Origin of the sequence: Paenibacillus hubeiensis (genome assembly GCF_032334105.1) — a bacterium.
GTDB classification, from domain to species: Bacteria; Bacillota; Bacilli; order Paenibacillales; family Paenibacillaceae; genus Paenibacillus; species Paenibacillus hubeiensis.
On sequence record NZ_JAVYAE020000003.1, the window covers coordinates 57,672 to 115,342 of the forward strand.

At 50.8% G+C, this 57,671-nt stretch carries 50 protein-coding genes, 1 pseudogene and 1 riboswitch (2 of these 52 cut by a window edge); of the genes and pseudogenes, 12 read left to right on the plus strand and 39 right to left on the minus strand.

Features of this window, described 5'->3' with window-relative positions:
- The 21 genes and pseudogenes from RSX24_RS10435 to RSX24_RS10530 form a co-directional block, all read right to left on the minus strand.
- Positions 1-225, minus strand: the start of a protein-coding gene (locus tag RSX24_RS10435; RefSeq protein WP_343260538.1) for a Gfo/Idh/MocA family protein. The gene continues 948 nt to the left of window position 1, outside the view; only the first 225 of its 1,173 coding nucleotides appear in the window; it begins with the start codon at positions 223-225; the stop codon falls past the left edge of the window.
- A 49-nt stretch (positions 226-274) separates the two neighbouring features.
- Positions 275-1,324, minus strand: coding sequence for a LacI family DNA-binding transcriptional regulator (locus RSX24_RS10440; RefSeq protein WP_339278287.1), 1,050 nt, complete (start codon positions 1,322-1,324; stop codon positions 275-277).
- A gap of 278 nt (positions 1,325-1,602) precedes the next feature.
- Entirely contained in the window at positions 1,603-2,679 is a 1,077-nt protein-coding gene (gene glpX, locus RSX24_RS10445) for a class II fructose-bisphosphatase (protein WP_339278286.1), read from the minus strand.
- 714 nt (positions 2,680-3,393) lie between these two features.
- On the minus strand, positions 3,394-3,786 hold the full coding sequence (locus RSX24_RS32320; RefSeq protein ID WP_438286801.1) for a DUF2752 domain-containing protein: 393 nt from the start codon (positions 3,784-3,786) through the stop codon (positions 3,394-3,396).
- Positions 3,773-4,123, minus strand: a complete 351-nt coding sequence (locus RSX24_RS10450) for a DUF4234 domain-containing protein (RefSeq protein WP_236414231.1) — start codon at positions 4,121-4,123, stop codon at positions 3,773-3,775. Before RSX24_RS10450 ends, RSX24_RS32320 begins: the two co-directional genes overlap by 14 nt.
- Before the next feature lie 380 nt (positions 4,124-4,503).
- Complete coding sequence (locus tag RSX24_RS10455) at positions 4,504-5,040, minus strand: (2Fe-2S)-binding protein (protein ID WP_236414230.1); 537 nt, start codon at positions 5,038-5,040, stop codon at positions 4,504-4,506.
- The gene (pucD, locus tag RSX24_RS10460) at positions 5,037-7,436 is read right to left on the minus strand and encodes a xanthine dehydrogenase subunit D (protein WP_339278285.1); all 2,400 of its coding nucleotides are present in this window, start codon (positions 7,434-7,436) and stop codon (positions 5,037-5,039) included. Before pucD ends, RSX24_RS10455 begins: the two co-directional genes overlap by 4 nt.
- Before the next feature lie 31 nt (positions 7,437-7,467).
- Positions 7,468-8,388: an FAD binding domain-containing protein gene (locus tag RSX24_RS10465; RefSeq protein ID WP_339278284.1), complete on the minus strand. Its 921-nt coding sequence runs from the start codon at positions 8,386-8,388 to the stop codon at positions 7,468-7,470.
- Between the two features lie 79 nt (positions 8,389-8,467).
- Complete coding sequence (locus tag RSX24_RS10470) at positions 8,468-9,142, minus strand: nucleotidyltransferase family protein (protein ID WP_339278283.1); 675 nt, start codon at positions 9,140-9,142, stop codon at positions 8,468-8,470.
- Positions 9,087-10,250 (minus strand): XdhC family protein, encoded by a 1,164-nt coding sequence (locus RSX24_RS10475; protein ID WP_339278282.1) that lies wholly within the window; start codon positions 10,248-10,250, stop codon positions 9,087-9,089. The genes RSX24_RS10470 and RSX24_RS10475 overlap by 56 nt, the downstream gene beginning before the upstream one ends.
- Before the next feature lie 39 nt (positions 10,251-10,289).
- The gene (locus RSX24_RS10480; protein ID WP_236414224.1) at positions 10,290-11,612 is read right to left on the minus strand and encodes a 5'-deoxyadenosine deaminase; all 1,323 of its coding nucleotides are present in this window, start codon (positions 11,610-11,612) and stop codon (positions 10,290-10,292) included.
- A gap of 98 nt (positions 11,613-11,710) precedes the next feature.
- Complete coding sequence (gene ggt / locus RSX24_RS10485) at positions 11,711-13,306, minus strand: gamma-glutamyltransferase (protein ID WP_339278281.1); 1,596 nt, start codon at positions 13,304-13,306, stop codon at positions 11,711-11,713.
- Positions 13,300-13,461, minus strand: a complete 162-nt coding sequence (locus tag RSX24_RS10490; protein ID WP_339278280.1) for a hypothetical protein — start codon at positions 13,459-13,461, stop codon at positions 13,300-13,302. Before RSX24_RS10490 ends, ggt begins: the two co-directional genes overlap by 7 nt.
- Before the next feature lie 38 nt (positions 13,462-13,499).
- Positions 13,500-14,390 carry a 2-oxo-4-hydroxy-4-carboxy-5-ureidoimidazoline decarboxylase gene (gene uraD, locus RSX24_RS10495; protein ID WP_339278279.1) on the minus strand — a complete coding sequence of 297 codons (891 nt, stop codon included), beginning with the start codon at positions 14,388-14,390 and terminating at the stop codon, positions 13,500-13,502.
- Positions 14,391-14,638: 248 nt separating this feature from the next.
- Positions 14,639-16,246, minus strand: coding sequence for a PucR family transcriptional regulator (locus tag RSX24_RS10500; protein ID WP_339278278.1), 1,608 nt, complete (start codon positions 16,244-16,246; stop codon positions 14,639-14,641).
- Positions 16,247-16,532: 286 nt separating this feature from the next.
- Positions 16,533-19,289 (minus strand): CHASE3 domain-containing protein, encoded by a 2,757-nt coding sequence (locus tag RSX24_RS10505; RefSeq protein WP_343260539.1) that lies wholly within the window; start codon positions 19,287-19,289, stop codon positions 16,533-16,535.
- A 298-nt stretch (positions 19,290-19,587) separates the two neighbouring features.
- Positions 19,588-20,976 carry a class II fumarate hydratase gene (gene fumC, locus RSX24_RS10510; protein ID WP_236414218.1) on the minus strand — a complete coding sequence of 463 codons (1,389 nt, stop codon included), beginning with the start codon at positions 20,974-20,976 and terminating at the stop codon, positions 19,588-19,590.
- A 153-nt stretch (positions 20,977-21,129) separates the two neighbouring features.
- On the minus strand, positions 21,130-22,140 hold the full coding sequence (locus RSX24_RS10515) for an aldose 1-epimerase (RefSeq protein ID WP_343260540.1): 1,011 nt from the start codon (positions 22,138-22,140) through the stop codon (positions 21,130-21,132).
- A gap of 213 nt (positions 22,141-22,353) precedes the next feature.
- Positions 22,354-23,440: pseudogene (gene tnpB, locus RSX24_RS10520) on the minus strand (IS200/IS605 family element RNA-guided endonuclease TnpB); the annotation flags it as partial.
- Between the two features lie 193 nt (positions 23,441-23,633).
- Positions 23,634-24,443 (minus strand): MBL fold metallo-hydrolase, encoded by an 810-nt coding sequence (locus tag RSX24_RS10525; protein ID WP_343260541.1) that lies wholly within the window; start codon positions 24,441-24,443, stop codon positions 23,634-23,636.
- Between the two features lie 178 nt (positions 24,444-24,621).
- On the minus strand, positions 24,622-24,888 hold the full coding sequence (locus RSX24_RS10530; RefSeq protein ID WP_343260542.1) for a hypothetical protein: 267 nt from the start codon (positions 24,886-24,888) through the stop codon (positions 24,622-24,624).
- Between the two features lie 207 nt (positions 24,889-25,095).
- Here RSX24_RS10530 and RSX24_RS10535 point away from each other — a divergent pair, with 207 nt between their 5' ends.
- From RSX24_RS10535 to RSX24_RS10550, 4 genes are all read left to right on the plus strand, one after another.
- A complete protein-coding gene (locus tag RSX24_RS10535; RefSeq protein ID WP_339278276.1) occupies positions 25,096-26,328 on the plus strand; it encodes an aminopeptidase in 1,233 nt (410 codons plus the stop codon).
- 101 nt (positions 26,329-26,429) lie between these two features.
- Complete coding sequence (locus tag RSX24_RS10540) at positions 26,430-27,662, plus strand: aminopeptidase (protein ID WP_343260543.1); 1,233 nt, start codon at positions 26,430-26,432, stop codon at positions 27,660-27,662.
- Between the two features lie 193 nt (positions 27,663-27,855).
- Complete coding sequence (locus tag RSX24_RS10545; RefSeq protein ID WP_236414207.1) at positions 27,856-28,446, plus strand: RNA polymerase sigma factor; 591 nt, start codon at positions 27,856-27,858, stop codon at positions 28,444-28,446.
- A complete protein-coding gene (locus tag RSX24_RS10550) occupies positions 28,424-29,398 on the plus strand; it encodes a hypothetical protein (protein WP_343260544.1) in 975 nt (324 codons plus the stop codon). Before RSX24_RS10545 ends, RSX24_RS10550 begins: the two co-directional genes overlap by 23 nt.
- A gap of 6 nt (positions 29,399-29,404) precedes the next feature.
- Here RSX24_RS10550 and RSX24_RS10555 read toward each other — a convergent pair whose 3' ends face one another.
- The 10 genes from RSX24_RS10555 to RSX24_RS10600 all read right to left on the minus strand — a co-directional run bounded on the left by RSX24_RS10555 (position 29,405) and on the right by RSX24_RS10600 (position 39,556).
- Positions 29,405-29,905 (minus strand): hypothetical protein, encoded by a 501-nt coding sequence (locus tag RSX24_RS10555; protein WP_343260545.1) that lies wholly within the window; start codon positions 29,903-29,905, stop codon positions 29,405-29,407.
- Positions 29,906-30,141: 236 nt separating this feature from the next.
- Complete coding sequence (locus tag RSX24_RS10560; RefSeq protein WP_438286802.1) at positions 30,142-31,458, minus strand: hemolysin family protein; 1,317 nt, start codon at positions 31,456-31,458, stop codon at positions 30,142-30,144.
- 226 nt (positions 31,459-31,684) lie between these two features.
- A complete protein-coding gene (locus RSX24_RS10565) occupies positions 31,685-33,265 on the minus strand; it encodes a sigma-70 family RNA polymerase sigma factor (RefSeq protein WP_343260546.1) in 1,581 nt (526 codons plus the stop codon).
- 171 nt (positions 33,266-33,436) lie between these two features.
- On the minus strand, positions 33,437-33,883 hold the full coding sequence (gene gerQ / locus RSX24_RS10570; protein ID WP_438286819.1) for a spore coat protein GerQ: 447 nt from the start codon (positions 33,881-33,883) through the stop codon (positions 33,437-33,439).
- Between the two features lie 129 nt (positions 33,884-34,012).
- On the minus strand, positions 34,013-34,435 hold the full coding sequence (locus tag RSX24_RS10575; protein WP_236414199.1) for a cell wall hydrolase: 423 nt from the start codon (positions 34,433-34,435) through the stop codon (positions 34,013-34,015).
- Between the two features lie 146 nt (positions 34,436-34,581).
- On the minus strand, positions 34,582-36,267 hold the full coding sequence (locus tag RSX24_RS10580; RefSeq protein WP_236414197.1) for a hypothetical protein: 1,686 nt from the start codon (positions 36,265-36,267) through the stop codon (positions 34,582-34,584).
- Positions 36,268-36,472: 205 nt separating this feature from the next.
- Positions 36,473-37,222, minus strand: coding sequence for a glucose 1-dehydrogenase (locus tag RSX24_RS10585; RefSeq protein WP_343260547.1), 750 nt, complete (start codon positions 37,220-37,222; stop codon positions 36,473-36,475).
- A 155-nt stretch (positions 37,223-37,377) separates the two neighbouring features.
- Positions 37,378-37,770, minus strand: coding sequence for a DUF2500 domain-containing protein (locus RSX24_RS10590; RefSeq protein WP_236414193.1), 393 nt, complete (start codon positions 37,768-37,770; stop codon positions 37,378-37,380).
- 161 nt (positions 37,771-37,931) lie between these two features.
- Positions 37,932-38,141 (minus strand): hypothetical protein, encoded by a 210-nt coding sequence (locus tag RSX24_RS10595; RefSeq protein ID WP_343260548.1) that lies wholly within the window; start codon positions 38,139-38,141, stop codon positions 37,932-37,934.
- A gap of 125 nt (positions 38,142-38,266) precedes the next feature.
- Positions 38,267-39,556 carry a WD40/YVTN/BNR-like repeat-containing protein gene (locus tag RSX24_RS10600; protein WP_343260549.1) on the minus strand — a complete coding sequence of 430 codons (1,290 nt, stop codon included), beginning with the start codon at positions 39,554-39,556 and terminating at the stop codon, positions 38,267-38,269.
- A 340-nt stretch (positions 39,557-39,896) separates the two neighbouring features.
- Here RSX24_RS10600 and RSX24_RS10605 point away from each other — a divergent pair, with 340 nt between their 5' ends.
- Positions 39,897-40,826, plus strand: coding sequence for an L-lactate dehydrogenase (locus RSX24_RS10605; protein WP_339278266.1), 930 nt, complete (start codon positions 39,897-39,899; stop codon positions 40,824-40,826).
- A 303-nt stretch (positions 40,827-41,129) separates the two neighbouring features.
- On the opposite strand, the gene RSX24_RS10610 is transcribed toward RSX24_RS10605, so the two are convergent.
- From RSX24_RS10610 to RSX24_RS10625, 4 genes are all read right to left on the minus strand, one after another.
- A complete protein-coding gene (locus RSX24_RS10610; protein WP_343260550.1) occupies positions 41,130-42,059 on the minus strand; it encodes a tyrosine-type recombinase/integrase in 930 nt (309 codons plus the stop codon).
- A 299-nt stretch (positions 42,060-42,358) separates the two neighbouring features.
- Entirely contained in the window at positions 42,359-43,798 is a 1,440-nt protein-coding gene (gene bcaP / locus RSX24_RS10615; protein WP_343260551.1) for a branched-chain amino acid transporter BcaP, read from the minus strand.
- A 461-nt stretch (positions 43,799-44,259) separates the two neighbouring features.
- Positions 44,260-45,627 (minus strand): amidohydrolase family protein, encoded by a 1,368-nt coding sequence (locus tag RSX24_RS10620; RefSeq protein WP_438286803.1) that lies wholly within the window; start codon positions 45,625-45,627, stop codon positions 44,260-44,262.
- Positions 45,628-45,829: 202 nt separating this feature from the next.
- Positions 45,830-46,468, minus strand: coding sequence for a hypothetical protein (locus tag RSX24_RS10625; protein ID WP_343260552.1), 639 nt, complete (start codon positions 46,466-46,468; stop codon positions 45,830-45,832).
- Positions 46,469-46,688: 220 nt separating this feature from the next.
- Positions 46,689-46,836: riboswitch (FMN riboswitch) on the plus strand.
- Positions 46,837-46,984: 148 nt separating this feature from the next.
- Between RSX24_RS10625 and RSX24_RS10630 the strand changes: the two genes are divergently transcribed.
- A complete protein-coding gene (locus RSX24_RS10630; protein ID WP_339278262.1) occupies positions 46,985-47,971 on the plus strand; it encodes a DMT family transporter in 987 nt (328 codons plus the stop codon).
- 190 nt (positions 47,972-48,161) lie between these two features.
- Positions 48,162-49,658 carry an amidase gene (locus RSX24_RS10635; protein WP_343260553.1) on the plus strand — a complete coding sequence of 499 codons (1,497 nt, stop codon included), beginning with the start codon at positions 48,162-48,164 and terminating at the stop codon, positions 49,656-49,658.
- A 354-nt stretch (positions 49,659-50,012) separates the two neighbouring features.
- Here the strand turns inward: RSX24_RS10635 and RSX24_RS10640 are convergent, their stop codons facing one another.
- The 3 genes from RSX24_RS10640 to RSX24_RS10650 form a co-directional block, all read right to left on the minus strand.
- Positions 50,013-50,510, minus strand: a complete 498-nt coding sequence (locus tag RSX24_RS10640; RefSeq protein ID WP_236414174.1) for a DinB family protein — start codon at positions 50,508-50,510, stop codon at positions 50,013-50,015.
- 213 nt (positions 50,511-50,723) lie between these two features.
- On the minus strand, positions 50,724-51,923 hold the full coding sequence (locus RSX24_RS10645) for an outer membrane protein assembly factor BamB family protein (protein ID WP_343260554.1): 1,200 nt from the start codon (positions 51,921-51,923) through the stop codon (positions 50,724-50,726).
- A 110-nt stretch (positions 51,924-52,033) separates the two neighbouring features.
- Entirely contained in the window at positions 52,034-52,828 is a 795-nt protein-coding gene (locus tag RSX24_RS10650; protein ID WP_343260555.1) for a tyrosine-protein phosphatase, read from the minus strand.
- A 301-nt stretch (positions 52,829-53,129) separates the two neighbouring features.
- Between RSX24_RS10650 and RSX24_RS10655 the strand changes: the two genes are divergently transcribed.
- From RSX24_RS10655 to RSX24_RS10665, 3 genes are all read left to right on the plus strand, one after another.
- Entirely contained in the window at positions 53,130-54,629 is a 1,500-nt protein-coding gene (locus tag RSX24_RS10655; protein ID WP_343260556.1) for an MDR family MFS transporter, read from the plus strand.
- Positions 54,610-54,885, plus strand: a complete 276-nt coding sequence (locus tag RSX24_RS10660) for a DUF1648 domain-containing protein (protein ID WP_339278256.1) — start codon at positions 54,610-54,612, stop codon at positions 54,883-54,885. The genes RSX24_RS10655 and RSX24_RS10660 overlap by 20 nt, the downstream gene beginning before the upstream one ends.
- 111 nt (positions 54,886-54,996) lie before the next feature.
- Positions 54,997-55,896 carry a TetR/AcrR family transcriptional regulator gene (locus RSX24_RS10665; protein ID WP_339278255.1) on the plus strand — a complete coding sequence of 300 codons (900 nt, stop codon included), beginning with the start codon at positions 54,997-54,999 and terminating at the stop codon, positions 55,894-55,896.
- Positions 55,897-56,020: 124 nt separating this feature from the next.
- Here RSX24_RS10665 and RSX24_RS10670 read toward each other — a convergent pair whose 3' ends face one another.
- A complete protein-coding gene (locus tag RSX24_RS10670) occupies positions 56,021-56,497 on the minus strand; it encodes a MarR family transcriptional regulator (protein ID WP_339278254.1) in 477 nt (158 codons plus the stop codon).
- 267 nt (positions 56,498-56,764) lie between these two features.
- On the opposite strand from RSX24_RS10670, the gene RSX24_RS10675 reads away from it, so the two are divergent.
- Both RSX24_RS10675 and RSX24_RS10680 read left to right on the plus strand, forming a co-directional pair.
- Complete coding sequence (locus tag RSX24_RS10675; protein ID WP_236414167.1) at positions 56,765-57,334, plus strand: nitroreductase family protein; 570 nt, start codon at positions 56,765-56,767, stop codon at positions 57,332-57,334.
- 123 nt (positions 57,335-57,457) lie between these two features.
- Positions 57,458-57,671: the 5' end (the start) of a nitroreductase family protein gene (locus tag RSX24_RS10680; RefSeq protein WP_343260557.1), read on the plus strand. The gene runs 272 nt beyond the window's last position; only the first 214 of its 486 coding nucleotides appear in the window; its start codon is at positions 57,458-57,460; its stop codon lies off the right edge, out of view.

Genomic DNA, 57,671 nt, shown 5'->3' on the forward strand with positions numbered 1-57,671 from the left:
GATGTCGTCGCGCTTCACGAGCTCCCGCCAGTCCGTTACGCTTTCAGCCCATCCGAACTGCTGAGCAGCCGCTTGAACTCCCTGCTCGCTCCGTCCGCAGATCACGGACATCTCAGGCTGGAGCGGAGCCGAAGGGAAGAACATCGGCAGAGCGCGGTAAGCGTTGCTGTGGGCCTTTCCCATGAATTTGTATCCTACCATTCCGACACGAAGACGTTTTGACATGATCGTTTCCTCCTTTGGAAATTGCCATCGTTAACATTGCAACCAATCTTTAAGCTTTACGTTCCGAAGACGCCCGGATGATGAGCTTCGTCGGCAGCAGCTGCCTTGCCGGGTTGAACGCCGAGCTTTCATCTTCCGTGTAATCGCTTTCGCCAAGCGAGTGGCGAATCAGCTTTGCGGCGGCCAGCTCGCCCATTTCGTAAAAAGGAACCCTTACGCTGGTTAGCGGCGGAACCGCCATCTCTGCTGCGTCGGAGTCGTCGTAACCGACGAATGCCGGGAAATCGCCTATAGCTATGCCGCGCTCGCGCAGGCCATGCATGACGCCAATTGCCATCCGGTCATTGGCTGCGAACACCGCATCGATCTCGCCGATCCGATTCGCAATGGCTGCGGCAGCCTCCATGCCGCTCCTGCGGCTGTAATTGCCCTGCAGGAGAAGATGCGGTTCAGCTCCCAGCCCAGCCTCCGCCAAGCCGATACGAACCCCCTGCAGGCGCTCCTGGCTGTTGGAATAACGGTCAGGACCGTTGAGGAACGCGATTTTGCGATAGCCTTGATCCGCAAGATGCCTGATGGCCAGCCTGCTGCCCTCCACATGATCCGCATCCACTTCCATGAACGATTCGCCGGCAAAATGCTGGTTCATCACGCAGAACGGATGCCCTTCATTATGCAGTTCCCGCAGGGCCGCCAGTTCACTCGGGTCATCTTGCGCCCCTAGAATGACGCAAGCGTCCACCTTATGGCGGCGAAACAGATCCGCATAGTCCATCACTTCGTCCGCCGTTCTGAACAGAACGAGCAAGTCCATGCCGTTGTCCCTGGCCTTGCTGCCGATGCCGCTTAGCATTTCCGAGAAGAAATAGGCCGAAAATAGATGGGCCTTTGGAACGTACGGCAACACAACGCCCAGATTTCCGCTTTTGCTGCGTGCGAAACGGCTGGCGAGCGCGCTCGGTACGTATCCCAACTTTTTGGAAGCTGCAAGCACTTTGCGGCGCGTTTCTTCCTTGATGGGGCCTACCCCGTTAAGCACGCGGGATACGGTGGCTTCGGACACGCCTGCAAGGTCCGCGACCTCTTTTCGCGTAGCCATCGCCTCACCCCTCTCATGTAATTATGAAATCAAAAGTTAACGAAACAGGGCATAAACGATGGTGTGATCAACGCTCAATCCCTCAGTTAACTTTTATGTACGCGCGTACATTTTCTCATGTGTTGTAAACGTTGTCAATACTTTTTACGTAAAAAGGACGGGCTCTGACCATAAGCAGAACCCCTCCTTTTTTGTCTTGTCTTTATTCGATGCAAATCGGGTGAACATCTTTTATTTCAAGCTGCAAAAAGACTGCTGGCTTTTATTTCTCTGATGAACTAACCGCTTACTCCCGTTACTCCGGCATCGGCGGAAGACTGGCTGAATTCGGCCTGTTCGAACACTTTCGGAATGCGATCCGCGGGCTTCGGTTTGGACTGCAGCTGTCTGACTTTATGAAGCACTTCTTTATTGGGAAGGAAATGCATGGAGCGAATGAAGCGGATTGTTTTGGTTTTGGCCCGCATTACGATCGAATAGGTCTCTGCCCGATCATCCGCAAGATATCGGACGCCTCCCAGAATTTCGCCGGGGGTTACGCCCGTCGCGGCGAAAATGACGTCTTCCGTGCCGATCATGTCTTCCATCGTCAGCACCTTGTATGGATTATCGATTCCCATCTGCAAGCAGCGTTGGAATTCGTCCGCATTGGCAGGCATCAATCTGCCCTGTATTTCTCCTCCGAGGCAAGATAATGCCGCAGCTGCCAGAACCCCCTCCGGCGCTCCCCCTGATCCAACATACAGGTCGATGCCTGCTTCAGGAAATGCCGGCGCCATCGCTCCTGCCACGTCGCCGTCGCTGAGGAATTTGATGCGCACGCCCACTCTGCGCAGCGTTTTGATCGTGCTTTCATGTCTTGTGCGGTCCAGGATCATGACCGTTAAGTCCGAAATGTTTTTGTTCAGAGCGGCAGCCGCCTTTTCAAGCGTCAATTCAATCGGATCTTCAATGCTGACTTTACCTACCAATTCAGGCCCCACGGAGAGTTTCTCCATATACATGTCCGGGGCGTGCAGCAAATTTCCTTTTCCCGCCACTGCAATAACCGATAAAGCGTTGTTCAGCCCCTTGGCGACAATTTCGGTGCCTTCGAGCGGGTCAACCGCCACATCCACCTCAGGCCCTTCGGCATTGCCGACTTCTTCGCCGATGTACAGCATGGGCGCTTCATCCATTTCTCCCTCACCGATTACTACCGTGCCGCGAATGGACACGGAATCGAACATGGCGCGCATGGCCAAAGTAGCCGCTTCATCTGCACTGTTCTTGTCTCCCCTACCCATCCATGGGGCAGAAGCCAATGCTGCCAATTCTGTTACTCTGACAATTTCCAACGCCAGTTCGCGTTCCATTTTCCCACTTCCTTTCCAGTTTTCCAAAGCATACAGGCAGAACGGAGTGGAAATCCATCGCAAATCGGTATGAAAATGATCTAAGACATGCCTCTCCCCATGCCATTTCAAAATATTAACTTTATTGCAGTTAGACGTGGGACCTTCTAAGCGGACCGATTTTCAATCCATTTTCAACGAAGATCATGGATGCAGAGGCTGAATGCCGACCGCTTTTTTGAAGGAAAATACCTCCCATGACCGTGTGCACGTCATATTTACCATCCAAACCGCATATTATAGCTCGATAATTCGTAAAACAAGGGAATGTTAACATCGTTATTATGAAGTATGTCGCCAAAACTTCGGCGAGTTCATTTTTTCGAAAACGATTTTCATGAGACCGCTGTAAGCCTTGATCAGCTTCGAAAAATGGTAGAAATGGAACGATGAAGTCGGAACAATCGAGGAAAGTTGTATAGGAGGTTTGATGCGGGAATGCTTTATTTTCAAACTTTTCAATCGAATCCTTGCATAGATGCTGCTTATAGGGGCCATCGAAAAATATAAGTTTACATAATAATAATTACGTATTGAATTGTCGTGAATTTTCCCGGAATGAGTTTTTGCGATTTATTTACGTGGTCAAAATAGAAAAAATGAAGCCGCTCAAGCAACAAAAACAAAAGAAAAACAGGCATGCCCTGTCGGACATACCTGCTTCATCCCTTATTTTCACCCCAGCAACGTGGGTGCCATCCAACCGAACATAGGGGTATTCCTCATCATGCCGAATAACAGGGTTAGCCCCAGCATGCTGGCCATAATGGCGTTTTTGGTCATGTCCCACCTGTATTTCGATGAGATGGTATACGCCAGATACATGGGTGCTAACACAAACACAAGCATATTAAAGCGGAAAGCCTGAGGCAGATCCCCCTGGATCAAAGAGAGGAGCGTTCGGGTAATCCCGCAACCCGGGCAGTATAATCCCGTCATTTCATGAAAGACGCATGGAATGCTTAATCCCGTCCAAGGCAGCCATACCTTTAAATACGCATAACCCGTAATTCCTAACAGGATGGTGCCAACCGCCTTTTTTCGAAAGGGGGTATTAATGCGGAGCATACGAATACTTGTTCAGTTCCGACTGCATGAGCGCGTAGTTGATAATTCCCAAGCCGAACAGGCTGAGCACCAGATAGAGTACGGAGTTATCCGTTATGTATTGGGAACGCTGCTGCTGCACATAAGCCAGATGTTTACCCACCTGGTAAGACCAGATGAAGGTCCAGATCCCGCACGTGATAATGGAGAGCAGAAGATGTTTGCCGCCGGTGAAGTCTCGATCTCCGCTAAGTCTCCCTGTATCCTCGGTAATCGTATAGAACCAGTACAGTCCATACAAACCGCAAGTAATTAGAGTAAGTATTACCGATAACGCTACGCTTCGATTTGCTACCATTGCAAAATCCTCCTGGATGCCGTGTTATTCCGATCGAAATTCACTCATGACCCGGCCGGAAAACCGTATTTTCTTTTTTGCGTGCTAAATAGACCCTATGCACTCGATCGGGTATCTGGTGACTCCATGGATCAAAAAACACCGGAATCGCATCATTCACCTCCTGCGTCTGTTTGGGGCTGTTCAGCGTCCTGCTCTATAAATCAAAACTTCCTTTCCATTATATTCCGTCATTATCGTTTCGTACATATCATTTTCGCGTTTTTATCGCATGGTTCCACAAAAAACGATTGCTTTTCTTTGCTGTTCAACGACAAAAACCGCCACTTCGGACGGTTCATTCCCGGCAACAAGGTTTAACTTTGGCATTTTTGTCCGTGTCATCCTGATTTGGAAGCATTCCCTTGGGAACCGGCGGATGTTGAACACTCGGTAGGGTAGAATTCTCGAGCCTTGCTCACTGCTCTCAATATACCCCCATATCCGGTGCACCGGCATAGATTGCCGCACAGTGCCGTTTCAATCTGTTCTTGAGTCGGCTGCGGATTCGCATCCAATAACGCCTTGGCGGAAATGATCATGCCGGGAGTGCAATATCCGCATTGAAACCCGCCTTCCTCGACAAAAGCACGCTGGATGGGGTGAAGATCCTCCTTCCCTTCGCCGTGCAGGCCTTCTATAGTGGTGATGGCCTTGTCTGCACATTGATAGGCCATGACGAGGCACGAATTGACGGGAACATCTTCGACCAGCACCATGCATGCCCCGCAACGCCCGATTTCGCACGATACTTTGGTTCCCGTCAGCTTCAGCTCGTTTCGCAGCACATCTACAAGGCGAGTCGACGGATCCACGTGCAGTTGCTTTGTCTCACCGTTTACGATGGCGTTCCACTCGGTTCCTCGTGGTTCTTTCATCCATGACTCACTCCTTCCTCAAGCGGTACATCCAGCGGCCTCATCAATTGCTCGCGTGAAACCGGCAGCCGGGTCAACCATTCGCCTGTAGCTTGATGGATTGCTGCCGTGATGGCCGGCGCCAACGCAACCGATCCGATCTCGCCGATGCCCCGAGGACCGTACGGGTCCCCTTCCGGCAAATCCTCGATCGCTTCCACTTCCAAGGACGCATGGATATCGCGAATGGTTGGAATCAGGTACGTATCGAGATTCGTGGTTACGTAGCGGGAATCTTTCATCACTGCATCTTCCGTCAGGGTAAAGCCAAGCGCCATCACGCTGCCGCCTTCGATCTGTCCCAAGAAACCCATCGGGTTGATGACAGGCCCTGCGGCAACCACATGGCGCGTATCCAGCAGCCTGGCTTCACCCGTTAACGTATTGACCTCCACCTCGGCAGCCACTGCGGCATACGTATAAAGATAGTGCCCGCCGACAACGTTGTCCGGGGTAGTCGGGTACTCAAAATGCGTATCGAATACCCAATCCTCGGGTTCGCCCTGCTGAACCAATGCTTGATATGACACGATGGCAGCAGGTCCACCCGACCTTGTGCCAACTCGCACTTTATCTTCATTTCTCGTTATCTCCGGAAACTCTGTTTCCGGCTTTTCAGCTTCGCTCCCATCCTCCATGCAGGCCAGATCTTTCGCGCGCCATACGCCTCCCGGCCCGGTCGCCAGTTCATCTTTCGGGATTCCCGACAAGCCTGACGCTGCCTCAAGTACTCTGGCGCGAAAGGGAACCTGAAGCCGCTGCAAAGCCATCCAGGCCATCGTGGTCGAGCGCGAGGCCGTGCTCGAACCGCTGTGCGGAACCTTGTCGGTATCGCCGATGATGATGCTGAGGTCGGATCGGCTGCATTGGAACAGATCGCACAGCATAATTTCCAGCGTCGCCACGAGGCCTTGCCCGAATTCTTCGTAGCCGAACGCGGCTTCGATCCGTCCCGACGCGTTCAGCGACAAGCGGCCCCCTGCGGGATCGGGAATGCCGTAGCCCAGCCCTGCGCCGTGCATGGCGATGGCCGCGCCAACGCCCCGTTTGATCCATGGCGGCAGATTTGCAGCCGCTTGAGGACGCAGGCGCTTTTGCCATAGCTCCGAACGGTCCATGGCTTCCCATACCTGCGCCAACCCATCCGTGACGAGAATGCGCTGGTTGAGCGGTCCCGGATCGGTTTTGGCCCTCAGGTTCCGTCTGCGGAATTCCCACGGATCCATGTTCATGATTGCGGCAAGACGATCCATCTGGCCCTCCATCGCAAAGATCGCCTGATTCCCTCCGAATCCGCGGAACTCGCCCGATACGCCATTGTTGGTGTATACCGAGACGCCCTCCACGTCCACGTTCGGGATCGCATAAGGACCGAGGCAATGTTCCGTGGCAAAATTAAGCACCGGTGCTCCCAAGGTGGCATAGGCTCCGGTATCCGCGGTAATGCGGACTTTATGGGCCAGTATCATGCCTTCGGGGCTGATGCCTGTTTGCATTTCGATTTTCATCGGATGCCGCTTCAATCCCGCCCGAACCGATTCCTTACGGGAGTTGTGCATTTTGACCGGACGTCCGCAACGTAATGCCAACAATGCGCCGTACGGCTGTACGTTGAGTTCGTCCTTGCCGCCGAACGATCCGCCGATCGGAGATGATACGACCCGGATATCTTCTTCCGAACAGCCGATAATGCGGGCCAATTGCATTCGGTCTTTATAACCATGCTGCGTTGCCGCGTACACATGAAGCCTTCCATCCCGTTCCGGAACGAAAAGCCCGCCTTCCGTCTCCATGTACGCATGCATTTGCCTTGGCGTGTAGTATGTTTCGGTCACCACATGCTCGCATGCGGCAAAAGCTTCCTCCACGTTGCCGCGTTTGATCTCGGTTCGATGGAGCACATTGCCCGGTCCGTGCTCATGCAGCTCCGGGGCTTCAGGCGCCAAGGCGGCATCCGTGCTATCGAGAGGGACGAGCTCTTCATAGCTCACCCGGATCGCTTCCAGCGCAAGCGCTGCGCGTTCGGGCGTATCCGCGGCGACGGCGGCAACGGCGTCGCCGACATAACGAACGACATCTTCGCAGAACACGGGTTGGTCAGGCGTGGCGATTCCGAAGCGATTTAATCCCGGGACGTCCTTGGCCGTCAGCACCGCATGAACGCCTTCCATGGACTCGGCTTCTTCTGTATGAATGGACAATATCCGAGCATAAGGGTACGGGCTGCGCAAAACCCTTCCATATACCATGTCCGGCAGCGACATATCGGTCAGATATTGAAGCTGCCCCGTTACTTTGCCCGCCCCGTCAGGTCGAAGATGCCATCGTTTGCCGCTGTTTTCCCGATGAATCAGCATGTACCCGCTCCCCTTTCATATCGATCTCGGTTTATGATCGGCCAAGTGCTTCCCACAAGCCGCCTCCCAGCAGATTGCCCGCCGCCTGGCTGCGGTAGAGGTCTGTGGCAAATGCGTCTCCATAGGTCAAGAATTCGGAAGCTGCAGCCTGGCTCAGCGCTGTTGACTGTTGAATGTCCGCTACCTTGCCGCCAAGCAGTGCCTCCGTTTCGTTGAGGCGCATCGCCAAACCGGATCCTCCGCCTGCCGCAATGCGAACTTCGATCCAGCGTCCGTCTGACCCGATGAGTCCGTGATAAGTAATGGTGACCAGCGAAGCAGTGAACGTCTCCCGTCGGCCCAGCTTACGGAAGAATGAAACCTGCTTCAATGTCAACGGCTGTTCCTGGCATGCAGTCCCGATTCCGTTTGCCGAACTCAGAGGGAGCTGAACGGCCAGCAGCATGCGATGAGGATCGTGTTTCCCCGTCTTCATTTCCGCCAGCCAAGAAGAAAGGCTCTGAACCTGTATGCCCGCGTCCGTCATCCACTGCAAGCCTGCGTCATATACCAATAAGGCCGGAATAGCATCGCCTACGCCGGACACCACATTGCCGCCAATCGTCGCCAGGTTGCGAATCGATGGGGCCGCAATGGCCCTCGCGGCATCCTGCACCAGCGGGAACCGCTGCAACAATGGATTCGCCGCACATTCATTCAACGTATTCAGCGCCCCGAGCACAAGCCGGTCCTCTTCTACGAAAATCCCGGATGCCTCCGCAATTCGTTCAAGGCTGATGAGATGCCGGGGGAAAGGGGCGATCCCGCCTTCCCACTGCGTGCGAAGCAGCGTGCCGCCCGCCACGAATATAAAGTTATCGCCACAGCGTTGTTTTGCCATTTGCAGCTCATCCAGGTCTGCGGGCTGCCATACGTGTGGTCTTGCACCCGATCCGTATACAGGAACAGCCATTATGCCCCATCTCCTTTTTCTTTCATAGTTCTGGCGTCGGGAATCGATCCAAATCGTTGCTCATATCACATTCACACTCTCACTTCACTTGCGCACGTTCCGCGAAATCGATAATGCGCGCCAGCTGCGGCTCCGTATCGGCATCCCAAAAGGCAAAGTCTGGCAGGATCACCTGACCGCCCTTATAACATGGCTCACGCAATACCGTTCGCGCCCCTTCGTCCCCATGAAGCAGCAGCAGCCGTTCCATCATGTGACACCGGAACGCGATCGGCGGTTTGCCGAAATCTCCGGGAGTGTCGTCCATCGCTGCCGAGTAATCCAGTAAGGGATCTTCCGCCAGAACACGTGCTACAAGGTCGATGTGCCGGGATTGCAGCAAGGGCTGGTCCGCGAGCAAAATCACGACACCTTCCGGGCGGGTCTGCATCGCAGCCTGGATGCCGCAACGCAGCGAGTTGGCCATGCCTTCGCGATCATCGGTACATGCCGTGAGCTGCAGCTTCGTCTGCCGAATACGGACAGAAGCGCTGCTATTACGTGCATTTGCCTCGCCCATCCATTCCGAAGGCACCCACCGTAAATCATCCTCAGGCTTCACCACGCAAACCACGTTCGCCAAGGCTGATGAGCCTAGAGCGGCCTCCAATGTCCAAGCCGCAAGACTTCTGCCCCCGGGCATCGTAACGGCCAACTTGTCACGCCCCAGTCGGCTGCTCCGACCGGCCGCGAGCACGATCCCTGTCAGTTTCACAGGCTCCTCCTCCTCCGGCAGTCGGCTTTCTCGCCGAAACGGCTCTTCTGTCCGCGATGAGTTCAGCCACGATGCTAACGGCAATTTCTTGCGGACCGTCCGCCCCGATGGACAGCCCCACCGGTGCATGCAAATTGGGAAGCATGGGCAGACCCTTCAGCAGTCTTACCGTTCTTGTTTTGGAACCCAGAATTCCTAGATATCGATACTCGCAAGCTGCCAACAGCTCCAAAAACTCGCGTTCGCGCGGAAACTGGTGGCTCATCAGTATGACGTAATCCCCGCTTCGGATCTGCAGGACAGGCATGATCTCGTTTGGAAAACCCAGCACGCGCTCCGCCTGGGGAAATCGCTTCGCATTGCAGAGCGATTCCCGCCAGTCGGCGACCACGACGCGGAAGCCGGAAGCTCCCGCAAGTCCCGCTACCGGTATCGCGTCATTGCCGGCACCCACAATGACAAGGCGTGGCTTGGGAGAATGGACGCTGCTCAGGCAGCGCGGCATGTTCCAACGCTGTTCAGCCGCCATAGCACTGTTCGATAATGCTTCGGTTTCTTCTGCTTTATCAGGGTTCATCCGTTCGGTCCCGCCAACCGTTTCTTCCTTTTCGCTCTCTTTTCCAGCGTGAAGGGCTGCCAAGTTAGTCGAAGGAATCTCCATATGGCCGAGAATCCCGTTCCTTCGCTTCAAAACATACTCCGTCCGGGAATAATCCGCATGAAAACGGCGCAAGAGCTCAACGGCAATCCCTTCCTCCAGACAAGCGTACATCTCATGCATCACCGAACGCAGTTCTTCATGCACAGGCTCAAGAAGAACCAACACGAATCCTCCGCAGCCAATCGTCTCTCCCCAGGACCAATCCTCCTCCGGACGCATGTCGTATTCGACCCATTCCAGTTTCCCCGTCTCCAAGACGTGGCCAACGCGAGCCTGAAGATCGCTTTCCAGGCAGCCGGGACTGATGCTCCCGAACATGTCTCCGCGTTCGGTGAGCAGCATGGAAACCCCTTGCTTGCGGTAAGCATGGCCTTCCACCTTCACCGCCGTTGCCAGTACACAGCTCGTTTCGCGGATGGCTGCCGCGCACAGATCATGCATCTCCATGGCTGTTCCTCCATTCGCTTCTGCTGAAAGCCGATTCACTCAGATTCGTTTCATCAACCGCGCGATGCTTTTATCCGATTCCCGCAGCACCATACCACGGTCGATCGTCCGGATTTTGCGGTTGCCAAGCACGATGCGACCGTCGATGATCACCGTATCCACGCAGCTCCGCGTTGCCGAATACACGACGCGGGAGTACACATCCGTATCGTAAGAAGGATAGGTGTGAAAATCGTCCAGATCAAGCAGCACGACGTCTGCTTTTTTGCCGACCTCCAGGCTGCCGATCTCCTTCGACATACCCAACACCTCGGCTCCTCCCATCGTGGCCATTCGCAGCACCGTGCGTGCATCCATCATCGTCGGCCCGTGCGGAACCTTTTGGATCAGCGCCGTCAAACGCATCTCCTGAAACATATCCAGATTGTTGTTGCACGGCGCGCCGTCGGCGCCGATGCCCACTGCAATCTGTCGGTTCAGCAGGTCCGGAATATCTGCAATCCCGGAGGACAACTTCAGGTTGGATCCGGGACAATGCGTTACTTTGACGCCGCGTTTGCGGATGATCTCCTTCTCCTCTTCGCTCAGCCACACGCAGTGAGCCAGAACCAGCCTTGGCGTGGCGAGCCCGATGTGATCCAGATACGTGATGTTGCGCATGCCGCGTTCATGCTCGACGAGTTCGATTTCACCCCGGTTTTCGGATGCATGGGTATGGACGCGAACATGGTATTGATTGGACAGCTCCCTGACTTGGATCAGAAGATCCTCGGTACAAGAGACGACGAAACGCGGGCAGAACGCATACTGGATGCGCCCGCCGCCGAAACCGTTCCATTTCTCCAGCAAGTCCACGCTCTGCTGCAGCGAAGCAGACGTGCTCTCGCGCAGCGGCTCCGGCACCTCGTCGCCGTGATCCATCATGACTTTGCCGGAAATGACGCGAATGCCGCTCTGTGCCATTGCTTGAAAAGCAGATTCCGTATGATGGACCGTCTCCATGTCCAGAATCGTCGTTGTGCCGCTCGAGATGAGTTCGCCGAGCCCGAGCATGGCCGAATAATAGACAGATTCCTCATCATGCGCGGCCTCCAGCGGCCAAATGCGCTGCCGCAGCCAATCCATCAGTTCCAGATCGTCCGCGCGGCCGCGAAACAAGGTCTGGCACAAGTGGATGTGCGTTTGGACAAAACCCGGCAGCAGCACTTTGCCGCGGGCATCGATGACCTCATCGGCATGAGCGTCGATATTCTCCTTCATTTGCTTGATCCGGTTGTCTTCGATGAAGAGATCGCCCGTAAATACTTCTTCGTCCGCATTCATCGTAACGAGCTGAGCACCTTTCAGCAGGATCGTTCCCATGTCTTTTCCCCCATCCGTTTTCAATCTGTGCCCTTGAACTGGTCTATATCCTGCAGCAAAGACCAGGCAATCACCCTAATGCGTGGTTGGGTTATCGGCTACCATCCGATCGCCATGCCGTCTCCCCTGGGATCGGCCGCGCCGCTGATCATGCCGTCCTCGCTAATCGCAATGCCTTGCGATTGGCCCATAATGTCATCCCACGGCGATACCGCTTCTACCTGATGTCCCCAGCGGGCAAGCGTGTCGCATACATCATCGTGAAATCGGTTCTCGACGCGCATGGTGTCCCCATCCTCACCCCAAGTGCGGCCGTAAACCCAACGCGGCAGCCCGATCGCTTCCTGAACCGTTAGCCCGTAATCCAACACGCCGGTCAGCACGGACAGCTGCGTTTGCGGCTGACCTTCGCCACCCTGAGTGCCTACAAGCAGGCAAGGCTTTCCGTTCCGGGTGACCATGCCAGGCATCAACGTATGCAAGGAACGTTTGCCCGGCTCCAGCACGTTGGCATCCTTCGGATCGAGCGAAAAAAAAGAACCTCTGTTTTGCATGATGATCCCCGTGCCTCCAGGCACGTAGGCCGAGCCAAAATCGAAATACAGGCTTTGAATGAACGAAACGGCATGACCATCGCCGTCAACCACGGCCGCGTACGCGGTATCCTGCCCCATCGTTTGGGAGATGAAAGGCTGCGCGGAAGGCGGTGCCGCATGAATTTCGTTCCAGAGCTCGTTGCCGTAAGCTTTGGACAACAGGCGCTCAAGCGGGATCTTCCTGAAATCCGGGTCCGTCAAATACCGATCACGATCGCGGAAAGCCTTCTTCACCACTTCGGCCATCAGATGGTAGAACTCGGGCGACGTGCGCGCCACCGCCGAAAGATTGATGTTTTCCAGCATGTTCAGCATCATGAGCATCGAGAACCCTTGCGAGTTCGGCGGCATTTGATGCACTTGATAGCCCCGATAATCCGTGCTGACCGGCTCTACCCATGCACCCCGGTGATCGGCAAAATCCTTCGCGGTCAGCATGCCACCGTCTTCAAGCATGGCTGCAGCGATGCGTTCGGCAAGTTCCCCTGTATAAAAAGCTTTGCGTCCCCCGCTTTGGAGCAAACGAATGGAGGCCGCAAGTTCAGGCTGCAGCAGCAGGCCTCCTTCCTGCAAAAGAGTGCCTTCCGGGGCGTAAATGCGCCTAAGCGGCGCATATCCCGTAATCAATTCTTCATCTCTTTCCATCCACAGGCGCAGATTGCGGGAGACCGGGCACCCCTGCTCGGCATAACGCGCCGCGGGCTCCAGCAATACCGCCCACTCCAGCTTGCCGAAGCGGTTCCACACTTCCCACCAGGCATCGACCATGCCGGGAACGGTGATCGCGCTAAGCACGCCGCGCTGCGGAATGGCACTCATCCCCATCGACTTGAAAGTATCCGCGTTTATGCCTGCAGCGGAGCGTCCACTCCCGTTGTAAGCCGCAATCCTGCCGCTTTGCCCATCGTGAACAAGGAAGAATGCGTCTCCGCCCAACCCTGTCATATGCGGATAGACAACGCCCAAGGCTGCGCTGATCGCTATTGCTGCATCGACCGCGCTTCCGCCCTGCTGCAGGATGGAGCTCCCTACCGCACTGGCGATATAATGCGGCGTAGTAACCATGGCATTTCTGGAAACCGGCATCTGGTTCAGCATAATGCTCCCTCCTTTCCTGCATAGACATCGAGTGCCGCTTGTACCGCCTCCCCCGCAGGCAAAGCAAATTTGTGAAGCAGCATTACCGCTTCCAGCACACCCGGAACGTGCAGCACTACCCGGCCGCCCCGGACGATTGTATCCATGTTTGCCATCGTCCTGCCCTCCGCCTCAAAACCGGTACTCGGCTTACTTAGCTCCCCCGGTATGTACTGTATCCCCCTGGCGCGATCAATAAAGGGATATGGTAGTGACTGTTCGCATCGGAAACGGTGAACCGGATCGGAACCACGGTCCAGAGCAGCGACGGCCCGTCTCCTTCGCCCAACCGCTCCGAATAATACTTCTCCACATGAAACCGAAGCTCATAAATGCCTTTTTGAAGCCCGCTTCCATCCAACAACGGCGCATCCAGCCGCCCGTCTGTATTGGTTAAGGACGCACCTTCCCTTGACCAGCTCTCCATTTCCTTATTGCACGTCATCCTGTATAATTCCACATTCACTCCAGCTGCGGGAACGCCTCTGGACGTATCCAGTACATGCGTGGTGATGCGTCCTCCCGAGCTGGCTGACATAGTTCCCGCCTGCGTGATCCATTGCTCCAAACGGATCGAAGCAATGTTGAACACTTCACCGAGCGCCGTCCGAAATTCTTCGTCCCAGCTCCGCTCATTGCGTTGCCGCATGGCATGCAAAATGGAATCGGGATGGTGTCCTTTCACCGCCATTATAAACGGAAACCCCAGTCGGTCCGTATACTTCCTGTTCAATCGGTTCATCTCTTCGAATTGCACCGGAGAAAGGGAGTTCAGGCCGGCTCCGGCCTGTTCCTGCACCGAACTGTCGCTCATGCGGATGCGTGCCCCAAGATCAGGATGATTGCGAAGCAACTGCAGCTTGACCTCGGTATCGGCTGCCAGAACAACTTGTTTCATGACGTTCATCATGTGTTCAAAAGAGGCAAAGGGACGCATACCATAAGAGTGCTCGGCTACCCACGGCGATTCCTCGAAAAGCCCGCCGAACGTTTGCACGTATTGTTCCGCAGACCAGTTGTTAATGCGTGTAATGAACTCATCCATTCCATCACCTCCGGTCTTTGGTAGATTGTTGTATTTCATTGTACGTGCAGGTTCTTGGAGCAACAATAATAATCATGCAACTTTGTAATATAACATAACATATGTGAGTTGAATTGTTTGCCGTGCACGGCTCTTTTTTACTGATATGTCCCTTTAAGCACAAAAAACCATGCTTCTCAACGGAAGCACGGCGACATTTCCTTGGTTTCTAGTTGGATGGTGGCATATTATCTAACTTAAAACTCACTTCAAGTACGAGGATTGTTTTTGTCACGGATGAATTTGCGGAATGTAAAGACCAGCTTCAATTTCAGCAAATCGTTCGTTTTTTTGAAGTCCATTTGCAGCAAGCTGCCGATCTTCTCCATGCGATACGTCACCGTGTTGCGATGCACGTACAATCGTTTGGCTGCCTCATTGATCAGACCGTCGTTCTCGATAAAAGATTCCAGCGTGTTCATCAATACCTGATTCGGATCCCCCTCGTGCGCGAGCAGCGGCTCCAACACTTTGTTGCAGTAATTTTCCATGATGTGATCCGGCACATGTTGAAATACATAAGCAAACTCCACCATTTCAAATTGCAGCGCCCGGTCTTTCATCCCGAATCGGCGTGCCAGCTGCCCGGTATCCAGGCATTCTTGGTAAGCTTCGCGCAGCGATTTGGGTTCATGTTTCATTTTGCTGATCCAAAAACGCGGAGCGGAAGCTCCCTTCGCCTCCTGCGCTGCGAGCACGTCAGCAAAACGGTTAAGGAGAAACGCGGATAATTCTTCTCCATAGTCCCTTCCAGTCGGACAAGTGTACAGGGATAGAATGCCGTCTTCGATCTGAAAATGCTGCGAGGACGCAAACTGCATCAGCGGGTTGTACTGCAGCTCGCGGTGAATCTGTTTCAAAAGCTTGCCATCGGCAACTGCGGCAGGCTCCAACGTGGTAAGCACGCATTGGTACGTGCCCTGGAACAGGTAAACGCCTTTGTTTTCGCTAAGCATGTTCAGCTCTTCGATCGTCAGTTTATTGCCCAGATATTGAGTCAGCCATGTGCGCATCTCGTCTTGCACGGTCGGGTTAATGTGTTCCCGATACGTCATATCCATATAGAAGGCAAGCACGTCCGCGGCTTGTTGAAACAATTCTTCCTCAGCCTTGAGCGATAATGCCGAATCCGTGAATACGAGCAGGAAACCGTACTCCTCGTCATTATGCTTGATGGGCACGCGATGGCAGCTCCCTTGATTCCATTTGACGCGGTGCATGACCGATCTCCAAGGCCACCCCTGTACCGCCGAATCCGCAGCAATGCCTTCACTTCCGAAAAGCACATGTCCGCGAGGACCGATTACCGCAAGCGGATGACTCAGGATCGCCGCCAGCTCGGCAAACACGTTGCGATAAGGCTGTTGATGCAGGGCGAATTTCATCAGCCTTTTCTGCTTTTGCATCACCTCGTGCAGCAAACGATGGGAGCGCTCGTGCTCGGCTTTGAACAATGCGTTCATCTGGTCGGAAAATGTGAATTGGAACGGCAATTCCAGCAAAGGCATTCGCAAACGATCCGCTTCTTCGATGATGCCTTGAGGAATGGACTGCCAGAAACGTCCCAGTTTGATGCCAAGCCCAGCACATCCCCGTTCATTCAGGCGCCGCATCAGGCGCAATGCATCCGTTTCGTTGTCCTTCATAATAAAGGCGGTCGTAAACAACATCTCGCCCGATTTGATCCAGTCCGCAATATCCGGAGCATCCATGACGTTGACGGATTTCATCATACGCGAAGTTCCTTCCCCGCCGGCGACCAATTTGGCCTCGGACAGCGGATACACCTGCAAAGCCTCTTTAACCGTGAGCTGCATGGACATTACCTCCCATGTACATTACATTAAAACCATAAACGAATTAGTTTCACTGTCGTTTCCAGGTTGATCTGTAGTTTTGAAAGTAATAAATCGGCTGGAACCATTAATTCTTGTTAAGTATTATAACATCAAATTCCGGATTAAAGCTGACATCCAAAAAAAATACAACCCAAGGGCTGTTCACAGCCATGCTGTGGTAGCTTCTTGGATTGCATATCGTGCAGCGTATTGGTGTAGTTTTTTTCAAGCCCGCATGTTGATCATCCGCCTTGCGTCTGTTCCTTTAACTCCCCAGCCATAATTTCATGCGGGAAATCACTTCGCTCATGTTAAGCGGTTTGCTAATGTAGTCCGAAGCTCCTGCAGCCAGGCATTTATCGCGATCTTCCTTCATCGCCTTGGCAGTCAGCGCAATGATCGGAATTCGCGTCATTCCCAGTCTGTTTCTGATCTGCCGCGTCGCTTCGTACCCGTCCAATTCCGGCATCATGATGTCCATCATGATGATATCCGGCCGAACCTCTCCCCGCTCCAGCATCTCCAGGCATTCATGCCCGTTCTGGGCCGTCGCGATCTTCATGCCGTATTGCTCAAGTGCATTCGCAAGCGCATATACGTTGCGGATGTCATCGTCTACGACGAATACTTCCTTGCCATGAAGCAGCGTTTTCTCCAACGGCGTTAACCAAGGGTCCGTTTTCCAATCGGGTTCTTCGTCCATCGAATTTTGACCCGAACGTTCGGCTGCAGCAGCCGCCTCATTCAAAAATAACCTCGCGCCATGCGCATCTGATGGAGATAACGAAACGACGCCATTGTCCCTGTTCAATGGCAGAATTAGCGAGAACGTGCTCCCTTCGCCGATCCTGCTCGTCACTGAAATGGATCCGCCTAACAGGTTGGCAAGCGACAGGGATATGGACAATCCGAGCCCCGTCCCGCCGTATTTTCGCGCAGTGGCCCCATCTGCTTGTTTGAACGCTTCAAAAATGGGCTGCAGCTGATCTTCATGGATCCCGATCCCCGTATCGCTTACGGAGAAGGAGACAACCTCGGCCGGTTTCCCGTCTTTATGGGAGCCTTCCAAATGCATGCGGGAAATCGTAAGAATTACTTCGCCTTTACTTGTAAACTTGAATGCATTGGAGAGCAAATTCCGCAAAATTTGTTGCAAACGCATCTCGTCGGTTTCAATGTACTCGGGAAGTTCCCCTTGCAATATAACGCGAAAATCAAGCCCTTTTTGTTCCGCCATTTTTTGAAAGTACCGGTACATGGCCTCAGGCAAGTCTGCAATCCTTACGTTACTCCAGGCCATGTCCATTTTGCCGGCTTCAACCTTCGACAGATCCAGAATGTCATTAATCAGGTGCAGCAAATCCTTGCCGGACGCGTGAATGACCGAAGCATATTTCTGTTCTTCCGCATCCAGATGCCCCTGTTTGTTCGCTGCAAGGATTTCGGACAATATAAGCATGCTGTTGAGCGGCGTGCGCAATTCATGAGACATATTCGCCAAAAATTCCGATTTGTACCCCGAACTAGCACGCAATTGCTCTGCCAGAACGGCCATTTCGCTCGCCGATAATTCGGCAGCGCTCTTTTGCTCTTCGAGGCGATCGTTGAGGACGTGAAGTTCCTCGGTCTGCATCTGAAGCTCCTCCGTTTGGGAAGCCATCTCTTCGGTCTGCTGCTGCAACCTCTCCGATTGGGCCTGCAGCTCCTCGTTTAACACTTGGGATTCATCATACAACTGCTGAAGTTCCATGCGCGTCATGACAGAGTGCAGGGATACTCCGAAAATCTCATTCAACTCGCTCAGCACAGCCGCTTGATCCGGAGACAAAGGCTGGAGAGCGGCAATCTCGACGACCGAGATCACTTTGCCTTCGAATAATACGGGAGCTACCGTCAATGAGCGTGCTTCCGCATACCCCAGACCAGAACCGATACGGATATAACCAGGCGGCAGATCATGCAAGTGCAGCATCCGTTTTTCGGCCACGCATTGTCCGACGAGTCCTTCGCCGACATTTAATACGGTTTGATTCGGTTTAAGCAATTCTCCACTTGCGGCGTAGGATGCCAGATTGGTCAACTGTTGATGTTTATTCCAATGATAGAGCACCCCGTAAGGGACCTCCAAAACGATCGACAGGTGGTTCAGGTACAATTGGGACAGCGATTCAAGACTGGCCTGGTTTTGCAGCATCGTGGCCATTGCTGCAATGCGCTCCTTAATCCGATTCTGTTCCTGAACAGTATCCAGAAGCCGGTTGGTTTCCATCCCCAGATCGCCGACTTCGTCCCGCGAACGTACATGAACCCGTTGAGTCAGACTTCCGCCGCGTGAGATGCCGCTGATCGTCTGAATCACTTCTTTCAACGTTTTTACGATATTGCCGGAGATCGCGAGAGCAGCGGCAACGGAAATCGCCGTGATTGCGAACCAGAGGGCGTAAATGACTTTTAACAACACGGAGGAACGATCGGAAAGTTCGGATACGCGGGCATCCGTCAATTGTAACTCCGTATTCCGAAACCGGGTTAATTGGTCGCGAAGAAGATCAATTTCGTTTTTTCCGGGGTCAGCCCGAAAAAAGGCGAGAACTTCGCCTGGACTCCCCTCTTTCTTCAACGCAATCGCAGGTTCCCCCGCAACCTCCAGCCAGCGCTCGATATGGTTCCGAATCATTTCCAGGTTGCGCTGCTGGGTGGGGTTGTCGCCGATCAGTTCATAGAGAAGATTGTAATTCGAATTCCATTCCGAATTGGCCGACCGATAAGGTTCAAGATAATCCTCGTCACCGGTAAGCATATATCCGCGCTGTCCGGTTTCCATGTTCAGCACGTTTTTTTCAATGGCATTGGTCAGATTATGTACTTCAAGATCATGATGGCTAATATAATCGTTTTCTTCCTGTAAAGTATGGATCTGTACCGATAAAACGGAGAGCGAGATACCGAATAACAGGAGTACGACGAGATATCCCAGCAAAATTTTGGAGCGTATCGAGAATCTTTGCATTTTGGGCAGCATGGGGACCTCCAGTGGAACGCACAATATCGCAACCATTGAATTTGGCTGCCGCACCGTAACGTCCAACGACCAAAGTTGGTTGGGAAACGTCGTTCAATGCGCATGCGTATTCTATGGATCCGTATTTTGTGTGAATGCATGTAATTTGGTTAATCATGGTGTAGAACGATCGTTATTCGACGCATCCATGGACTGAAAAACTTTTAAATATCATGGTAAAAGGACCTGCCAACCGCAGGTCCTTCGTAACAAAGATCAACGCCAAGCAAGTTAACCATACCCTTGGCTATGAAATAGATCAGGCTTTGGGTGCGATCATTTTTGCCGGGTCGACGTATTGATCAAATTGCTCTTCGGTCAGCAAACCCGTTTGCAAGGCAGCTTCCTTCAGAGAGAGCCCTTCCTTGTGCGCAAGCTTGGCAATTTTCGCCGCATTCTCATAACCGATGTGCGGGTTTAGCGCAGTGACCAGCATCAGCGAGTTATTCAGGTTATGCTGAATTTGGTCCAGGTTCGGTTCAATGCCAACGGCACATTTGTCATTGAACGCTATGATGGAATCGGCTAACAATTGAACGGATTGCAGGAAGTTATAGATGATGACCGGCTTAAACACGTTCAGCTCGAAATTCCCCTGGCTTGCGGCAAATCCGATGGCAGCATCGTTGCCCATAACCTGCGTAACCACCATCGTCATGGCTTCGCTCTGCGTTGGATTCACTTTACCAGGCATGATCGAGCTGCCCGGCTCATTTTCCGGAATGCGAATCTCGCCCAGACCGCTGCGCGGACCGCTCGCAAGCCAGCGTACGTCATTGGCGATTTTCATGAGGTCTGCCGCAAGCGCTTTTACCGCCCCATGCGCATATACGACTTCGTCATGGCTTGTCAGCGCATGGAATTTGTTCGGAGCAGACACGAAATCCTTGCCGGTATGTTTGCCGATTTCCTTTGCGGTCAGGTCGCCAAAGTCAGGATGGGCATTGATTCCTGTGCCGACAGCGGTGCCCCCGATGGCAAGCTCCTTCATATACTGTACGCTGTCGCGAATCATGCGCTCGCTCTTGTCGAGCATTGCGGACCAGCCGCTGATTTCTTGTCCAAGCGTGATCGGCGTGGCATCCTGCAGATGCGTACGGCCGATTTTGATGATATCCTTGAACGCTTCCGCTTTCTCGTTCAGCGTTTTTTTGAGCACGGCGATCGCCGGGAGCAGCTGATCCTCAACAGCAATGACACCGGCCACATGCAGTGCCGTAGGGAACGTATCGTTCGAGCTTTGGGACATGTTAACGTCATCATTCGGATGCAGGCGCTCTTCTTTGCCTTTTTGCTCCAGCAATCGGTTGCCCAGGTTGGCAATGACCTCGTTCACGTTCATGTTGGACTGGGTGCCGCTTCCGGTTTGCCAAACAACGAGTGGGAAATGGTCATCGATGCGTCCGGCGATAATTTCATCGGCAGCCTCAGCAATGGCCGCTGCTTTATCCGCAGACAGCTTGCCCAGAGAGTGGTTGCTGGCTGCAGCACTTTTTTTCAATATAGCGAGAGCTCGCACAACCTCCATCGGCATCTGTTCGTTCCCGATCGGAAAGTTCTCCTTGCTCCGTTGCGTTTGAGCTCCCCACAGTCTGTCTGCGGGCACTTTCATTTCACCTAGCGTATCTCTCTCAATGCGATATTCCACTTGCTTGTCCTCCTCCGGAAAGATGGTTTCGAGCTTTCCAAATATGAATGATTTCATGGGCAGAGCTTGCGTATCTTGTCATATTATACATGATTGCCGTGCAAACTTTCACCTTTTCGACAAAGATGTAAGCGCATCACAAAAAAGCAAAACTTAGTTGCGTGGACGAATCGGATACAGGCGGCTCGACTGTTCAAACAGTTCCCCTGGCTCCAGGCCGATCAAACCGCTTTCTTCTGCGGGAATTTCAGGCAGGTTTGGTGCGTTTACCAGGTTCATTTGCGGCTCGGGGCAGAAAAATCCGCCTTCCGTGTTGTTGTTCCAGATCATCCAGTGCTTGTATGCCGTTCCCACATCATATACGAGCTTGTCCCCTGTACGCAGGTTGGTCAGCTCCATATAATTGCGGCCATCCTGAGGTTCCGACGTGTAATGATGATCCATCGCCTCGAAGAATGGGCTGACCCCTTCAGCCTTCATTTGCTGCTCTTCCGGTGAAAGCGGTTGAAATTGGCCTGTCGGCAAAGAACGTCCATTCAGTTCGCGGCGTTGTCCAATCGTAATTTTCGCCGTATAGTCGGATGCTGCACTATCCGGTACGAAAGGCACGTTGATCGCCGTATGGAAAGCAAACAGGGCAGGCATGCGTTCTGCACCCTCATTACGTGCTTTCAACTGAATTTGAAGCCCGTCGACGCTAAGAGAGTAGCGCAAGGTTACCGTAAACGTAAACGGCAAATATTTATGGAAAACATGCCCTTCCTTCACTTGCTGGCTCAACAATACATAGCTCTCAAGATCGTCGGAGCCATATCCTTCAACCTTCCATTCGATATCATGCAAAAAGCCGTGCAAATGGTTGCCCGTAGCCGGTTCGTTGACGGGTAACTGGTATACCTTCCCGTCCCAAGGAAAACGTCCGTCTTCGTAACGGTTCGGCGGAGACAACACCGGGATTCCGTATACCGCAGGCGCTGCCTTGAACTCTTCGATCCGTGCCTCATTCGGTTCGCGCAAGTAACGATGGCCGCGCTCCGTATCGCGAAATGCAACCAAATTAGCGCCGATGCTTGGAATAACGGCCGCTTCAAACGCGCCATAATGAAGCCAGATTGCCGGGATGCCCCCGAATTGCCCTTCCACTGCCGAATTCTGTCGTGTCATGGATTATGTACCTCCTGCATTCTAAGGTTATAACTATACGGCTCGACTATATCATGACTTCGTCAAAAATACCAATCTATGATAGAGATTGAACACTCCCACCACTTAGCTTTCGCTTGAAGTGGGGGATTCTTGGGTAATCGAACCTCTTGGTTCGAAGTGGACCAAGCGATCCCTGTGGTCCCCACAGTTCACGGGCGATATGACGATTGATATGGCAACATCCTTAATGTTTCGGGCTGCATTGACATCCCGATCATGGAGGGTCTCGCAGGATGGGCACACCCATTGCCGTACCGAAAGATCTTTCACCTCTCGGTGCAGTGCTCCGCATACATGGCAGGTTTGACTTGTCGGAGCAAATCTATCCGCAATCTTGAGGGTGCGCCCGTACCATTCCGCTTTATACGTGAGCTGCCTTCTGAACTCACTCCAGGACGCATCAGCGATCGATTTGGCCAGCTTGTGATTCTTGAGCATGTTAGAAACTTTTAAGTCCGAGGGTGCTGATCGTTTGGTTTTCACGGATCAGCTTGGTGGACAGCTTGTGCAAAAAGTCATGGCGGATATTCGCCATTCTCTCGTGGATCAGAGCGATCTTCCGTTTGGCTTTTTGCCAATTGAATCCGTCTTTCGTACGCCGGGCCAGCCTCCGCTGCCAGCTTGCCAACTTCTTTTCATATTGGCTCCAGGCTTTTGGATGAGTATCCCGCATACCCTCGGACGATACCGCAAACGTTTTTAGTCCCAGATCGATCCCTACCGACTTCTCGTTATGCGGTAAGGGCTCCATCTCCACTTCACAGACGAGCGAAACAAAATACTTCCCCGCGGCATTTCGCCGTACCGTAGCCGAGAGAATGCGTCCTACACAGGGGCGGGAGTTTGCAAAACGCAGCCACCCCAGCTTGGGGATCTTGAGCTCCCTCCCATTCACAGCGATATTTCCATTCGTATATCGGGTCGTGTAGCTTTGAACCGGATGTTTACGGTTTTTGAAACGCGGAGCCTGCGTCTGCTTCTTGAAAAAACGATCAAAGCTATCGGCTACATGCCGAACAGCCGATTGTAGGGCAATACTGTCCGTTTTTTTCAACCAAGGATGTTCTTGCTTTAGACCTGGAAGCTGAGTGGCACAAGCATGGTACGACAAGCCCTTGCCTGTGGCATCAAACGTATCCTTCCATTGTCCCAGAAAATAGTTGAACACAAAACGGCAACATCCAAACATCTGATGGATTAGCTGCTGCTGTTCACGATTGGGGTAGATCCGATACTTGTATGCTTTATGGAAGAGCATGCCATACACCTCCGTTCCTTGCAGTTATTATAGCACATATGTTCGGTTCTGAATAGAAAAGATGGCGATTCATCCCCCACCTAAAGCTGAGGCTTTTGAGGAGGGAGTCTTCTCACCTTCAGATAAACTCATCCGGCAAAATTAAAGACGGCTGCAGATCATCGCAGGCCGCCGTATGTCACCATTGTAACGGTCAATCCACAAACTTGCCGTGTTCCGGTACGATCTGGTCTTCAAACGTTTCATCCAGCTTCTCTAATGAATCCGTTAACGCCTTTCCGCGAAGCGCATGTCCGTGCCCGGTGATGATGACTTCCGGTTGAAGGCTTCGCAAGCAACTGACCGAGCGATGGGCCGCATCCCAATCTGTCGTAAAATAGGCTGGAGGCCCGTGCATCTGCAAATCCTGCAGAAGCACGTTCCATAACGATTCCTGCTTCACCGTTACGATGGCGTCTCCGGCAATCAGGCAGCGGTCTGCATCCCGGAACAGCGAAATATGTCCCGGCGTATGGCCAGGCGTATGGATCCAGCGCCAGCCAGGAGCTCCGGGCACAGAATGATCTTTTGGCAGGCAGAACACGCGATCGTCCAAATTAATGGCTTCGTTCGGATAGGCAAACGACAATCTGGACATCAGGCCGCCGCCCACGGACGGATCGGCCGGCGGATAATCCTTTTGTCCCGTCAAATAAGGCATTTCCAATGGATGGGCATACACCGGCACTCCCCAAAACTGCTCCAACTCGATTACCGTTCCCACATGGTCGAAATGGCCATGGGTCAGTATAATCGCAGAAGGCGGGCCTGCAAATCTATGTTCTGCAGCCTGTTTGATGTCCTCGGCAAACGACGTCATGCCTGTATCGACAAGAATCCAGTTCCTGCTTCCTTTTTCCCCGACAAACACAACATTGACAAATAGCGTCCGCATACTGAGGATATCGTGCGCGACTTCTTCAAGCCCTGTCATGCCGGATGTAAACCATTGGTCTAATGACATACACGCTTACCTCCTCTTCAGGCGATCGTGACCCGGATTGCGTTGCTCTGTCGTAGACTTCCCTTTTTGCAACAGTTCATTCGAAGCATCAAAAAAACAGACGATGCATGCCAAGTACAGGCACACACCGTCTAGTATAGTCTGTTCAACACGGGGTTAGAACCAATTTCATCCAAAATCAAGCAGGATATGCATCCAAAGCGGCATCCAGCAGCATGTTATAAAGATCGTCATCGTTCTCCAGCAGCTCGTCCATGCGCAGCAATTCCTCTTCATCCCCGGACTCTTCCGTGAAATGCAAACTGTAATCCCAGTCCTTTCCGTTCTTGCTCATAAACGTAATTTCGTAAAGGGACTTATCGCCCTCTGCCCGAAATACCGTACTTCCCACAAACATCATCTCGTCGCCGCGATGCATTTCGGCGGAAACAATCACAACATTCACCGTCATTCTCTCCTTTTGCTCTCTGGTCTTGCGCCAGTTCACCGCATTTTGTTCAAATGGGGTTTGGTAATTATTATTGGTTAATTGTACAATATATATTGTAGCAACGTATACCTTAATTAATGAAGGAACCATTCCTTACATACACTTAATGGGGACGCAACACTTGAGCTACAACATTTCTATCATACTGGAGGAGAACATAGCATGAACTCATTTGAAAAAAAACTGCAGCAATATGCTGCTCTGGCCGTCCAAGTCGGCGTCAATGTCCATCAGGGACAAACGTTGGTCGTAAACGCTCCGATCTCGGCCGCGCATTTCGTGCGTCTCATCGTTAAAGAAGCTTACAGCGTGGGCGCCAAGCTCGTAAAGGTCAACTGGAGCGATGAAACAGTGACCCGCATCCACTATGATTTGGCCCCGGACGAAGCGTTCTCGATCGAACCGAAGTGGTTTGCCGGTGAAATGACCGAACTCGTGGAAAATGGCGCAGCCGTACTGCACGTCATCGCCGAGAACCCGGACCTGCTGAACGGCGTTCCGCAGGAACGCATCGTCACGACGCAAAAGGTGCGCGCCAAAGCGCTGGAGAAATACCGCGAGTATCAAATGGCCGACAAATTCAGTTGGTCCATCGTGGCCGTACCGTCTGCGGAATGGGCTGCCAAAGTATTCCCGGATCTGCCTGAAAACGAACAAGTCGAAAAATTGTGGGACGTTATTTTCAAAACCGTTCGAATCGGCGAACAGGATGCCGTTGCCGAATGGAAGAGCCATTTGCAAAACCTCGACTCCCGCGCGGACCTGCTGAATTCGAAAAAATACAAAAAATTGCATTATACCGCACCTGGAACGGATCTGACGATCGAGCTTCCGGAAGGACATCTGTGGGTATCCGGCGGCAGCATCAATGAACAAGGACATGTTTTCGTCGCAAACATGCCAACAGAGGAAGTATTTACGGCTCCGCTCAAAACCGGAGTTAACGGCACCGTTCGCAGCACAAAACCACTGAGCTATGGCGGTAATTTGATCGACGGTTTCTCCATTACATTCGAAAACGGGCGGATCGTGGATTATACGGCCGAACAAGGACTGGAAGCATTGAAAAGCCTGGTCGAAATGGACGAGGGTGCTCATTACCTTGGCGAAGTGGCTCTAGTGCCGCATCAATCGCCGATTTCCGATACAAATATTTTGTTCTTCAACACCTTGTTTGACGAAAATGCATCGAACCATCTCGCCATCGGCAATGCCTATGCGTTCTGTCTGGAAGGCGGTAAAACGATGTCTCAGCAGCAATTGGCGGAAAGCGGGTTGAATTCCAGTCTGACTCATGTCGACTTTATGATTGGTTCGGGCGAAATGGACATCAACGGCGTGACTGCGGACGGAACGGAAGAACCGATCTTCCGTAAAGGCAACTGGGCTTTCTGAATCATGATCGAATAGCTTGGAGAGGAGCTCGCCTCCTCTCTATTTTTGTCTTTCGATGTGACCGGAAGACCAAATAGAAAAAGAGAGGCGGAAAACAGAAAATGTTGACGTTTGAACAAAAATTGGACCGTTACGCCGAACTGGCCGTTAAAGTCGGGGCGAACGTACAGCCTGGACAAGTGTTTGTCATCAATGCCATGATTGATGCTGCTGAATTCGTGCATCTATTGACACGAAAAGGATACGAAGCCGGCGCCAAACAGGTCATCGTGAAATATTCGGACGAAACCGTCAATCGGCTGAGATTGGAAAAGGCTGACGAAGCCGTGCTGGAGGAACCTCCAGTATGGCATGCTCGGGAAGTGCAGGAACTGGCTGAAAACAATGCGGTCTTCCTCACGGTGCTCTCTTCCGGGCCGGATGCCATGAAAGGCATTGATCCGAAGCGCATCGCCGCCCATCAGCGCGCCTTCGGTCAAGCCATGTCCACCTACAGACGATATTTGCAAGCCGACAAAATGAGCTGGACCGGCGTTGCATGCCCTTCTCGGGCCTGGGCAACCAAGGTATTTCCCGGCCTTCCTGCCGAGGATTCGGTAGCCCGGCTGTGGGATGCGATTTTTGCCGCAGTGCGAGCCGATCAGGAAGATCCCGTGCAAGCCTGGGAACAGCATATTGCACGACTCGACAGTAAAGCCTCGGTGCTGAACGGCAAAAAATACCGTGCACTGCATTTCATTTCCCCAGGTACCGACCTGACGGTGGAACTGCCCGAAGGTCATATTTGGGCGCAGGCTGGAAGCGTAAACGAAAAAGGCACCCCTTTCGTCGCCAACATTCCTACCGAAGAAGTCTACACCGCTCCCCTCAGAACAGGGGTCAACGGCACGGTAACCAGCACGAAACCGCTGAGCTACGGCGGCAACATCATTGACCGGTTTACGCTAACGTTCCAAAACGGGCGTATAGTCCAATATCATGCGGAAGAAGGTCAGGAATCGTTGGAGAGGCTGATTCATATGGATGAGGGATCCCGTTATTTAGGAGAAGTCGCTCTTGTTCCGTATCATTCTCCGATCTCGGAGAGCGGAATTTTGTATTATACCACGCTGTACGACGAGAATGCCTCATGCCACCTTGCCATTGGCAGCTCTTACGCTTCCAATCTGGAAGGCGGTAAAACGATGTCTCCCGAGGAACTTGCAGCCCGCGGCATGAATTCAAGCATGACTCATGTCGACTTCATGATGGGTTCGCCTGAAACGAGCATTTACGGCATCACGGCTAACGGCGATCGAGAGCCGGTATTCCTCAACGGGGATTGGGCTTTCTGAGAGCATCGGTTTCCGTTTTTCTTCCCGGCTGTCCTGCCCCACGTAGCCTTGCGGCCATGGAGCAGGATGGCTTTTTTTGGATGCAGCCGGACATGTTCCATTTGCTTGTCTACCCATTGTAAGCCTTCCATATCATGTTGTAAAATGTAAGGATACCAATGTTTGTGGACTGTTCGCCAGAAAGGAGAACATCATGGCCAATCGGCTTCAATTATTGTTAGCTTCCGATTTTCACCATTTGAGCCCTGCACTGCAGGAAGAAGTATATTACGAATATTACAATATGGTTCATGGACTCATTGTATATATGATCAAGGAATACAGCGCTGCTGAAGACATTATCCAGGAAGCCTTCATCAAAATTATTAAAAACAAGCCGGTTTTCGAGGATGAAGCCAAATTGAAGGCATGGCTGAAAGTAGTAACCCGGAATACGGCCATTAATTATTTGAGAAAAAATAAAAAAAACCGTAACCAGTTGGATGTAGACGGTGTTTTTATAGATATGGAGGCGATGAATCAAACAAGCGCATCGGTTGAAACGACCGTTGAAACGCAGATGATGCAGGAATCGATCGAACATTATCTGGCCCAGCTCAAACCTGAATACCGGGTGCTGGTGGAAATGCGCTGGAAGCAAGGCTTGTCCTATCGGGAAATGGCCGATCTGTTGGATACATCCGAGGAAATCGTTAAACAGCGCCTGTTTAGAGCCAGGGGCAGTATCAAGAAGCAATTACATAAGGAATGGGGTGGAAACGTTGAGCAAAGGCAAATTCGATAAACAGAACCATCAATATGCGGAACTTGATGATGAATTTTTTGATGCAGCTTTTGACGCCGCGTTTGACCAAGCTTTCGAGCAAGCGACTTCTGCCCCAGCGAGTTTAAAAGGCAACAATGACGTTACAGAGAATATGCGCGATTCCTGGCTCAAGGTACAGCGAGAAATCAACAAAATGGGCAAACAGAGAAAAAGAATGCGGACGCTGAAACTGTCAGGAGTAGTGGCAGCTTCGATTATGCTAGGTGCCGTCATTTTCAGCATGCCTACAGGCATGCAGGCGGTTTCCCCTTTTGTACAGACGATGAAAGACTGGGGAAATGGGGTAAAGTCCATCATTATTCAGGATCGTTCGAACGATTTGATGACTCCAGATCCATCGCATGCCAAGACAGCACCGCCACCTGAACGTGGAATTGATGAAGCTCCGCAAATCTTCCCGAGTGAAGAGCAGGATCAGCCCAATATGGACGCAGAAGCGGAAACTTCCCAGGTGTTTGTCCCGGTCGAAGTAACGGAGGAAGAAGCCCGCTCGGGATTCATTGGGGACTTCTTGCTATCGAATGCAATCCCCGAGCGGTTTACTGATGTTACGTTTGAACTGTTGCTGGATCGGGATCGGCCTGCAAATTCACCTGATCCGGAGAAATCGGATCACATGAGAGTCCGTTATTCCGGTACAGACAAGGATGGTAAAGAGGAAGTGATCCAATTCGACTATGTATGGATCTATCCCGGACAGATTGTCGAAGGTCCAATGTTAAGAGAAACAAGCATTGTTGATTTAAAGGATGGCAGTGAAGCATTTATGTCCCTTGGACCGCCTTATAATACGTTTCAATGGATGATGGGGTCAACCAACGTAAGCTTGTTTGGCACCGTTAGCGAGGAAGAAATGTTGGCCATTGCCAATGACCTGCAGAAACAACGTTTTCCTTCTACCAATCCTTAGCTTGGATTAGAAAAGCGTACTTGGAGAGGTATGTGTTGTCGTTTCGGTAGTGGAGCCGTCACGTACCGTATGTGTGCTTACCACGCGATAATAATATCCGGTGATCACCGTCCAGCTTGACTTTGCATTTAAGACCGATACGTTTGTTGCCGAGTCGGAATCCGAGCGATACGTCACCCAGCTTGTTCCTGTCCAGCGTTCAAGACGATAGTCTACCTTGATCGAGCTCATTTTCTGATAGGTCGAGGTCGTCGTAGCTACGACTGCAGTAAGTCCCCCTCCGGGAGTTACCGCACCAACCGCATTATAAATGTATTTCAGTTGAGCTAAACTCTGAATGTTATGGTACTCTGGTGGAGGTGCTGTGAGAGCGACCGGCGCTTGTACAGATGGCTGGATCTCCGCAGCCGCCTCTACGTTGGCAGCAGGAATTGTAAATACTGCTGGTACAATTATCGCTGCAGCAAGGGTTGCTTTCAAAATCGGGTGCAAGTTCTTTGTCAACATTCGGTTTTCCTCCAATTCCATAGTTTGGGATAATCATAGTTATTTAACGAATCAAGCATAATAAAGGTTTCAAAATAATGCCTTAACTTTTTTACAGCATTTTATGTATTCTCTCGTTCCTTCATAAAAAAAGCTGCACAGTGGCGTCTAGTGATACGCTCCCACTGTGCAGCTTTTATTTTTATACTTGCCATCCGGTAACCTTTAGCATGACGTCAGCAAAGCAGCCCAGGGTCTTATGCTCCCTCCCCTTCGGAGAGCTGCTCCAGTCTGATCGCGCTAACGCGGGAGATTCGTTTATGCTCGGTTTCCTGAATGACAAATACATAACCGTCGTATTCTGCCGATTGCCCGACTTCCGGAGGGATCGTCTGTACTCTTGAGTACAGCCATCCTCCAATCGTATCGTAATCGTCATGATCCATTTCCAAACCCAACAGTCCATTGACCTCTTCAATCAGCATCAGGCCGTCAATGGAGTATTCCGTCTCACCAACCTTCACAAAGGCAGGACGCTCTTGGTCGAACTCATCCTGAATCTCGCCCACGATCTCTTCCATGATATCCTCAAGGGTAACCAGACCGGAGGTACCTCCGTATTCATCAATAAGGATGGCAATCTGGTTTTTGCTGCGCTGCATGCGTTTGAGGAGCTCGCTGATCGGCGTGGATTCCGGCACGGCGAGAATAGGCCTGATAATGGAGATGGTGTCCGTAAGCTGGGAACGCATCAAGTCTTTGATATGGATAAAACCGATAATATGGTCTTTATCGCCATTATAGACCGGATAGCGGGTTCGCATGCTTTCACTGGCAATCTCCAAATTTTCAAGCATGGACTGATTGGCGTTCAGACAGATCATTTCCGTCCGCGGAATCATGATTTCACGGGCGGTTGTTGCCGTAAAATCGAATATATTATCAACAAGCGCCAATTCAGTATTGTCAATTAAACCGCTCTTATTGCTTTCTTTCATCAGAATACGTAGTTCATCTTCGCTATGGGCCTCATCAAGTTCGGATACCGGGGCCATGCGGAACGCTTTGAGCAAGCTGTTGGCCATGCCATTTAGTGCCCAGATGAACGGATACATCAGTTTGTAAAAATACGTCAGCAATGCCGCAGACCACAACGTAATCGTCTCGGACTTGCGGATTGCCATCGTTTTGGGAGCAAGTTCCCCCAGTACGATATGCAAAATCGTTATGATAACAAAAGCAATCACGATCGAGATTCCATGTACATAGATCGGACCTAGTCCAAATGCGGTAAACATCGGCTCAAGCAGATGTGCAATGGCAGGTTCCCCCAGCCATCCCAACCCAAGCGAGGCCAACGTAATGCCCAATTGGCAAGCGGACAAATAAGCATCGAGATTGTTCACGATATTGGAGGCATAAACTGCCTTTTTGTTTCCTGCTTCCACCAAAGCTTCAATCCGGCTGCCGCGCACCTTCACCATGGCAAATTCAGCCGAGACAAAAAAGCCATTCATCAGCACCAAAAATGCAATTGCTAACAAGTTTAAAATACTCGGTAAGGGGTCACTCAAATGTTCATCCTATTCGCCGTCACTCTTCGGCAAATAGGTCCACCTCCTTCGAAATTGTAGGATATTAACCGTTCTGCCGTTCATCCACCGCTTCAACTTCCCAATGGATTCACCTCCCTTGCTTTTAGCAATATAGCAAACATATGCTTCTTTTATTATATAACTCTAAGCTACACAGTCAATCCATGTCCTATGACAGAGAATCGACGCAAACAAGCTCTTCATTTTACATTTCCCTGATATTCACGAGAGCGCCAATTTCCGGATCCCATCTCCAATCCGAGGATTTGCCTGCTCCCGTCATGATTCCGCCGATCCACCATTCATCGGTCCAGAGTGCTGCCCCGTCCCTTTCGCCATGCAGCACCCTTTCACCCAGCTCCGTCAAAGCCAGGACGGCGAACCGGAATGATTCGTCCTGCTGGCGAAAATTCGGAAACGCTTTTGCTCCCTCCACATGCAGCAGAGCATGGGGTCCGTCAGCCATTCTCCGCAAATGTGCCCAATATTGTAAATCCCCCAGACCAAGCAGGTGAAGTTTCTCGGAAACTTGCTGGAATACGTCAAATGGATGAACCGTCCCGTTTTTCACGATTTCCAGGGTCGTCTGTTCGATCATTCCAAGCCCGTTGGCGGTGGAAGGCAGTCGCGACAAATGGGCCTGAAAGGCCGCTTGCGCATATGGGAGTGCAGCTTTGTCTTCCAGCAAATACCGGGCATGATCCTGTGGATCAGGGGACACATACGCTTCCCAGAAACGGCGTCCGGCCTCCATCTCCTCTTCCTCTATTACATGCCAAGTTCCCGACAAACGTTCGATCTGCACGGGCGTGAGCTGTCCAAGTCCCCGAAAACGGGAAATCTCCGGATGGGAATCCAGGCATAACAAATGGAGTTTCGCCTGATTTGCTCCTTTTTCATGAAGAACATGCAGCAAATAAGAAAGCATCGTCTGGTCGTATAGATCGTATTCAAACCATAGAACCACTTCCCGATGGCGATCCAACGAATCCAGTTTTTGTTCCAGCTCACGAATCTTCATGTATTCCGACTTCGGAATGCCCAATTGCGCTTCCAAATAGTCTGCACGGCGTGCTCGTTCGTTTCTTTTGCTCATATCGGGAAATACGGGACCGAACGTATACAGCTCGCGCCAAGCGACGACCTCTCCCTGGATTCCGCTCCGCCGGATTCGATCCGCCGCATGATCGCCGTTCGTGATATGAAGCATGTGTTTTCCTCCCTCATACAGTTCATTGAATACATTTAACATGTCGGTTACGGGTAATGAATGCCTAAGCTTTGCCCGGGCATCGTACAGTCTTTTTTTCAAAGCCGATACGGACACGTTCAGCGCATCCGAGATTTCTTTTAGGGAGTAACCCTGAAAATAAAACATATGGACTACCCTGCTCAAGGCCGACGGCAAATCGTCAATCGAATCATGCAGGCTCCGATATTTTTCGTTCAACAGCGCCTGCTCTTCCGGATTATGCCGCAAGCCGCGGTCCAAGTCCACATGCAGCAGCTCGGTGATCGGTACGACCGTATGTTGTTTACGTCTTTCGTGCCGATGGCACTGCCTCTCCACGATGACTTTGAACCATCCGGGAAAAGCTTCCGGCTTGTCCAGTTTACCCAAGTTTGCAAAAGCCTCGGCGAACGCTTCTTGAACCACATCTTCTGCCCACAGCATGCTCCCCAACCGGCGTCGCGCTACCGCAAGGGCCATTCCCCGATATTGCTTCATTAATTGTTCCTGAGCTTCCGCTTTTCCCTCGATGGCAGCTTCGATCCATGACTTCAATGATGTCTGCTCCTTCCAATGGTTTGTTCCGTTCTACTAATTAAGTGCCATCTTATCACATTAAGGTTACTTTTAAATGTTTCGAAAAAAAGAACCGGCTCTTTGCGACGAATGCCGCATCGAAACGGTTCTTGGTTATGTCCTTTGGTATTGATTTATCGCGTACGCGGATTAGTATCTGCTTGGCGCTTGAGGAACGTTGCCGATCACGCCAGGGTATTGATAAGTAAGCGGCTCATCGAATGTTGCATAATCGAAGTTCACCATAAGCAGCATGATGCGTTTGCCTGTTTTTGGATCACTGATAATGATATGGTCCCGGCCGGCCGCTTCGATGATGCCTTGGAAAATGCGGGCGTTCCATTCTTTGTTTCCTTCATAGGTCATGTAGAACGTACCGAATTTGCCGAGATTCAGGCGCAAAATGTTCTCGATGTAAGACTGCTCGAACTGGGGAGCCGTTGTTGTGACTACGCCGCCGGCAGGTGTCATGGGCGCTCCGCTGGAAACAAGCGGCGGCACGCTGGTAGCCGTTGGAGACACCATGGTTGGAGTCGGCGAAACGGAAGACATGCCCGGTGCGGGTGACATGGAGGTCATACCCGGCGTCGGCGACATGGAAGGCATGCCATTCCCCGTTTTGTACGCGGATAATCCTTGCACCTGAGAATTGGCTTGTTGGCCATAGGCCGGAGATTGCATGGTTGGTTGATAAGGTTGGTTAATCATGTTAATTCCTCCCCAAATTTAATATACACTCGGACAATCTTCGCCAGTCGGACTGAAGAAACAGTGTGCCTTGAATCGTCCCGTATTTTGCTGGTTAAACCAGGTTGGCGGACATTCGCCTGCCGGACGGAAGAACCAAAGCGAATTGCTGGCCGGCCAGATTCGTTCGCCATTGATGACGCGCTGGGCCAGGCGAATTTCGGATTGCCTTGCACGCTGATAAAAGTAGCCTTTTTGCGTGGATTCAAAGCCTCCGGGATTCTGAAATACCATACGGTTGATGTCCCTGATGTCGGCAAAATCCAGGCAATCTGCCAACACTCTGTTGACGCCGACATTGCCTACCATAAGCATACCCTGATCGCCATCACCTTCGGCTTCGGCTCTCATCAGTCGCGCAAGCAGCCTGACGTCGTTCGTATTGGCCTTGATTACAGCCATTACCGTTCCCTCCCTCGTTGAGCTCTTCATCACCGTATATCGTATTGTGCGGATGCCCATTTTGTGACACGATCGGCACAAAAAAAATCCCGGAACTCCCCCGCAGGGGACCCCGAGATTTCGCGTTTCCTATATAAGCTTTTCATTCAGGGCTTGGCTCCGACCCAATAGTCGTATGCATGGACCACATTGCCGTAATAGGCAGCATGCTCGCCAATCAGATCAGGAAGCAAAGCCAATTGACGTTCCATTTCGACCGCGCCAACGTCATGGAACGAGATGTGCGCTCCTTCATGATTTTCTTTCATTTCCACGGAGACAAGCAGCTTTTTGCCCAGACGATCCGCGATTTCCATTTCCTGCTTCACCACTGCCGCAATTCCGTTCGAGCCCTCTGCCTTATTGCGGAATGCCATTAACGATACATGGTCGAGGGTACGAATCATGAACTCCGACACCGACATATCTTTGCCCGGCAATTCATAGATATCCAGCCAAACCGCCAAGTCCACGCTTGTTTCCAAATGGCTGTCCTTCTTTGTCTCCTCCTGAAAATAAGCAACATTGCTTGCCCATTCGGTCAAAAGTCGATCCCGGTTCGCTTCCCACTCGGGAAGTGTATACGGTTCGATATCCAGATGGATGCCCTCAAATCGCTCCTCTGGTTGCGCTTCGGCGTTATAGTTTTTGACGTAATCGACTAAACGTTGAATGCGGGGCCTGTTTTCTTCCTTTGCCCAGATGGGATGGCCACCCATGGCATGAACCTGAATCCCCTGAGCGTGAGCCCGTTTCACAAACGAACGGTAGCTGGAATACGGCTGCTCCAGATCTAGGCGAACGTACAACCAGTTTATTCGCTGCGCTTTGGCAAACTCGAGGATATGCTCACCGCCGTCATCCGTCACCTCCGAAGCCTCCCAAATATAGGTCCCTCGAATGCCTGTTTCGTTGCCTGGCGTTTCCGGTTTGCTTGGTTCGCTTGAATCAAGCTGCCCCCAATATACAATGTCATGGACCGCCGTTCCGGCGTAGGAGGCATGATTCGCAAACGAATTCGCGACTTCCGACAGCACTTGCTCCAATCGGGCCGTTCCCTTTCCTGCAAAACTGGTGAATTCTTCGCCAGGCATCGGTTTGGTATTTACGCCGACCGTAATTGACACATTCCTGTCTTGCGCCCAATTCATTTCCTGCTCAATCAGTCGAATAATTCCATTGCTGCCCTCTGCATTATCGCGGTAAACTAATAAAGTGATTTGGTCGAAACGATCCATGAACCAACGCGATAACGGTTCGTTATCCGTATCCTCCGATGTTTTATGACCTGCAACGGTGTACGAATCCAGCCAAAACGGCAAGTCTACGTTCACCTGAAGCGAACCTTCTTGTTCCACTCGTTCATGGAGCAATTCCATATTGTTCATCCAAGATTCGATCAACGGGACAGGATTGTCCTTCCATGCCGGCAGTACATAGGGCTTAACGTCCAGATGAAGGGCTGCAAACCGTTCTTCCGGTCCAACCGAGGCGTTATATTCGCTTACCCAGGAAGCTAGCGCAAGCATGGGACCCTCGCGGCCTTTGACCCCCCAAGACGGATCGCCGCCGAGTGCTTCTACCGCAATACCCGCATTGCTTGCTTTCGCAATGAAAGATTGATAGACCTCATGCTTCAAATTCATATCCACGCTGACATACAGTCGATTCACGTTATGTTTGGCCGACTGGGCAAGCAAGGCCTCACCTCCGTCGTATATGGATGAAGCCTGCCATACCCACGCCGCCCTTATATTGGCGTCATCTTCCTCAGATGAATCAAAACCCGTCATGATGATCCCTCCAATCAACAAAAGAAGCCACAGCCCTCTTCGGGATGGATTCCCGAGCATATTCTCCCTCCATTTCTCTGTATTGTTCTGAAATCACACCTATTATAGCAACGGGAGTACCAAAAACAAATAAGCCCAAGTGCTTAACTTGGGCTTGGCCGCTTCATTTCATAGCAAAACGCATCAGCGGGAGATCATCCCGGTTCTAGTCCTCATATATCATTTTCCGGGTCATTCCTCCATCCACCGTCAGGTTGGTACCCGTGACAAAGGTATTGTCCGGATCAGTCAGATATAAGCAAGCGCGGGCAATATCCGAAGGGACTCCAACCCGACCTGAAGGGTGCTGCTCATGGTCTTCCGGCTTCAACTCGTCTATATTTCCTGTTTCGACCCATCCCGGACTGATACAATTGACCCGAATTCGATCCTTGCCAAGCGATATGGCGAGCGCATGAGTGAGAGCCACGATGGCACCTTTGGATGCTGCATACGCTTCCGTGTCAGGCTCGGACATCAATGCACGCGTGGATGCCATGTTGACGATGGACCCGCCCCGTTCATTGTTTCTCATATATTTGGCCGCCTCACGGCTCGCAAGAAAACAGCTTCTTGCATTGGTGTTAAGCACATCGTCCCATTCGTCTACCGTAAGATCATAAGGGGATTTCCAGCGTGCCACGCCGGCATTGTTGATGAGAATGTCCACGCGCCCGAATTCCTTCACCGCCGTACCCACCAGCCGAATGATATCTTCTTCCTTTCGGACGTCGCAGTGAACAAAAACAGCTTCTCCGCCTTCATGGCGGATCGAGGCTGTGGCGGCAGCTCCCTCGGCTTCCTGATGGTCGGCAAGCACCACCTTGGCACCCGCCAGCGCATAGGCCTCAGCCACGTTTCTTCCGATTCCTTGCGCGGCTCCCGTAACGATGACAACTTGATCTGTAAATGACATGCCTCTGTCCTCCCTGAATTGCAATGATTCATTTATCATAAACGTTATTACTCATTTATACACCATCAAGAAACGCATTCCGATCTAAATCATGAAATACTTTCTTACAGAAGAACGCAAAAAAAACTTGCACCTTTAAGGCACAAGCTGAACGATTACCCGCGCACGCGCTCCGTATACAGTCGGTTGTTCCGTTCAAATCCCACATAACGGGTTCCCTTGAAAGAGAGACGCCCTTCGTCTCCTTCAGAGCAAAGGCCGTATTCTTCGCCGCTAACCCTGAACTCCATTCGGTCCCCGCTCTCGACTTCAAACGTGACATAGTATAATGTACGGGCAGAGCTTCCGGGTTCGGCGTGCGATTGCTGGACTTGCATTCTTCTTCCGGTAATTCGCGAGGAAACCGTAAGCAGCGGTTCGGCGTTGTTTTTCCCCCACCTCCATATCTCTTTTCCCATCGACAGAAGAACGATACCGATAATCAGGACAAATACGACCGGAAAGACGGTTCCAAAAAAATCAAACATCCAGGATGATTCAATTCCCAAGTCTCCCCCTCCGTTCTGGGACAGCCGTAGTCTTGGCCCTTCTTTCAGTAATGTATATGCACTTCGGCGCAGAACTTGTTAGCCGGATTCAAATTCAGGCCGGGTTCTCCAACATCAAAAAGCCCCTTAAAGGGGCCATGAGATTACTATTACTTTATAGTCTATGCGTACATCTCATCCATAAATCCGCGAGTGATTCCCACGCCGTCAGCTTGTTCGGGATCAGCCTGTTGCGCATGTTTGGCCATGCATTCCCTCACTTCTTCCTCCGTTGTACAGAAGCATGCATCCTCACAAGTGTAGCATAATTGAAGCATGTATCGAGTTAAATCGTCCGCCTGTGTGAGTTGAACTTGTTCGTTGGTTCTCATCATCATCACTCCCATCTCTTCTTGATCTCAATATAACATCATTTCAGAATTGTTTTTGTGATTATTTTCACAAAGTAAGTGAAAGAAAAAGAACCCGACGGTTCTTCTCTTTAACGTTTTGCTGGCTATAACACTTTCCAGTGCACGCCTCCATCCACGGTTTGCAGCAGCAGCGAACGTTTATTATCCGTATTCTCCACCAGGACCCAGCCCAATTTTCGGGAGATCATCTGCAGTTTATTGATTTCGGGATATTCATCCAATATTTTCTGCAATACCCTGCTTTCGGGAAGCGGTTCCCACGTTTTCCCTGCATTCTTCGTATGATACGTCACATCTCCTTGGATGGCCCAACCTTCCTTTTCATTTAAGAAAGCTGGGGACAGGTTCCGGTTCAGGCCTGCTTGCTGATTTAAACCAAATGTGGACAATGTCCAGCTCTTTCCGCCATCGGCTGTGAAAAAACCGCTGAATTTTGTCGTTTCCCCGGACGAACAGGCTAACGACATCCAAGCGCTCTTTGCTTCCCGTCCGAAAAACTGCGGAGAACCGAGATTAAAGTTGCCGCATGCGTTGAATTTGCTGCGGTCGAAGAAGGAAGGTCCGGCTTTCCATTCCTTTCCTCCGTTAGTGGTTACATACAGCTTCGGCAAGCCAAACTCGACGGCAGTCAGAAATCCGTGATGCGAATCCGAAAAAGTCATGCCTGTCGCATAACCGCGCTTCGAAATCTCTCCAGCGGACGTATTCTCGGCTTCATCACCGGATTCCATGAGCTTCCAGCTGATACCTCCATCTTCGGTGATGTACAGCTTTTTCTCCTGTTTTCCGATGGTCGAGTCCACCGTGGTCAAAATCCAGCCCTTTTCGGGAGAGACAAAAGAAACCGCGGCGACTTTATCCGTTTTGGATAACGAAGACAAGCTCCAACTGGCCCCCCCGTTATTCGTGCGCAGCACGATCGTATCCGTTCCGCCCATTCCTTCCCGGACGATCCAGCCATGCATGCTATCCACAAAATAAATGTTCTGTCCATATACGGGGTTGGACGGAAACTGCACATTCTCCGATGGAGAAATGTTGCTCCAGGTTGCCCCCTGATCCTGCGTATAGTACAAACGCAATGCGTTGCGCGTCACGCCCCATGCCAAGCCACCGTTTTCGTTGAGCATTTGAAAATCGGTCAGCCGGGTTTGAATTTGATATTTGGTTGTTTCCGCAGCCGGTGTATTCGTGCTTACTGGGGGAACGACAGTTAATGTCTGTCCGGCATTGCCGCCATCCAGATCCTCATCCTGTGCCTGCGGCGGCTGTGCTGCAGGAGTCTGACCCGAGTCCGTGCAAGCAGCAAGCAACGTTGCGATCCCCAGAGACAGAAGCGCTGCCTGGGTTAGCTTGATCCATCGCGAACGCAAGTGGTCTCCACCTTTCTTGTCCAATCGACAGGCAAACAAGCCTGTTCTACCTGGTGTTTTCATAATTTGCATTCATCGTTAACTATAAAGCCAAACCGTTCATGCAAATCCATCTCTCCCATTCTACCATAAACCTCTTGGAAAGGCCCATCGACAAACCTGGACAGAAAGGGAGACTGAAGTTGAATGCCATGAAACGTTTGATTCGGCCGGATCAGGACTTTAGACACTAATTCCGGTTTTGCGACCTAAAATATGACAAATAACATAGACAGTCTCGCTTTTTGGTTAAATATCCCTTAATATGGATGAAGGCACACCCAAAAGGAGAGGATCTGATATGGTAGATCATGCAATGCTTAAGCCAAGCCGTGTCGTTATTGTAGGCATGGGTGCGGTAGGAACAACGACCGGGTACACGCTCATGTTGCGGCAGCGTTCTTCCGAGCTGGTGTTCGTGGACGTAAATCATGACAAAGCAGTCGGTGAAATGCTGGATATGAACCACGGCCTACCGTTCACAGGAGGCGTCAAGGTATGGGCAGGCGATTATTCGGATTGCAAGGATGCAGATATCATCATTATTACGGCGGGGGCATCCCAGAAGCCGGGCGAAACCCGGATTGATCTGTTGAAAAGAAATGCGAGCATTTTCAAAGACATTATCGAGCGCATTACGGCAGTCAATTCCCATGGAATTCTGCTCATTGCGACGAATCCTGTAGATATTTTATCCTATACATCCTGGAAGCAAAGCGGTTGGCCTGCTTCGCGGGTCATCGGTTCCGGCACACTGCTTGACAGTGCGCGTTTTCGCTACCTTATCGGCAAAAACAAAGGCATCGATCCGCGCAGCATCCATGCCCATATTATCGGCGAGCACGGTGATTCCGAAGTCCCGGTATGGAGCCTGGCCAACGTGGCCGGCACGGATCTTGAGCTAAGCGAAGAAGAACAACAAGACATTTTTGACCGCACCAAAAACGCTGCTTATGAGATTATTAATGCCAAAGGAGCCACATCCTATGCCATTGCGCTTGCTCTCGATCGCATCGTCGCCGCCATTCTGGGCAACGAAGGCTCCGTGCTGAACGTATCCACCTTGCTTGAGGATTACAATGGTGTATCGGATGTATATCTTGGCGTACCTTGCATCGTTGACCGAAACGGCGTTCGCGAAATTTTGCCTCTGCCGTTGAACGAAACGGAAAAGCTTGCTTTCCAGGCTTCGGCCAACAAACTAAAGGAGCAAATTTCCGGGCTGGAATAGCCAGCAGGCTATTCGCTGACGTCATGGCTCACCAAAACGGATAAAAATAGACCAACCATTCTACCGCTGGCCAGAAAGGTTGGTCTTTTGCCTCTTGTACAGCATCACCGACTAAACCGGCGGTGCCCATGGAGTCAAATACAAATAATTAAGTTTACATAATAATAATTTCGTCGACCTAGTTCTTGTGGTTTCAGCTTTTTTCCAAAAATAAACCAAAAAAACAAGTTCCATCCGTTCAGATAGAACTTGTTTTAATGATTCATTTTGAACAAAGGCCGGATCTTATCCCATTTCGCCCGGCTACTCGCCGACAAACGAAGGAAGCTTGACGTCAAGCAGCGCCATCGCTTCTTCCTTCTCGCGACTGGTGACGTGGGTATATACCGTCGTCGTCTGGATCGAGGCATGACCCAACAACTCCTGAACCGTTCGCAGATCGGCTCCACGCCGCAGCATCATCGTTGCAAACGAATGCCGCAGCTTATGGCTGGAGTAATGCAGACGCTGATTCGATGGGGATTCCTGCTGGAAACGGTCGAACGTTTCGGTTGAAATCAACTGAATGCTCCGAATGGATAATCTTTTCCCTTTTTGCGAAACAAACATCGCCTCTTCCTTTTCACGCCAAGGAGCCAATCGTCCCTTCACCGCTTGGGACAGTATATCCGCGACCATTTCGGGCACGGGTAACGTCCGCCACTTCCTTCCCTTCCCGAATACGTCGAGCGTCCGCCGCTCGGCATTGTAATCTTGGCAGTTCAATGCATGAACTTCGCCTACACGCAGCCCCATATATCCCATCAGCAGGAAAATGGCCAGATTGCGCGTCCGGTATTTACCTGCGACGGATTGCAAAAAACGTTCCAATCCATGCTCGTCCAGAAAAACGGGGGCACGGTTTTTTTCAGTCTTCGACTTTTTGATGCCAGACGCCGGGTTGTTGGTCAGCACTTCCAGTTCGATCAGAGACTTGAAGAAACAGTTCACCGCCGCATGCTTGCGATTACGCGTGGCGTCACTGACCCCGCGTTCGCGGGCACGGGACAGAAAGGACAGCACATGCAGCTTTTTAACCTGCTCCAACGATTTTCCTTGGATGGACATGAGAAATTCAGCCACGTCGCCTGTGTAAGATTTTACCGTGTACCGAGTATATCCGGCATCCTTCATCCAGATGTGAAAAGCCTCCAACTCGTCGGCATATTGCTCCTGAATCTCCTCGCTGATCATTCGTTTCGTTCACCACACATCCGTTAGTTTTGCGAATTTATGCGTTCTCTCGCTCCCTTGATGGCGCATCGCCTGTTCTCCCAAATATATGTCATATTTCTTAAGGGTGCAACCCCGGAAGCTTTGGCCGGAACCCATCTTATTTCATTTTATCGCCTGTTTTCTCAGCTTCGGCGGATCACATTTTATGATTTGCGCATGAAAAAAAGCCCATAACCAACACGAACTCGCGTCAGAAATGAACTTTGCTTCGCATGTCGATCATGGTTCAGCTGCAGCTAATAGATGGAATGGATGCCTCATCGTCTGCTCTTGTTTTCGCTCTGCTTCGCAACCGGGCGCAGTGGATTCAAGTGGCTGTAATGCCTGCCATACGTGAAGTAGATCAACAATCCGATGAACAGCCACACAAAAAACACGATCCAGGTCAACATTTCCAGCCGAGTCATCAAATATACGCAGCCTATGGCACTAAGGATCGGAATGTACGGCACCAATGGCACTTTAAATCCTCGTTTCAAGTCCGGATGGTTTTTACGCAATACGATGATCCCGAGACTCACTACGGCAAAAGCAAACAACGTGCCGATGTTCGTCAATTCCGCCAATCGGCCGAGGGAAATGAATCCGGAGAACAGCGCGATGATAATGCCTGCAACCCAAGTGCCTGCAGCCGGAGTCTGGCTTTTGCCGCTGATTTTGGAAAAGACGGGCGACAACAGGCCATCGCGCGACATCGAATAAAGCAAACGTGTCTGTCCGTACATCATGACAAGCAGCACCGTCGTTATTCCCGTAATGGCACCCAGAGCGACTATCCAGGATAATCCGGTCAAATGAACGAACTCAAACGCAAAGGCTACGGGATCCGCAACGTTTAACATATGGAAAGGAACGATGCCGGTCAGAATCAGCGACACGACAATATAAAGGAGCGTACAAATGGCTAACGATGCAATGATGCCGATCGGCAGGTCGCGCTGCGGTCGTTTGACCTCTTCGGCTGCCGTGGACACCGCATCGAATCCGATATAGGCGAAAAACACGGTAGCCGCACCGGCGGTTACGCCCGAAAGGCCAAACGGCAGAAACGGCTGCCAATTCGCCGGCTGCACATAAAATACCCCAACGCCGATGAAGATCAGCACCACGATGATTTTGATCCCGACCATAATACCATTGGCGCGTGCCGCTTCCTTGACGCCGCGCGTAAGCAGAAACGTAATGATTAACGTAATCACAGCGGCCGTAACGTCAAAGTAGGTTCCTTTTTCCGGATCAAAGGCGCTTGTCCATGCGTGCGGCAATTGAATGCCGAAACCCGAAAGCAATGTCTGAAAATACCCCGACCAACCACTCGCGACCGCCGCGCTGGCAAATCCATATTCCAGAATAAGGTCCCATCCCAAAACCCAGGCGATGACCTCGCCAAAAGCCGTGTAGCTGTAAGTATATGCACTGCCCGAAGCAGGCACGGTTGAAGCGAATTCGGAATAACATAACGCGGCAAAGGAACAAATAAGGCCTGCCAACAAAAAGGACAGCACCAGTCCAGGTCCGGCATGTTCGGCAGCGGCTACACCGGTGAGGACAAAAATCCCTGTTCCAATGATGGCCCCTACTCCAAGGGTCGTCAGATCCAAAGCTCCAAGCGCCCGTTTCAAACCACTGCCTGAATCACCTTCAACCGAGATTTGCTTTTTTCTGAATAATGCAGCTCTTGCTTCGTTTTTGCTCATGGACATATTCCTCTCGTAACAAGGTGTGGTCGTTGGTACATCTGTTCTATGAAAAATCCGTTTGTTCTATCTTACCCGGCAACTATAAAAAACTACTGTTTTCTACACTTTGACGCTTTGCTCTAATAAATTTTTTTTGCAAAGTACTCAAGCGGCTTATTTTGTGTTTTTCACCCGAAATTTATCATTTCATATCACGAACTGTTGGACACGAACGAAAGAAAAAATCGTTTTAAAGCAAAACTGCGTATAATTTATATTATGCGCAGTTTTTAATCTCCATTTTCCGCGTGGAGATGCAGCATTATGCTGTTGTTATCTGTAGTTTGATGAAACAAACGAAAAATGCGTCAAAAAAGCCGCATGTTCCCATGCGGCCTCCTTCACAATATAGATTTGAATGAACCTGTCCTATATGGATATATGGATCCTTCCACCAAAACCAGGCGGTTGCTCCCTCATCAGGAATATACGATTCGTTCTGCGTCGCTAAACCGATATTGCTGAAGCAAGTACACTTTGCTTTCCATGGCCTGGCGTCGAATCTTGTCCAAATCCACGCCGATGAGTTTGCCCCCCTGCTTCACAAGCCGTCCTGCGACAAATACGGTATCCACGTTGGAAGGATTCGCAAATTGCACGACGGCGCCTATCGGATCATGCACCGGGAACAGATTGAGATCCGTGGTGCGGATCATGATCAGGTCAGCTTCCTTGCCTGGGGCAAGCGTACCCACTTTGCTTCCAAGTCCCAGCGCCTGCGCACCTGCCGATGTTGCAAACCGCAACACTTGCCTGGACTGCAAATTCAGCTCGCCGGGCATCTCTCCGTTTTCCAGCGCGAGCTCGTTCATTTTGGCCCGTTCGGCTTGCAACGCAAATTTCATCTGGGAGAACATGTCTCCACCCGTCGATGTCACGACATCGACGCCAAGCGTCGGCGTGCCTCCTTGCTCCAGAAAAGCACCCGTTGCAGGATAGCCATGTCCCATCATCATTTCCACTTCCGGCGTCACCGATAACGAAGCACCGCTATCGGCGAGCAGCTTATATTCGTCGATGCCCATGGTATTGCCGTGCACCAAATTGACGTCCGGGCCGAGCAAACCGTGTTCAGCCATCCTGGCGACCGAGCGGTCCACCGAACCCCAGCTGCCAAACCCTGCATGCATGGAGCAGATCGCATCCAGCTCGCGGGCAAGACGAATTTCGTCCACCGCTGTATCCCAGTGACTGAATTCGGGTCCCCGTATAGCGAGTCCAAACGTTAATAATTGGTCGTTCGAAGAAAAATGCTGAAGCTTTACCCTTCTCACATCGGCTGAATATGTCAAACGGCTTTCCCGATTCCAATATTCGGTCTCTCCGGGAACCCCGTACGCAAACACAGCCCGAATGCCGGCATCGCGCAACCCCCGAACAAGCTCATCCGTATGGTCCGGCGTATAGGGCATGCTCCAATCGAGGATCGTGGTCACGCCTGCATTAAGCGCTTCCAATGAACCGAGCAAATTGGCGATATAACTGTCTTGCGGTCGAAGCTTGCTGCCCATCGCCCCATAATAAAGATTTTGCAAATAAACGGGCAAGGACCAGTTCGTTCCCGCGGTACGCAGCAGCGATTCCCATACATGGCGGTGGGTATCCACCAACCCGGGCAGAATAATCATGTCGGAAGCATCGATCACGATCGCTTCCTCACATTCCAGATCAGGCCTTATTGCCGTAATGATTGAACCTTCAATCAGCACATCCGCCCGGGCATACTGACCTACCGAAGGATCCATGGACAATACGCAGCCATTTTTGAGCAAATAACCTTTTTCCACAAGACACATCTCCAATCCTCATGTTATGGGTACGTTCAGGTACTTACACAAGTTGTTGATGAAAGGTTGTCTGTTCATGGATGCAAGATTATGAGTGTATTATTTCAAGGATATAACGATTATATAGCACTTGTTAATGACGCACAATCATGGAATGAATACCCGTCCAATAATAAGATCAGTTCAATCCATGGGATAACCATTATTTCAATGGATAGATAAGCTGTATATGATTCAACGGCATGAGTCCCTCATACAAAGCATGATTATGATCGGCACCCACAATACACAACATACGTGCATCCGCATTGTCTTTGATTGCGTTTATGATTCGTTGAAGCATGATATCATGCCGACATTCCCATCGTATGGCATGCGCTTTTGGATCCAACCTTTTCAGCCACTGATATTTCAGTCGGGTCACATGGTCGAATGCTTCCGTATTAAATGGAATAGCACCCTTACCGGAAGCCGCAAGCTGTTTGTGCCACCAATGATCCAATTCATTCTCCAACCGTTCTTTTTCGGGCCCGGTATAGCTTCGCAAAGGATCGAAATCGTTCCAAATATCAAGTTCCACCCAATCCACGGGAACAAACTTGATCTTTTTTTCTTCGCATAACGGAAAGATCAGGTCGTAATATTCGCTTGGGGGTTCGCCCCAGTACCCTCTATTTGCAGGCTCCTTTTTGTATTTCTCGAAACTGGATGGCAAAACCTCGCCGCAGATTACATCCGGATCAAAATCAACAATTAACCTTTCTATGGTTTCAAGTGTTAAATGGTGCTGCACTCGCAGCTCTTCATCATGTACGACTCCCAAAATACCTACGACTTCCATTTCAGCAACCCCTTAAGCTCCGAATTATTTCTTAAACGAACGTTTATGCTCGTCTAAAGCACCTTTCAACGATTTGACGATATTCCAGCGTATTATTCCGATTATTCTTATGGAAATTAAATATTTATTTCGCAAAAACTCTTGCACTGCTAGCGCTTTCACATTTAAGATGAATCTATTGATGTTACAGCTTGTGTAACGAACCTATAAACCAATCGAATAGGATCTTCGGGGTAGGGTGCAATTCCCAACCGGCGGTGATGTTCTTCGGAACCAGCCCGCGACTCGCTGTTTGACCAGTTTTGGACAGCGACTGACCTGGTGCGACTCCAGGGCCGACGGTATAGTCCGGATGAGAGAAGATCAACACATGAATACGGCCGTTCTCGGGAACGCCTTTTTTCCCGACGCCATATTCATGCGTGTGAGCCCCCGTTATTTGGCGTACGCCGAAACGGGGGCTTTTGTCGAATCTGCCAACTGAAGATTCCGTGTTCTGACGAAGGAGTCCTGAATATGGAAAACCATCAAACTGCATCAAACGTTCCGACCAAGCAACGAGGCAACACCGGATTCTGGTTGGTTGTGCTTGGCGCTGCCCTCTGGGGCGTCGACCCTCTTTTCCGCATTCTTTTGCTCGAAACGATGACCTCCACCCAGATCGTCCTGGTGGAACATATCATTGTAAGCCTGATCGCCCTTCCCGTACTTTGGAAATTCAGGGCCGACCTGAAAAATCTGCGCGCACGCCATTGGATTGCCGTCATTTTCATTTCCTGGGGCGGTTCTGCGCTTGCCACGGTGTTATTCACGCTGGCCCTCACTCATAATGATCCAAACACGGTACTGCTGCTGCAAAAAATGCAGCCCTTGTTCGCGATCGTGATGGCAAAGCTGCTGTTAAAAGAATCGCTGCCGCGCCGCTTTGGCGGGTTGTTCATCATTGCGCTGGCAGGAACCTACTTGCTGACCTTTGGATTGACGCTCCCCTCGGCCGGATGGGACAGCTGGGTCCATGCAGGCAGCTTGTTGTCCCTGGGCGCTGCCGCGCTATGGGGAGGCTCCACGGTTATGGGCCGGCTGATGCTGGGACAAACGCGGTATGAAACGGTAACCTCCCTTCGTTTCGTCGTTGCCCTGCCGCTGCTCATCTTCATGACCTGGAATGAAGGCGCACCATGGTCCTTCCCTTCAGGTACGGGTGCCCAGGCTGCGGTCATCCTGAACATTTTGGGCCAAGCGCTGCTGCCTGGATTGTTGAGTCTTTTGCTGTATTACAAAGGTCTCTCTTCGACCAAGGCATCGGTGGCTACTTTGGCTGAATTGAGCTTTCCGATGGCAGGCGTGCTGGTGAACTGGATCGCTTTCCGTACGCTGATTACTTGGGAGCAGCTCATCGGTTTCGTCCTGATCTGGATCGCCCTGTTCGCCATCTCCAGACAGCAAGATCGTTCGCCATCCAACACCAACCTTGAAGCTGCGCGAAGATTGCGCACAGAGTGAATCAAGATAGCATATCATTAATGGCATGATTTGTATATCCACACTGTTTGTTCCTTCTGGGCAAACAGTGTTTTTTTATGGTTGAACGTGCAGCATCGCATTACATTGCGCTTTTGTCTTTTCGTCCACCTGATGGTACGATGACTATGGAACATGCTCAGCCCAATACATATTGAGAGGAACGATACACATGTCTTCATTTCCATATACATCCTATGACGCCGTCGGTTTGGCAGAGCTTGTGCGTGCGCGGCAAGTATCGCCAAACGAGCTATTGGATGCGGCATTTGCCCGACTGAACGAGTTCAATCCCCGGTTAAACGCCGTGATCCGCACGTATGAGACACGCGCAAGGCAGGAAGCCAACAAGACAAGGCCGGGGGAACAACCTTTTGCCGGCGTACCGCTCTTGTTGAAGGACATTTCGCAATCCTTGGAAAACGAGCTTCTCACTTCCGGTTCGCGTTTGTTCAGCGAGCACCGCGCTGTGCGCAGCTCCAATTTCGTCCAACGCCTGCGTGAGGCCGGTTTTATTATTATCGGGCATACCAATACGCCGGAGTTCGGCTTGAAAAACATCACAGAACCCAGCCTGCACGGCCCGACGCGCAATCCATGGAACACGGAGCACTCGCCAGGCGGTTCCAGCGGCGGAGCGGCGGCAGCCGTTGCCTCGGGAATGGTTCCACTGGCAGGTGCAAGCGACGGCGGCGGCTCGATCCGCATACCTGCAGCGTTTAGCGGACTGTTCGGTCTGAAGCCTACGCGCGGCCGGACGCCGGTTGGTCCAGGCGCAGGCCGTCAATGGCAGGGCGCCTCCATCGATTTTGCCTTGTCCCGCACCGTGCGCGACAGTGCGGCACTGTTGGATGTGCTGCAAGTCGTCCAGCCGGAAGCGGCGTTCCACGCCCCTCTTTTTCCGGGGAGTTACCAGGCAGACATGAACTATCCACACCAACGAAAACTGAAAATCGCATATACTACGGCTTCGCCTGTAGGAACACCTGTCAGCGAAGAAGCCAAACAAGCGGTGTACAAGCTCGTTCGCTGGCTCGAAGAGCAAGGCCACGACGTTGAAGAAAAACTCAGTCCCGTCAACGGCGTTCGTCTGATCGAAAACTACTACATGATGAACAGTGGAGAAATGGCCGCCATGGTTTCCTCCATTGAACGCTCCATCGGACGTGAGCTGACCGCAAGAGATATGGAAATCGAAGCCTGGGTCATTGCCGAGGCAGGCAAAAAAGTATCTGCCGCCGAGTTCGTTCACAGTTTGGCTGAGTGGGATGTTGCCGCTGCGCAGATGTCCAAGCTGTTCGAACGATATGATTTTTACGTAACGCCCACGAACGCTTTTCCAGCACCACGAATCGGGGAATTAACGGCCGATGCCAAACGGATCGACGAATTGATGATGGTCAGCGAATTGGACAAGGATCGGCAGCAGCAGCTTATTTATGAAATGTTTGAGCCGAGCTTGACCTATACTCCATTTACCCAGCTTGCCAATTTGACGGGTCAGCCTGCCATGAGCGTACCTATACACATGACCCCGGACGGCCTGCCTATGGGAGCTCAGATCATGGCGACTAAAGGCCGTGAGGACTGGCTGTTTCATTTGGCCGGACAGCTTGAAGCATCCGAGCTCTGGATTGGCTTGAAAGGCAACCCGATGTTCCCCGCCTAAAGCGGAAGAGGGATTATGGGGATGGGATCTTTGATGTCGGGTTATATATAAGCGATACGAAGTCGATGGATACCCCCGCATAACCATCATGTCATGCGGGGTGTATACCTCATCTGTATTTCACCTTATTCAATGCCTTGTAATGCAAAGTAGTTTCTTTTCTATTTAGGTTTACATAATATTTATGTTGTATACTATTAAAGTTAGGCACATGACTTAACCTCACACTTTCCGTTGAATGCCTTAAAGCCTGCTCTTCCCTTTCTCTTTAGCAACTAACGTCAATCGTCAAAAAAGTCGCAGCACATCGGTCATCGAACCGATATACTGCGACTGTTCTGTTCAAATTTTCTTTTAATTCACGCTGTCGTCGGCCGAGGGGCCATACAATCCAGGAACGGGAATGTCCAGGAGTCTGAAGTAAACTCCAAGCTGTGCACGGTGATGGATCATATGGCTAAGACCGAAGGTGCGCAATGCGATTGCCCGCGGGCGCTGCAAAATGACATAATCCCCGCTTCGCAAGGTCCACTCCTCGCCCAGCATTTCCTCGCTGCATTCGGATAACAGCTTTTCCAGTTTTGCGGCGTTCTCGTCGAATTCGTTCAACACATCCGCTCGACTTGTCAAAGCTTCCCGTCTGGGCGGCACAGTCGCCAGATCCAGTTCAGGTCCAACAAAAATCGCGACTTGCCAGTTTACCAGGTTGATTAAGTGCGTGGTCAGCCCGCCGAGCGTCATCGATTTAGCGTGTGGACGCCATTCCATATGCTCATCGGGCAAGCGTTCCAGGATGCGGCGGGTAGAAGCCAGCTCGTGTTTGGCATCGCCAATAATCAGATCTATTGCCACAGTTTACCATCCTCCCTTATATGTACAGAATACTATAAACTTGGACTCGTGGAAAGATCATTTTTGTGCCGCATCAACTCTGTCAGCAAGCATTTCACCGCAAAAAGCAGCCCCTGAGGGCTGCCGGCACATCATAAGGAATTACTCCAAATGAACCGATCATGATTAAACTTAAGGACGACATGTCCAAATAGAGCATTGGTTTTCAATCGGTCAGCGACCGGTCTTTACTCCGCTGATTTTCGAGCCATATTGGACTATCATTACGTCTTGGCCAACGAGGGTTGGCAATGGGGTCCCTTTGTACAATACGGAGGCCAACGTTTTTCCACTGTTCGTATCCATGGCCACCAGATTGCCGTTCCCTAAACGGGCATAGGCAATGCCATCACGGCCCGGAATTGACCAATCCACGACCGACACCGGGAAAACGTAAGTTTTATCGGGCTTGGTGATGGAAGGATCGTTCACGGGAAAGCGTGAAACGACCGCTTGTTTTTGACGTTCATCGTATTTGCCGATGACATAGAAGTAACTTCCATCGGATACGACATCGACCGCGCTAAGTTCTTCCACAAAGTCTACAGGGACATAAGAACGGGTAGCCTTAATCTTTCCGCTGCTTAATTCAATTTCATCAATATTTGCCGCATAACCGGCATCGATGCCTTCGGTTACGTCACGGGAGTAAAACGTTTTTCCGTTTGAATACAGGATGTCCTGATGGTCCCCATCGTTTAGCGTCCATTTCACTTTACCGGTCGCGGCATCGATCCCTTTCAAACTGCTCGTTGTTAAACCTCCCGAGATGGTCGTAGATGCGACAAGCATTTTCCCGGTAAGAAGAACGTTGTACCCATGTTCGCCGCCTTTTAATTTCCATTTCACTATACCGTTTGAGGCGTTGTATGCGGTTAGACCATATTCGTCCCCGACATAAATCACCCCATCCGCCAGATGCAAACTGAAATTGGAGTAACTCTCCCCTTTTCCTGGGCGTAATTGCGTTTTAACTTTCCATTGCAATTTACCTGTTTTTGCATTCAGTTTCAGCAGCTGCCCCGTTGTATCCGTAATCCACACCGATTGGCCATCCGTAACTGTTTGTGAAGACGCAGCAGCCCGATAAGTCCAGCGAGTTTTGCCGGACAAAGCATCAAAGGCAATGTATTTACCACCAACCGTGTAGTATAAATCATTCTTGATTAGTGTGGCCTTAATGTCCGTTTGACTCAGGTCCCCTAAAGTTTTGGTCCAAACGGGTTTCAGGTTCGTGGACGCCACGTTGTCTGCAGACTGGGCCGATACCTGGTTGGTATCCACCCAAAACGATGAGACTGGCGATAAGAGAAAAGTTATGGCTAATCCTGTTTTGACGAATCTGGACAATGTTTGTTTTCCAATCGAATTCATTGTTTCTGTTCCTCCTGTTATTCCGGATTTAGTGTCAATTGTAATCCTACTCACTAGTTTTTTCAAGAACCTATCGTTTCTAGAAGTACTACGTATGCTGCCGTTATGCCTCATTCGAGTACGAGTTCCTTGAAGGTTTCAAGATGCTTTTCGGGAATATCGCATTCGTTTATCAAATAGTTTTCTATGGTGCCATGGCGAGCCAGAATGGGTTGAAGCACATCCTCCAGATAGTCGCGCCTTACCTCCAATATAGGTTTGATCCGTTCTGCCGGCACGCGGTAAAAACTCATGAAACGAATCATGTTCTCCGCTTTTTTCATGCGAGGTCCAATGCGTACATTGGAATACAGGTAATCCTTCAGGACGTGATCATACGGAACGTTGAGAAAAAGCTGGATGATCGCCACGATAAATCCGGTTCGGTCTTTGCCTCCGGTGCAATGAATCAGAACGGGCAATTTTTCTTTCCTGGATAACAAACCGAAAATGTTTTTGATCGTGGATTGGGATCCGTTCCCCATATGAAAATACATGTCCTTCATCTGTTGTTCAAAGTTAATCTCGCTCCCATGCCGGATCAAATATTTCATGAATTCAAGCCTGGTAAACGCTTGGCTTTTGTCCTGCATAGGCAGATTAGCGACCTCGATCCCCCGATTCAGCATGCGGCTCTTTTTGGACTGTTGTTCGGTCTCCGTCCTCAAATCACAAATCAATTGCATGCCGGTCTGTTCCAGCCGCGCAATGTCCCTTCTCGAAAGCTTGGATAAATCGTCCGAGCGGAACAGATGCCCTCTCTTCACTCTCTTGCCGTCGGTCGTGTTATAACCCCCAAAGTCCCTGAAGTTGCCCAACCCGTCAAAAGAAGATATGATGCCGTGCTCTTTGTTATTCTTGTCCATGTTCGCTTCCTACTTTCTGATCTCACATTCATGTAAAGTATTTACACCGATACTCGTTCTTGAAAACTAATAACCATCATAATTTGACTAACTGGTTTTGTAAAGAACCATATGTTCAAAAATGTGTTTTATCGCTTCGTCTGATGATTGACACAACGTCATGTGAAGGATATGATGTATCGTGACTTATGGGTTTTATATAAAACTAATAGGTTAAGAAAGGCGAAAATATGCCTTGCGGAACGGGCTGAAGCCGGCCAGCCTCGTCCCGTCAAATCCTCATGAAAGCAGGTATTCATGCATGTCTCAACATTCATTTCTTCAGGAACAGCCCAAAGAAAGTTCATTTTCCATTCGACCGTATCTACCGCCGCTGATCGCGATCGTCATCGGAACGTTTATGGTTATTCTGGATAGTACGGCGGTGAACGTCGCCCTTCCGACTTGGGTGCGGGATTTCGGCGTTACGCTCCAAACGATGCAGTGGGCGGTCACCGCTTATACGTTAGCTCTCTCTGCAGTCATTCCACTGGCAGGGTGGCTTTCGGACAAATTTGGCGCTAAGCGAGTGTTCCTGAGTTCCATCGGATTTTTCACGCTTGGTTCTCTGCTGTGCGCATTTGCTCAAACGTCCGGACAGCTCATTCTTTTTCGGGTCATTCAAGGTTTAGGAGGAGGAATGGTTTCTCCGGTCGGAATGGCGATGGTGTATCGCCTGGCGCCTCCTGACAAACGTGGGTCAATTATCGGCATGCTGGGCATACCGATGCTTCTCGCTCCTGCTCTCGGGCCGGTTATATCCGGATGGTTGGTTGAATACGTGAGCTGGCATTGGATTTTCTGGATTAACCTTCCGATCGGGTTGGCAGGAATATGGATCGGCATGAAGCACCTGCCCTCCTTCCAATCCCAAGCAAACCCTCGTTTGGATGTGTTGGGCTTATTTCTCGGCCCTGCTGCTTTTGCTTGTCTGACGTTCGGCTTCAGCGAAGCAGGGAGCGGCTTGGCCTCTTCATACGCTCTTTGGGGCTTGTCGGCGGGTACCGTTTTGCTGGCACTCTTCGTCATCTCCTGTTTAGTGCAGCGAGCACCGCTTCTTGAATTGCGCGTTATGAAGTCCGGGCCGTTTACGATCGGAATAATAACCTCCTGGATCATGCAAACGGCTCTGTTCGGTACCGTGCTTTTATTTCCGCTGCTCCTTCAGCAGGTCAAGCAATTGGGACCACTGGCAACAGGCCTTCACCTTTTGCCTCAGGCGATCGGTTCGATGATCTTCATGCCATTGGCCGGAAAATGGTTTGACAAAATGGGGGCGCGTCCTCCATTGACTGTGGGCATGCTGCTGATCTCAGGCGGGCTTTTTGCCATGTCGATTGTGGGAACGGATTACGGTCCTTCCTTCATCATGCTCATTTTGTTTGCGCTCGGTTCAGGGATGGGTCTGTCAATGATGTCGCTTAACACTTACGTATTGAACGCCACGCCGCCCCAGATGGTTAGCCGGGTTACTCCGCTAACGAGCGCTTCCCAACAAGTGGTGTCATCCTTTGCGATTGCCGGTTTTACGGGTTATCTCTCGTCACGCATCACGAATAACGCAGGCAAAGAGCTGTCTGCCATGGATGCTCACACCGCTGCTTTTAGTGACACATTTTGGCTGGCCGCTTGCATCGCGACGGTGGGATTGGTATGCAGCTTTTTGTTGAAGAAAAAAACGCCGTCCGCAAAGAAAGGCTCCTCTTCCTCTGTGAATGACTCAAACGAAAGGATACATGAACATGATCAATTTCCTCTTTAATCCCAAAACGCCTATTCTCGTCACAGTGCTGGCATTGCTAGCGGCCATCATTGCGGTATGGTTTGCTCCATCGGAGCTCCCCATTCACTTTACGAATGGTCAAGCCGACAGGTTTGTCAGTCGATGGGTCGGCTTGTTTGCTCTTCCTGTCTTGATGATTGTTCTGCTCTATCGCAGATGGAGGGAAGGTGCCGGCTGGCTTATTTATGTACTGGCTCTATTGCAAATTTGCATGTTATGGCTCGCTTTGATCTAGGCGTCCCCGAAGCAATCCTTCTTTTTTGCTCTTCGAATATTGGTTATACTTGACTAAGGAGCTGGAGAGGCATTAAACCTGATCCGTAACGAGTGATAAGGAGAACTGAACATGAGTTTATTGAAGGACAAAATCATCCAATCCGCCGTCCGCCTTTTTATGGAAAAAGGCTATCGGGCAACGTCGATTCAAGACATCGCAGACGATTGCAGCATCGCGAAAGGATCTCTGTACAAATTTTTCGAATCCAAAGAAGACTTGTTCGTCAGCATTTTGAAACAACGTCAGCAATCGATGATGGATGGGGTGGAGCGAATTCGTAAATTGGCACTGCCACGCCGGGAAACGTACTTATCCGAAATTACGTGTTTGTTTCAATTCTTTGGCCGCCATGGCTACTATATTTCCCGGGATTATAATGAATTTCCTCCGGGAGGCAGCGACAATATTTCCTCTCTCATTCATCAGATTCAGGTTCAAATGTTCAACTACTACGAGAATCTGTTGTCGAGGCAATACGGTTCGGCCATCTCGAATTGGAAGTGGGACGTGACAGCCCTGTTCAGCGGTCTTGTTCGGGAGTATACTTTTCATTTGTTGTTTGCATACAAACCGATCCCGGCCGAAAAACTGGCGGTATTTATTGCGGAACGGATGGATGATTTGGTGGATGGCCTGGGCAAAGCTTCTCCCCTGCCCTTATTAACACCCGAGCTTATGAAAGAATACGAGGAAGTGGATTTGGGTTCAGCGGTACCCACAAATTCAGGCAGAATCTCTACCTTGTTTCGAACCATACAATCGACCATTCCTGATCTGTATGTTCCGAATGCCCGAAAGAAGGAGCTTCAAGAAGTGGCAATGCTGCTTGAGGAGGAGTTGGCCGGGGACAAGCCGCGGACTTTTCTGATTCAAGCATTGCTTCGGGATTTGGCTGCGGAGCCCGAATTGTCTTTCTACGCCAATCAGCTGCAGCAGCGTTTGGGAGTAATCCGACAAGAGAGGCAGTAGCCGGCTCAAAAAAAATATCCTGCAGCAAAGAGGGCTCCGAACCCGCTTTTCGCTGCAGGATATTCTGCTTAATGGGAAACGTTATTCACGGGCATAAGCCCCAAAAGACATGCGTTTCCTATTCTCATTGGTAAAAGGCAGCCATATCATCGAACAATTTTTTGATAAATTCAAGCTCGGCATTGCTGTATTGACCCAAAAAATCGTACATGCGCTGCTTTTCTTTCGCATGAAGCTCGTCGTGGGCAGCGAACAGCTTTTTCCCGACAGGCGTCAATCGAAAGTATACTTCTTTTTTGTTATCGTTAAGCTGAGCTTTTCGTACCCAACCAGCCTTAAGCAATTTATTGGCGATCTTGGAGGTATTGCCTTTGCTTACATGAATCCGTTCCGCGATGGACGTGATATTGATCGGCTCTTGCTCTCCGATGCATGCAATGGTATGCAGTTCCGTCATGTTCAAGCTGAAGCTGGCACCGATGTGCTTTCGGAGATCCTCAAGGTATGACGCGGATATCCGAGATTCGTATTGTTCTTTGTGTTGAAGGAATTGAATGAAGCTTTCATGAATTGCGTTTTTGTTTTTATTTAAAGTCTCCATGATCTGCTTGGCTCCTTGACTTATTTCTTTTATTATATCACTGCATGTTTTCCTAAGAAACAAAGAGGACCTGTACCTGCTTGCCTTCTCAACGCAATGATCCAAGCTTGCCTCACGTCGCAATCCCGGGTTGACACTACAGGTAGCACACTGTACAATAATATTGTTTCATATGAAACAATATTATTGTCGTAATTAAAAGTATGTACTTATTCATCTAAATTATTATGTTTTCTTCGGAAACAATAAGAAAGAGAGTGATTCCAAATGAAGGTTGAATCCATCATTAGGGAACGCCGGAGCATACGGAAGTTCTCCGATCAGCCCGTGCCCGATCACCTTATTCAGGATGTATTGAATCAAGCGTCTAATTTGTGCGACTCACAAATGCTGAATGCCATGACGCTTATGTTGGCCCTGTCGCACGAATCCAAAACTCGTCTTTCCCGGTATATGATGGATTCTTTTGCGGTTACCCGGTTTGGCAAGCTCACCCCTAAGCCCCTAAAGGAAACGATGGTGAAGTACTTTTCCGAGGTTCCCGGCCTCGTGGCCGTTGTTGTGGAAGATCATGGTTCACCGGAGCAACGAGACCGGCAGTATGCAAATGTTTGTTTTTACCTGCAAAACCTGCAGCTGTTAGCTTGGGAAAACGGGATCGGCATGTTTTGGCGCACAGATGAAATGTTGTATACCAGGCCTTTTTTTGAACAACTGGGCATGTCAGAACGTGAACGATTGGTCGGTATTTTGATCTTTGGTTTCATTGACAAAACACCCCGTCCCCGCAAGCGGACGCCTGCCGCAAAAAAATGGAGTCGCTGGCCGCAAACCTGAACGATTTGATGCACTCGTTCCCATCTCTGATTTATTCGTATAACAACGAACATAACCAATTATATACCAATCTTGATTTAACTTCCCCGGCTTATATCACTTAAAGAAACGGAGCAGAAGATCATGTTAATTTCGGATGTATTGCACAAAAACGATCGATTTCCTTCCTTCGAACCAAAACCGGTCGACCCTGAAGCGATTCTGCGTCTATTGGATGCAGCGGTATGGGCACCGAATGATGGTCTGCGGGAACCCTGGCGTTTCCTGTTCGTGGAAGGCAAACACCGTGAAGAAGCACTGCCTCTCCACCGTCGCGAAGCCCCGGCGCATCTTGTCG

Bases quoted from the DNA above. Each gene is read 5' to 3' on its own strand.
- RSX24_RS10440 (WP_339278287.1), bottom strand. From the start codon at position 1,324: ATGGCTACGCGAAAAGAGGTCGCGGACCTTGCAGGCGTGTCCGAAGCC.
- glpX (WP_339278286.1), bottom strand. From the start codon at position 2,679: ATGGAACGCGAACTGGCGTTGGAAATTGTCAGAGTAACAGAATTGGCA.
- RSX24_RS32320 (WP_438286801.1), bottom strand. From the start codon at position 3,786: ATGCTCCGCATTAATACCCCCTTTCGAAAAAAGGCGGTTGGCACCATC.
- RSX24_RS10450 (WP_236414231.1), bottom strand. From the start codon at position 4,123: ATGGTAGCAAATCGAAGCGTAGCGTTATCGGTAATACTTACTCTAATT.
- RSX24_RS10455 (WP_236414230.1), bottom strand. From the start codon at position 5,040: ATGAAAGAACCACGAGGAACCGAGTGGAACGCCATCGTAAACGGTGAG.
- pucD (WP_339278285.1), bottom strand. From the start codon at position 7,436: ATGCTGATTCATCGGGAAAACAGCGGCAAACGATGGCATCTTCGACCT.
- RSX24_RS10465 (WP_339278284.1), bottom strand. From the start codon at position 8,388: ATGGCTGTTCCTGTATACGGATCGGGTGCAAGACCACACGTATGGCAG.
- RSX24_RS10475 (WP_339278282.1), bottom strand. From the start codon at position 10,250: ATGGAGATGCATGATCTGTGCGCGGCAGCCATCCGCGAAACGAGCTGT.
- RSX24_RS10480 (WP_236414224.1), bottom strand. From the start codon at position 11,612: ATGGGAACGATCCTGCTGAAAGGTGCTCAGCTCGTTACGATGAATGCG.
- ggt (WP_339278281.1), bottom strand. From the start codon at position 13,306: ATGCTGAACCAGATGCCGGTTTCCAGAAATGCCATGGTTACTACGCCG.
- RSX24_RS10490 (WP_339278280.1), bottom strand. From the start codon at position 13,461: ATGGCAAACATGGATACAATCGTCCGGGGCGGCCGGGTAGTGCTGCAC.
- uraD (WP_339278279.1), bottom strand. From the start codon at position 14,390: ATGGATGAGTTCATTACACGCATTAACAACTGGTCTGCGGAACAATAC.
- RSX24_RS10500 (WP_339278278.1), bottom strand. From the start codon at position 16,246: ATGCAGCTCACGGTTAAAGAGGCTTTGCAGGTGTATCCGCTGTCCGAG.
- RSX24_RS10505 (WP_343260539.1), bottom strand. From the start codon at position 19,289: ATGCTGCCCAAAATGCAAAGATTCTCGATACGCTCCAAAATTTTGCTG.
- RSX24_RS10515 (WP_343260540.1), bottom strand. From the start codon at position 22,140: ATGACACGACAGAATTCGGCAGTGGAAGGGCAATTCGGGGGCATCCCG.
- RSX24_RS10525 (WP_343260541.1), bottom strand. From the start codon at position 24,443: ATGTCATTAGACCAATGGTTTACATCCGGCATGACAGGGCTTGAAGAA.
- RSX24_RS10535 (WP_339278276.1), top strand. From the start codon at position 25,096: ATGAACTCATTTGAAAAAAAACTGCAGCAATATGCTGCTCTGGCCGTC.
- RSX24_RS10540 (WP_343260543.1), top strand. From the start codon at position 26,430: ATGTTGACGTTTGAACAAAAATTGGACCGTTACGCCGAACTGGCCGTT.
- RSX24_RS10545 (WP_236414207.1), top strand. From the start codon at position 27,856: ATGGCCAATCGGCTTCAATTATTGTTAGCTTCCGATTTTCACCATTTG.
- RSX24_RS10555 (WP_343260545.1), bottom strand. From the start codon at position 29,905: ATGTTGACAAAGAACTTGCACCCGATTTTGAAAGCAACCCTTGCTGCA.
- gerQ (WP_438286819.1), bottom strand. From the start codon at position 33,883: ATGTCGCCGACGCCGGGTATGACCTCCATGTCACCCGCACCGGGCATG.
- RSX24_RS10575 (WP_236414199.1), bottom strand. From the start codon at position 34,435: ATGGCTGTAATCAAGGCCAATACGAACGACGTCAGGCTGCTTGCGCGA.
- RSX24_RS10580 (WP_236414197.1), bottom strand. From the start codon at position 36,267: ATGACGGGTTTTGATTCATCTGAGGAAGATGACGCCAATATAAGGGCG.
- RSX24_RS10585 (WP_343260547.1), bottom strand. From the start codon at position 37,222: ATGTCATTTACAGATCAAGTTGTCATCGTTACGGGAGCCGCGCAAGGA.
- RSX24_RS10595 (WP_343260548.1), bottom strand. From the start codon at position 38,141: ATGAGAACCAACGAACAAGTTCAACTCACACAGGCGGACGATTTAACT.
- RSX24_RS10605 (WP_339278266.1), top strand. From the start codon at position 39,897: ATGGTAGATCATGCAATGCTTAAGCCAAGCCGTGTCGTTATTGTAGGC.
- RSX24_RS10610 (WP_343260550.1), bottom strand. From the start codon at position 42,059: ATGATCAGCGAGGAGATTCAGGAGCAATATGCCGACGAGTTGGAGGCT.
- bcaP (WP_343260551.1), bottom strand. From the start codon at position 43,798: ATGAGCAAAAACGAAGCAAGAGCTGCATTATTCAGAAAAAAGCAAATC.
- RSX24_RS10625 (WP_343260552.1), bottom strand. From the start codon at position 46,468: ATGGAAGTCGTAGGTATTTTGGGAGTCGTACATGATGAAGAGCTGCGA.
- RSX24_RS10630 (WP_339278262.1), top strand. From the start codon at position 46,985: ATGGAAAACCATCAAACTGCATCAAACGTTCCGACCAAGCAACGAGGC.
- RSX24_RS10635 (WP_343260553.1), top strand. From the start codon at position 48,162: ATGTCTTCATTTCCATATACATCCTATGACGCCGTCGGTTTGGCAGAG.
- RSX24_RS10645 (WP_343260554.1), bottom strand. From the start codon at position 51,923: ATGAATTCGATTGGAAAACAAACATTGTCCAGATTCGTCAAAACAGGA.
- RSX24_RS10650 (WP_343260555.1), bottom strand. From the start codon at position 52,828: ATGGACAAGAATAACAAAGAGCACGGCATCATATCTTCTTTTGACGGG.
- RSX24_RS10655 (WP_343260556.1), top strand. From the start codon at position 53,130: ATGTCTCAACATTCATTTCTTCAGGAACAGCCCAAAGAAAGTTCATTT.
- RSX24_RS10660 (WP_339278256.1), top strand. From the start codon at position 54,610: ATGATCAATTTCCTCTTTAATCCCAAAACGCCTATTCTCGTCACAGTG.
- RSX24_RS10665 (WP_339278255.1), top strand. From the start codon at position 54,997: ATGAGTTTATTGAAGGACAAAATCATCCAATCCGCCGTCCGCCTTTTT.
- RSX24_RS10670 (WP_339278254.1), bottom strand. From the start codon at position 56,497: ATGGAGACTTTAAATAAAAACAAAAACGCAATTCATGAAAGCTTCATT.
- RSX24_RS10675 (WP_236414167.1), top strand. From the start codon at position 56,765: ATGAAGGTTGAATCCATCATTAGGGAACGCCGGAGCATACGGAAGTTC.